This window comes from Flavobacterium sp. CFBP9031 (assembly GCF_034044945.1).
Taxonomy (GTDB): domain Bacteria; phylum Bacteroidota; class Bacteroidia; order Flavobacteriales; family Flavobacteriaceae; genus Flavobacterium.
In genome coordinates this window covers 115343-173013 of record NZ_JAXCWF010000015.1, presented here as the reverse complement: position 1 = coordinate 173013, position 57671 = coordinate 115343, and the positions used below count along the sequence as shown (strand labels likewise).

Here is a 57671-nt window from a genome sequence, read left to right as displayed (position 1 = left end):
TTATGTTTTGGTAAATATTGCTTTACCTCCTGCATCATCTTTACAGCGCACCGATGAAATATCGAAAAAAGTTGATAGTTTCCTTAAAGAAGAAAAATCTATTTTATCTTATACTACGATAAACGGATTTAGTATGCTTACCAACTCTTATCAGCCCAACAATGCTTTCATTTTTATTTCCCTAAAACCTTGGGAAGACAGAGCTGAAACGGCTAAGCAGTTTGTAGACAGATTCAATAAAAAACTGGCCACTCAAATTACAACTGCGACTTGTTTTTCATTTGGTCCACCCGCAATTCAAGGTCTTGGCGCCTCCGCAGGATTTAGTTTAATGCTACAAGACCGAGGAGGAAATACGCCTCAATATTTAGCAGAACAGACACAAAATTTTATTGCCGCAGCCCAGCAACGTCCTGAAATAAAACGAATTTATACCACTTTTAATGCGGGTACTCCGCAAATCAAACTGGATATCGACAATGACAAAGCGATGAAATTAGGAATACCAGTTTCTAAAGTCACCGAAGCACTTGGGGCATTTTTGGGAGGAAGTTATGTAAATGACTTTAACCGCTTTGGACGCCAATATAAAGTTTATGTGCAAGGAGAAGCCGTCAATCGTGTCAAACCAGAAGATCTAAACATGATTTATGTGAAGAACAATAAAGGCGACATGCTCCCAGTCTCCACATTGGTTACAGCAACCAAAGTATCTGGACCTGATTTTACGAATCGTTTAAATTTATTCCGATCTGCTGAAATTGGAGGTAGCCCAAATGATGGTTACAGTAGCGCGCAAGCCTTAACTGCATTAGAAGAAGTGGCCAAACAAACCTTGCCAGCAGATATGAGTTACGATTACATCAACTTGTCTTATCAGGAAAAACATTCGCCTGGAGGATCTTCCGTATTTATTATGGCATTAGTTTTTGTATTCTTAATCCTAGCCGCACAATACGAAAGCTGGAAATTGCCTTTTAGTGTACTCCTTGGAGCGCCTTTCGCCGTATTTGGAGCATTTTTAGGACTGCTTTTGGCAAGATTTGGAAGCGATGCTTACGTCAATAACGTTTTTGCTCAAATCGGACTCGTTTTACTTATCGGATTAGTGGCAAAAAATGCCATTCTTATCGTTGAATTTGCGAAAGAAGAATATGAGAAAGGGAAACCGCTTTACGAATCGGCAATGTATGCCGCGAGACTTCGTTTTCGACCGATCCTGATGACTGCTTTTGCTTTCATCCTTGGAGTAGTTCCGTTACTGACCGCTACAGGTGCGGGTTCACAAGCTCGTATTGTAATGGGAATGGCCGTGTTTAGCGGCATGTTGATCGCCACCGTTTTGGGTGTATTAATTGTACCAGGTCTATTTGTTATGATTGAAAAAATTGGACACAAGAAAGAAGAAACAATCACAACAGGAGAAAACAATGTAGAATCAAATACTACAGACCATGAGTAAGAAATATAAGATAATCGTTATTGTATTGGTTCTTTCCTTATTTCCTGTAGGATGTATGGTCGGGCCAAAATATAAAAAACCTGAGCAGTTAAAATCAGATTCTTATAGAAACGAAAGAAATTTAGACAGTCTCGCTTCGGTAACCAATTTAAAATGGTTTGATCTGTTTAATGATGATGTTTTAAAAGGTCTTATACAAAAAGGTCTTGAGAATAATTATGATTTAAAAATTGCGGTTTCGAGAATTGAGCAGTTTCGTGCTGAATTGGGTTATACTAAAGCCGATTTATTTCCGTCTTTTCAATATGGAGCTACGATAAACAGCAACAAGAAATATATTACTCCATCGACCGCGGGTGCGACTATGTCTTGGGAACTTGATTTCTGGGGAAAATATCGTCATGAAAACAATGCTGTTAAAAATGAACTTCTTGCCACAGAGGAAGCTCGTAAAGTAATATTGTCTGATATTGTTGCCAATATTGCAATAGCGTACTTTCAGATGCGGAATTTTGATGATCAGCTGGAAATAACCAAACATACCCTTGAAACAAGAGAGAAGTACTATCAGATTATAACCGAAAGATTCGAAAAAGGATATATCTCTGAAGTAGACAAAGTACAGATTGAACAGCAGGTTGCCATTGCCGAAGCAGCAATTCCTAACATTGAAAGACAAATAACGTATCAAGAAAATGCAATTGCTTTGCTTACCGGTCAGCTTCCTTCTGAAATTCCTAGAGGAAAAAGCAATACCGAGTTGCAGATCGTCAGTAAGATTCCATTGTCAATTCCGTCTGCTCTATTAGAAAACAGACCTGATGTCAAAGCGGCCGAATTAAGATATGCGGCAGCAAACGAAAGAATTGGCGTAGCTCAAGCCATGCGTTTCCCGTCTATTAATCTAGCAGCCATTGCTGGATTTGCCAGTGCCGATCTGAGTAATCTATTTCTCGGAAGTTCTTATATGCAAAATGCTTCTGGTGGAATTGCAGGGCCAATATTTGCCTTCGGGAAAAACAAAAGAAGAGTTGAAATAAACAGACAACAAGCAGAACAGTTTAAGTTTCTTTATCAACAAACCTATATCGGCGCCGTTTCTGAAGTAGAACAATCGATACAAAACGTTAGAACTTATCAAGAAGAATGGAAAGCCCGCAACAGACAAGTTCAGGCGGCTTTAATAAATTTCAAACTCTCTCATGAAAGATATGATAGCGGTTACGTTTCTTACTTAGAAGTTTTAGATGTAGAAACAAATCTCTTCAATGCACAATTAAGTCTAGCACAATTATCAGAAAGACAATTAAGCTCTATGATTGAATTGTATAAAGCACTTGGAGGGGGATGGAATCTTTAAGGTTCTGAGATTCTGAGTTGCTGAGGCTCTAAGTTTTTTGACCCGAAAAGCATAAAAAAAAGCACTATTTTAATAGTGCTTTTTGTTTTTATGCTTTGTGCCTATGTTACTCTGTCACTTTGTATCTAAAACCTTAGAGCCTCAGCAACTCAGAACCTTAGTACCTTAAAAATTAACAAAACTCGTTAAACGCATCCTGTAAATTCTCAGCGATTAATTCAGCTGGGCGTCCTTCGATGTGGTGACGCTCTAACATGTGAACCAATTCTCCGTTTTTAAACAAAGCCATAGATGGCGAAGATGGAGGAAATGGAAACATATGTTGTCTCGCAGCATCAACAGCTTCTTTGTCTACACCTGCGAAAACAGTAATTAAATGATCTGGTTTTTTAGCATTATCCAAACTCATTTTTGCTCCCGGACGTGCATTTCTTGCAGCACACCCACAAACAGAGTTTACAACAACTAAAGTGGTACCTTCAGCTTTGATAGCATTCTCTACAGCTTCAGCACTATGTAAATCTTGAAAACCAGCTGCTGTTAATTCAGCCTCCATTGGTTTTACCATATCTAGTGGATACATATTCTTTTGTTTTAAATTGTACTTTTTGAACTGCAAAGTTACAAAGTTTACTCGCAACTAGTTACTTTCAAGTATAAAGTTTTGTTATAGTTTAATATTAAATTTAATATAGTACGAGTTCTCACTTCTTACGGCAAAATTTCAGCAATAACTTAGCTTTCTTCTTTTGATTTTTTATGCGAGAACTGATAATTATATTTCTTCAAATGACTATTCTTGCCTCTTACTTTATGCTTAGTAGTTAGAACTGTTTCTTTATTCTCTTCAGAAATTTCAATTGTCAAAAGATAACTGCTACAATATTTTTTTAGGGCATTAATATTATCTACCCCAACAGAATAAATGGTCTTCTTGCCTTCATATTGTATCTGAACCAGATTTGCCTTTTTTAGCTCTAACAAATGCTTGGATATCGTTGATTGCGCTAGTGGAATTAATTCCACTATTTCACCACAAGTTCTTTGATCTCTTTTCCACAGAAGAGTCATAATCTGAACTCTCGTCGGATGTCCGAGTGCTTTACAAATTTCAGCTATTACTTCTGTTTCTTCATCAAATTTTAGAGGCTTGGCCATTCTTATTGATTTACAAATTCTTTCATCGTTAATTGTCTATCATAAGCGACATATTATGTCTTTAGACAATAAACAAATCTAAGTACAATGCAAATCTATAACTACCCCTGAAAGTCGTTAAAGTAAAAGAATAAGACAAATTATTCGCGCCAGCTTCTATTTTGCCATACTAAAAACCACGTACTTTGGGCTATCAACTATTTTTTACGATTATAAAATACTACTTGCCAAATTTCTTTTGATACGGATACGTCTCATAAATAGTATTGTCTTCGTTTATCGAAAATCCTTTTGCGGCATCTTCTCTTGCTATGCCAACCAATGCGATAACTTCATCTCGAGATTTACCTTGCTTGAGCCAGCAAATCGCTTTATAATATTTAGCATCTGAGAATTCTGGATATATTTTTAATGCTTTATCAAAAATAGCAATTGCTTCATCCCATTTTTTAAGTTCATACTTTGCAATTCCTTGATAAAAATAAGCCGTAGGATGCTCCAGCTGCTGCCTGTTTTTATAAATATCATTCACATAATCATCTAAAAGCTTTTCTGCTTTTTCGTATTCATTTAACTGAAGATAGCATAGCGCTTTATAAAAATTAAACGAATGGTCCATAACATAGCTGTTTCCGTATAATTTTATAGCTTCATCAAAATCAACAATGGCCGCTTTGTAATTATGTGAAAAAATGCATTTCATAAAGGCACGATAAGAAAGCCAGCGTTCTTTATCATAGAACACTGCTTTATCTAAATAAGGCATGCCAACTTCATACTTTTTGCATTTAAAATACGGCATTGCTTTCTGTTGCCATAAATAGGCAATTGTACTGTCTTTTTTCAAACCTTCGTCAATACAATTTTGCCATTCAGACATTTCAAAAACATAATTATGCTTATAAGCACAACTGTCGAGATATTGAGTAACAATCTCATCTTGCGCTTTGTTTTTAGACACTTGTCCAAACGATAAAAGAGTAAAAAATAAACTGAATCCTAGAATAATGTTTTTCAATGGTTACGTTTTTTAGTTAGATTTATTTGAAAGAAAAATCACTCTAAATAACGCTTTAATAAATGGTATTTTTGGACACTTTAAAATAACTTTAACATCTTCAAAAAAACTCGTTTCTTCATCTAAAAATTTAAAAATCAATTTTGGATTTCCTTTTCGAAATAAGGAGGAGAAAATAGAACTTCCCAGTTCGTTATGACGATAGAGAATATCCAAAAGCAATAAATCGTAAAACCAAAACTTAGACTTTTTATGAAAACTTTTCATTTCGAAATCTTTCTCTTGAATAAACTCCACCAAATCTGAAGATTTTTTATCTGCGTTTTTAAAAGTATAACCTGTACTGGCTTTTGTCCAGCCACCAGCCGTACCAATATTCAAAACCCGTTTGGTGTTTTTTTTCCAAAAAGGATAGCAAGTCATTGGGATACTTCCCTCCTCTTTTTCGAGAATTTCGTAGTTTTCTGTCCCTAATTTTTTCAGATAAAGCTCAATGGCTTTTTCGTATTCTTTTTGCGGAAGGAGTTTTTCGGAAAATAAAGTATATTCAACCAAAGCCTCCGTTTTTGAAGTTGGCAAAACATACATAAATCGCGTATTTCCTTTTTGTTCAACAGAAAAATCCATGAAAGTGACTTCTTCTGGATTGAAAACTTCCTCTTTCGTTTTCACAAACCAACCCACAAAATGCTGTTGCAAAACGGGATATTTGTTTTGCCTTTCGGCGAAAGCCTTAGTATAAGTGCTATTGAAAAGATAATCGCAAGTATATCGATTCTCTTCTGTTCCGACAAAAACGTGCGTTTCCAATTCGTTGATATCGGTCACTTTTTCGTTTAAAAAAGTAATATTCGGTTGTTTTGAGATGGTTTTGAAAACAAAATCATAAAAATCTAAACCCTTGATTTTATTATATGAATAAGGTCTAAGATCCAAATCGCGTTTGAAATTCTCATTGGCAAATAAGGCCGAATCCCATTTTTTTGAAATAACCGAATTCCAAACACTTTCTTCTTTCTCCCAAAAACACCAAGTTCTGTCATTGGTTTTCTTTGAATTCTTATCTAGCAATAAAATCGACTTATCGGAGAATTTTCCAGACAAAACCATTTTGTAAACCGTCATCAAAGATGCTAGTCCTGTTCCTGTAAATATGTAGTCGAAATGTGGGATTTGTGAAGAATTCATTCTCAAAAATAAGAAAATTTACTTTTCCAGATTTTCTAATAACACTTTAAAATCTTTTAGCGCCATATAATTGTTGTATTGAAAGATAATTTCATTCTTATCGTTCAAAACACATAAAACAGGATATGTTACTTGATTGTTTATCGTTCCAAGCTCCAAAGCCAATTCATGAACACCAACATTATTCCCCGAAGGTTTAAATTTAAAAGTGTGATTATTAAATCTAATATCTCGTTTTTCCTCTGCATTGAAATCAATGAAATAGAAATCGGAGTTTAGTTTTTCTATAATCTCGTGATTCTTGAAAGTTGTCGCTTTCATTCTTTGGCAAAACTGACACCAATCGGTATGGATGAAAACAATGATTTTTCGTTTTTGAATTTGTTGCAAGCTATCTATTTCTTCAAAAGTTCTGCTTTTTAATTGGCAAAATCCTGTTGAAGTTATCCCGAAGAAGAAAATAAATAGAAATAGCTTTTTCATTTTTTTGTTTTGTTTGCCACAGATTAAAATGATTAGAAAGGATTTTTATTCTCTAAGCTTTTTAATTATTTTTTTGTCACTTAGCGAAGTCGAAGGGCGTTCAATTAGACGTGGGTTTCGACTTCACTCAGCCTGACAAAAAGTATAATCCTCTTAATCTGTGTAATCTGTGGCCTATAAATTTACCTAAAAGTATATCGTAATCCCAAAAATCCGCGAATAGTTTGGTTCTGCCCATAAACATAAGTGGTGTCAAATGTCAAACCGTATGGATTGTCTGGTGTTACTAATACTTTTCCTGCCGAATCATATTGCACATTTTTATCAAATGGGTCGTTCGTTCTCGAAATCAAAAACGGATTATTTTGTTTTGGTGTAAAGTTCAACAGGTTTTTAATTCCTCCATAAACTTCAAAATCTTTCCATCCTGAATACGTAAACTGAATGTTCTGAATGCTATACCAAGGCGAATTTGGACTTCTCGGATCGGTTTCGCTCAACAAAGGCAATTTCATCGGACTGTAAACATTTCCTGTATAATCCATGGATAAATTCCAAGGTTGAATTTTGTATGAAACACTCCAAGTTCCGGTGAAATTCTCAGTCAAAAAGGGTCTTTCCGAAATTCCGTTTTCAACATTTTTGTTGTCTAAAACCGTTGCTCCAACAATAAATTTTAATCCAGAAGGAAAATTAAGATCGACATTTGTACTGATTCCTTGGCTTATTGCATAACCATCAATATTGTCGTAGATAATTTCGTTTGGATTAGTTTCGTAATCTGAAATAATCTTATTACTGAATCTCGTATAGAAAGCAGTCGTTTCAATTCCCATAAACGTTCCGTTTCCGAAATTGATTTTCTGAATGTAATTCAAATTAACATTTACAGATTGTTCGGGTTTCAAATCATTTTTAATAATAACATCTCTTGAACCCGTCAACGCCGCATGATCTTCGGTAAACAAATTCACAACTCTAAAACCCGTTCCAGCATTTAATCTAAAAATGGTGTTTTCGCTTGCCTTAAATCTATAGGCAAATCTTGGTGTAAAAATAGATCCGTGAATAGAGTTATAATCATAACGCATTCCCAACAAAACCTGACTTTTTGGAGAAAATGTAATTTCGTCCTGAACAAAAATTCCTGGAAGCCAAGTATTTTCAGCTTCTTTGGTTGCAGTCGTGTTATCGTCATAATAGGTATATCGGCTTGCGATTCCTGCCAGCAAATCGTTTCGTCCAATTTTTTTATCCCAAGTCAATTGCAAAAATCCAATTTTCTGATTGGCGATATACGAAGTTGTTCCATAACGGCTGTCCTGATAATGAACATTTCCAGAGAAAGAAAGCATCAATTTTTCTTCAAACGGCAATTGGTAACTTCCAATTAATTCGGCTCTTTTGGTATAAATACTTTCCCCATAAATTTCATCGCCTCCACGGTATTTTTTTTCCCAACGAATGTCTCCGCCCCAACGATCTTCATACATTCCGCGCGCTGCAATGGTAAATAATCGATTATGATTTCGTTTAAAACTCCATTTATTAAAAACCGAAATACGTTCAGAAAGCGTAACATCGGTAAAATTATCTTTGTCTTTATCTATAACTTGATCGTAGTTGAAGTAATTAATTCCGATAAGCGAAGTCGCTTTTTTTCCAACATTAAATTTCGTTCCTAAATCAAGATTGCTTTCAAAATAGGAAGTTGTAAAATAATCAGCAGAAAAAGTTGGTGCATTCGTTGGATTTTTAGTGATAATATTAATCAAACCACCAACGGCTTCACTCCCATAAAGAGACGACGCTGGACCTTTTACAATCTCGATTCGTTCCACCAAAGAATTCGGAATTCCAGACAAACCATAAACTGTCGAAAGACTGCTTACAATTGGCATTCCGTCTATCATAACCAAAGTGTATGGCCCTTCCAATCCGTTTATGTGAATGTCTCCCGTATTACAAACGCCACAATTCAACTGCGGGCGGACACCATTTATGTTCTGAAGCGCATCGTAAATACTTGGGGTTGGGTTTTTCTTAAAGAAAGTTGGAGAATATACCTCAACGGGAACGGCACTTTCTAATCGTTTTACAGGTTTTAGAGTTCCTGAAACTACCACTTCGTTCAATTCATTTTGATCTTCTTCTAATTCAAAATCCAAGTTCAGATTTTCATTTTCTAAAACTGAAATTCTTTGCGTTATGGGTTTGAATCCTGTTGAGGTTACATTTATTTTATATGTTCCGCTAGGAATATTTTCTAATTTATAAAGTCCTAAAGAATCAGTTTGTGTTCTAAAGTTTGTATTTAATAAACGAATGGTAATTTCCTGACCAATAGGAAGTATACTTTCTACTTTTCCAGTAATATTTTGAGAGAAAATGCTTTGTGTTGAAATTATTAATATTGTCAAAAATAAATATTTCATTGTTGTAAAATTAAATTTAGACAAAACTAAAAATTAAATTCGACAAACAATCATTCTTAAAACAAAAATTTCAAACTGATTGAAATCAAGATGTTATATTTTTTTAAAACCATATAAGTTATATAAGATAATTTAAGTTTGTGCTAAAATGGACTTATATAACTTATATGGCTTAACTACTCTTTTCTATTGACTAAAAATCTTCGTCAATAAGTTCTTTATTAATTACGGCGCCAGCAAAAGAACCGGTAGAAACCGCAATAGCCACAGATCGCATTTGTGTTGTGCAATCTCCGCTAGCAAAAATTCCAGCAATATTTGTTTTCTGCATGCCATCTACTTTTAACAAACCTTGTTCGCTACTATCGCATCCCAAAGTTTCAGGAATTGGACAATGCTGTTCAAAAGGCGGTCGGGCATAAATAGCTTTTACCTTCACTTTTTCTCCGTTATTAAAAATGATCTTTTTAATATAACCCTCATTATGCTCAAAAGAATCTATTTCTTCTTCGAAAATCTGAACACCATGATTTTTAAGAATTTGTGTTTGCTCTAAACTCAATTCCGATTTTCCGTTGGTGCATAATCTCAAGTCTTTTGTCCAATTGGAGATTAATTTAGCAAATTCAAATCCCATTTCACCATTGGCAATAATAGCAGTTTTTTCATTTTTTACTTCATAGCCATGACAATACGGACAATGCAAAACAGAAATTCCCCAACAAGCTGCAAAACCTTCAATTTCAGGAAGCAAATCTTTAACTCCCGTCGCAAACAATACTTTTTTCGAAGTAAAAATAACTCCCGACTCCATTTCAATTTCGAAACCGCCTTCTGTTTTAAGTGCTTTTATCGCAAGTCCATTAAAAAATTGAACAGTTTTATAAATGTCGACTTGTAATTTGGCTTTCGCCGAAATAACTGCTGGCTTCTCGCCATCTTGAGTAATAAAATTATGAGAATGCGGTGTCTGTCTGTTGCAAGGCAAACCGCTGTCGATAACCAAAACCTGACGTAATGAACGTCCTAAACTCATTGCGGCAGACAATCCGCTGTAACTGCCACCAATGATAATCACTTCAAAATGCTTCTGTTCCATATTTCTATCTTTAATGATTTTGTTTTCTATGTAATTTGTAATTGATTAAATGCCCGATGATCATTCCAATTCCTCCAAAATAAATCAGATCAAGATGAATTTCGAAAAAGAGTTCTGTCAAAATACTAATCCAAATCAGCGCCATTGAAACAACCAAAATTGACGATACCAACAGAGCTGATTTTTTTATAATTTTGAGAATTGCAAATAAACCTATCGAAGCAAATAGTAAATCTATAATTGGGTTGTGACTCAAGCCTAAAGGGAGAATCGTTAAAAGAGGAAAAATCAAACAATGCACCAGACAAATGGTCGCGCTCGAAATTCCTAAAATATCGTAAAAAGATGTGCTTATTTTCTTCATTATGTGTACTTTTGCTTAATGCAATTTTGTTGCAAATATATACAATTTTATCAATTGCAACATTGTTGCGTTTAAATTTTAATTCCGTAAAAAATGAAGACTACACGTAATACCGCAGCAAAGACAGCTGTTTTAGAGGTGTTTGAGAAATCTAAAACGGCTCTTTCGCATACCGAAATTCAGAAACAATTAAATGATTTGTGCGATCGCGTTACCATTTACAGAATTTTGGATCGTTTGATTAATGAAGATGTAATTCATAAGATTTCGAATTTGGATGGAACGGTAAAGTATGCCAAATGCAATCATTCGCATCAACGTGTACACATTCACAACCATGCTCACTTTAGTTGCGAGAATTGTCATGAGATTACTTGCCTTGAGACTGTAAAACCGAGTTACATTATGCCACACAATTATAAAGTGAACGAAATCAATTTTACGTTATCAGGATTATGTCCGAATTGTTTAAATTCTAACATTTAACTTTTAGACTCGTCTAAAAATATTGTTTCGCGAATATAATTTTTCTCTATATTTGTGAAAACAATACTTTTACAATGACCAAATCTTTAGAAGAAGTCCACGAATCGGTTTCTACAGAAAACAAAAAAAAAGGTTTTAGAAAAATTTTAGCCTTCTTAGGCCCTGCATATTTAGTAAGCGTTGGCTACATGGATCCAGGAAACTGGGCGACTGACATTGCCGGCGGAAGCCAATTCGGATACACTTTGGTTTGGGTTTTATTAATGAGCAATTTAATGGCGTTGCTTTTGCAGAGTTTAAGTGCGCGCCTCGGAATTGTAACACAGCGCGACCTTGCACAAGCCTCTCGAGAAACCTATTCCAAATACATCAACTACATTTTATACTTTCTTGCCGAAATTGCCATTGCGGCCTGCGATCTGGCAGAAGTTCTTGGAATGGCAATCGGAATTAATCTGCTTTTCGGAATTCCGTTGCTTGAAGCTGTTCTAATTACCGTTTTAGACACCTTTTTACTGCTTTTCCTGATCAATAAAGGAATTCGCAAGATGGAAGCCTTCATTATTGCTTTGGTTGCCATAATTGGCTTCTCTTTCATTTTCGAAATGATTTTTGCCGAGCCAGAAATGGGCAAAGTTTTACAAGGACTTATTCCTTCGATTCCAAATTCAGCCGCTTTATATATTGCAATCGGGATTATTGGGGCAACTGTAATGCCGCACAACTTGTACTTGCATTCGTCTTTAGTGCAAACCCGAAAATTTGATAGAACGCCAGCGGGAATCAAACAAGCTTTAAAATATAACTTTATAGATTCTACTATCGCCTTAAATCTTGCTTTCTTTGTAAATGCGGCTATTTTAATTCTGGCAGCAGCCACTTTCCATAAAAACGGAATGTATGAAGTGGCCGAAATTCAAGACGCGCACAAATTTTTAGAACCACTACTGGGAACAAAATGGGCACCAGCTTTATTTGCTATTGCGCTAATTGCTGCCGGGCAAAGTTCGACTGTAACAGGAACGCTCGCCGGGCAAATCGTAATGGAAGGTTATCTTCATTTTAGAATTCAGCCTTGGGTACGTAGAATTATAACACGTTTAATTGCCATTATACCAGCTGTAATCGTGATTTTGATTTATGGCGAAAGCGTAACCGGAAAGCTTTTAATTCTAAGTCAGGTCATTTTGAGTTTGCAATTAGGTTTTGCAATTATCCCGCTTATACATTTTGTGAGTGATAAGTCGAAAATGAAAGGTTTTCACATTTCGAGAACTACTCAAGTCGTATCTTGGATTATCGCAGCGATTATTGTTTCTTTAAATGCCAAATTGGTTTATGACGAAATCACTTCTTGGCTAGCAAACTCAAACCATCCGATGATTCTTTGGTTTACAGTAGTTCCTTTAGCATTCGGTTTTTTAGGTTTATTGCTCTACATCATTTTCAATCCTTTTATTGCAAAAGCAAAAAACAAAAACATAAATCATTCGCCTCATAATCTTAAATTGAAGTTTTCGCCAAGAGAAAGCCAAAGCATCAAAAACATTGCAGTTTCTGTCGATTTCTCACATGCCGACGAAGCGGCTTTGAATAAAGCCTTTGAATTGGGTGGCATTGACACCGAATATACCCTCATTCACATTGTAGAAACGGTCGGAGCCTTAATGTATGGCGTTCATGTTCACGATCACGAAACCACAATCGATGAGAAATTATTGCTGAAATACAAGGACATGCTTTCAGATAAAGGATTCAAGATCAAAACAGAACTTGGTTTTGGAAAACCAAACAAAGTAATTCCGAAAATTATAAACGAAGGAAATTTTGACATTCTCGTCATGGGAACCCACGGCCACACTGGATTGAAAGATATTCTTTTCGGCACAACAGTAGATAAATTGAGACATAAAATTTCAATACCTTTGTTGATTGTTAAATAAAGTTTCTAAGATGCTAAGCTACTAAAACTCTAAGGTTTTTATTAAAAAGCCTGAAAAGAAAACTTAGAATCTCAGCATCTTAGAAACTTAGAAGCTTAAAAAAAATGACCTTTTCAGAAGAAAATTACTTAAAATCGATATACCATCTAACAGCGGCTTTAGAAACTGAAGTGAGCACCAATGCTATTGCAGAAATTATGGAAACGAAAGCTTCCTCTGTGACCGATATGCTTAAAAAGTTGGCAGAGAAAGATTTAGTAAATTATAAAAAATATCAAGGAGTTTCTTTAACCGAAAACGGAAAACTGGCTGCAAAAATGATTGTGAGAAAACATCGTCTTTGGGAAGTATTTTTGGTGGAGAAACTAAACTTTAGCTGGGATGAAGTCCACGATATTGCGGAACAGTTGGAACACATCAAATCGGAGCAATTGATTAACCGTCTGGACGATTTTCTTGGAAATCCAACCGAAGATCCGCACGGCGATCCAATTCCGGATGCAAATGGACGAATCATTAAAATCGAGAAACACCTTTTATCAGAGCTTGAAGAGAATCAAATCGGAGTTTGTGTCGGCGTAAAAGATACTTCGTCAGAATTTTTAAAATATCTGGATAAACAAAGAATCGCTTTAGGATCAAAAATTGAATTGCTTTCTAAAGAATCCTTCGATCTATCGGTTAAAATTAAAGTGAATGATAGAGAATTGTCTATTTCTAATAAAATTGCTTCTAATTTGTTTGTGAAGCTGGTTTAAAGGTTATTTCGGAGAGATTCACAAAGAAGTTCACAGAGACACCCTTAAGAGTTTGAACAAGGTTTTTTCTGTCAGGCTGAGCGAAGTCGAAGCCCCCGCAAAGTGATTCTGCAAACGTAGGCTTCGACTTCGCTCAGCCTGACAAATAAGTTCTATAGCGACCATAGCCACTTAAATTATTCTTTAAACAATCCCCTTTTCAATCATTTCCAGCATAACTGGCGAAGCATTTTTAAAAGTTGGTGCTTGCTCGATAATACTTCCAGCGTTCTTTTTATTTACTTTAAACGTAACATCATCATCAGTTGTAAAAAGCAATGCCGTCAAAAAAGGATTTTTGATATGTGAGCCTAAAACCAACAAGGCTTCATCTAAAGTATGAATGCTTTCTATTTCTTCTGTTTTATATCGAAAAGTCAGCGAAATTGAGAATGTATTATCTTCATTGAGAACCAATCGGAAATAAACATTTTTGAGTTCTGTATCGCCCATGGTTTTGGCCAAAGTCAGTTTGGCGAAAGTTCCTTTTTGGATGCTTTCTTTAACTCGTTCACAAAAAAGGGCAAATATTGGTTCGTACATTTTTTTAAGTTGCTAAGGTTCTGAGATGCTAAGTTTTTTTTAAGAATCTTTGTCTTTTTTAACCGCAAAGGTCGCAAAGATTTACGCAAGGTTCGCTAAGTTTTTTAATTTTCCTTGTGTGCTTTGCGTAATCCCTTGCGACCTTTGCGGTTAAGAAAAAATTACTTTCCTGTAAATTCAGCTTTACGTTTTTCTAAGAATGCTGTGGTTCCTTCTTTAAAATCCTCGGTTCCAAAACATTCTCCGAATGATTTTATTTCAGTATCAAAACCATTTTTACCGTCTTTAAAGTTGGCATTGATTGCTTTGATTGCTTTTCCAATTGCGAATGGTGCATTTTTGATAATTTTCTGAGCGATTACGTTTGTAAATGACAGAAGTTCTTCTTGAGGCACAACATGATTTACTAAACCGTAATCTTTTGCTTGTTCAGCAGTAATCATAGCTGCGGTCATGATCATTTCCATTGCACGGCCTTTTCCAACTAATTGCGGTAAACGCTGTGTTCCACCATAACCAGGAATTAATCCTAAAGTTACTTCTGGAAGTCCCATTTTTGCATTGTCTGAAGCAACTCTAAAATGACATGCCATTGCCAATTCTAATCCGCCGCCAAGAGCAAAACCATTAACGGCTGCAATAACTGGCTTTTTAAGGTTTTCGATGAAATCAAATAAAGACTCCTGTCCTTCAGCAGCTAGTTGTGCTCCTTCAACAGTGGTATAATTTGCAAATTCCGAAATATCTGCCCCAGCAACAAAGGCTTTCTCTCCGCTTCCGGTTAAAATAATAATACGAACATCATCATTTTTAGATAATGATTGAATCGCATTACTCAGATCACTAATGGTTGCTTTGTTTAAAGCATTTAATTTAGTTGGTCTGTTAATAGTGATGGTAGCAACTTTTTCTACAATTGAAATTAAGATATTTTCGTAATCCATGACGCTATATTTATGAGTTGGTGATAGGGAGAGAAACCGTAAATGTTGTTCCTTTTCCGTAAGTTGACTCAAAGGTAATTGTTCCTTTGTAATTTTCGATAATGTTTTTGATAATTCCGAGTCCAAGTCCCATACCGCTGGTTTTGGTAGTAAATTTTGGTTCGAAAATTCTTCCGATATCTTGTTTCTGAATACCGATTCCGTTGTCTTTTACGGCAATTTCAACATCGTTATTTCGCCTTTTTACCGAAACTACTATCGATTTCTGAAATTGACTTTCTGGAATAGCCTGAGTGGCATTTTTAACCAAGTTGGTAATTACACGAATCAATTGCGTACGATCCATTTTGGAAATGATTTCTTCTTCTTCTTTTTCAAAAGAAATATAATCTTCGTTGAAGATATCCAAAGCCAATTCGACAACCTCAACTACATTCAGCGTTTCGTTTTGCTGTGCTGGCATCGAAGCAAAGTTTGAAAATGCGGAAGCAACAGCTGTCATTGTATCTATCTGTTGAATTAAAGTTTCGGAGTAATCATTCATTTTCTGCTTCACATCTGGAGCAGCAGGATCGAATTTTCTTTGGAAACTCTGAACCGTCAAACGCATCGGCGTAAGCGGATTTTTAATTTCGTGCGCGACCTGTTTCGCCATTTCACGCCAAGCTTCTTCACGTTCGCTTTGCGCTAGTTTGATAGCACTGGTTTCCAATTTGTCTACCATTCCGTTGTAAGCTCTAATCAAGAAATTAACTTCTTTACTGTTGGCTTCCAGAACAATTTTTTCGTTCTTCTGATCCAGATTAGTCTCTTCTAGTCGCTCTGAAATCGTTTTTAATGATTTCGTGATATACGTTGAAAGGAAATACGCCAATGCAAAAGCAACAATCAGCATAAAAGAATAAACCTGACTCAGACGAATTAGGAAAGTATTCAACTCGTTATCATAATAACCATCGTCTTCTAAATAAGGAAGATTCAGGATTCCAAGCGGTTTAAATTTTTCGTCTTTAATTAAACTGTATGAAGAGCGGTTTTTGACTCCATCGATAGTTTTAATATCCACAAAACGTTTTTCGATGGAAGAACGAACCAGTTTAAGAATATATTCTGGAATTGGAGGTGCAATTTTATCTACAGCGAAAGATTCTTTGGATGACTTTAAAAGTTTTCCATCCAAACTGTAAATGTTGATTTCAATTTTATGAATCTGCGCTAACTCGTGAATTTTATCTTTAAAGATTAAATCTAAATTCTGAGTTTTTAGCGGATAAGTTGTAGTTGCCAGAACATAATTAATATGTTCTTTTACCGCATTTTCTTTTCGTTCTAAACGTTCCTGATGGTATTCTTTGGCCTCAGTTTTAAACTGAATAATCGAAATCGAAGCCAATAAAAAAGATGCCACAACAATCAATACAATCATCGATAGGAAAATCCTAGTTCGAAGTGATAGCATTGTCATTTTGAAGTTTAGCATGTTTTTAGTGATTAGTGAATAGTAATTAGTGAATAGTAAAAGCTTGAAACTAATTACTATTCACTTTTTACTAATTACTTTTTTTCTCTTATTCTTTTATAAAATCGGAAACCCAGCATAATTAAAACGGAGAATAAAATAATTCCGATTACGCCGAAAATCCAGTTGATGGCACTTTTTAAAACTACTAAAAAGACAACCGCAAATAGAATAATGGTTGCGCCTTCATTCCATAAACGCATAAAATTATTGGTATATTTTACCTCATCGTTTTGCAGTTGTTTAAAAATCTGATGACATTTTCCGTGATATAAATATAAAAGAAAAACGAAACATAATTTTACGTGCATCCATGGCATTTTGATCCAAACACTTCCCGCATCTGTAAAAAACAACATCCAAAAAGCAAAAATACTCGCCAAAACCGCCGATGGCCAAGTAATAATGTACCACAAACGATAGGCCATTATTTTGTATTGCGCCTGCAGAATTTCTTTTTCTGGCGAAGGTTTTTCATTGGCTTCAATTTGATAAACAAACAAACGCACAATATAAAACAAACCCGCAAACCAAGTAATTACAAAAATAAGATGCAGTGATTTTAAGTAATTATAGTATTCCATTATTTTCGGTTTAAAGTTTCAGGTTTAAAGTTTCAAGTTATCAACTTTGAGAAAAACTTGAAACCTGAAACTTGAAACTAAATATTATTTCGCCCAATCATTAATCCAGTTAGAAACCGTCTTACACCATTCGTCATCGTCATTCAAACAAGGAATTGCTAAGAACTCTTCTCCTCCATTTGCTTCAAAATCCTCTTTGGCGCGCATGGCAATTTCTTCTAAAGTTTCTAAACAATCTGAAACGAAAGCCGGTGTAACAACTGCCAATTTCTTGATTCCTTTTGCTGGCATGTTATCAATTTCAACATCGGTATAAGGTTCCAACCATTTATCTCCCGCTAAACGTGATTGAAATGTCAGACTGTATTTATCTTCAGGAAGCCCTAATAATTTTACAACTTGTCTTGTTGTTTCGTAACATTGGTGACGATAACAAAACTCGTGCGCTGGTGAAGGCGTATTGCAACAAGAACCGTCAATTTTACAATGCGATTTAGTTACATCCGTTTTGCGAATATGACGCTCTGGAATTCCGTGGTAAGAAAACAATAAATGATCGTAATCAAAACCAACTAAATGTTTCTGAATTGAATCGGCTAAATTCTTGATATAATCCGGTTTATTGTAAAATGCCGGAACATCTGTAAACTTCATGTGTGGGAATTTCTTCTTACGGATTTCCTCTGCTTTTACTAAAATAGTCAAAGTTGAAGCCATTGCATATTGTGGATATAAAGGAAAAAGCATTACATCTGTAACTCCTTTATCGCTCAATTCTTGAAGTCCTTTTTCGATTGTCATACTTCCGTAACGCATTGCTAAAGAAACAGGAACATTTACAAGAGGCTGAACCTTTTTCTGCATTCTTTCTGAAAGAACAACTAATGGAGAACCTTCTTCCCACCAAATTTTTGCATAAGCATGCGCAGATTCTTCTGGTCTTTTTCTTAAAATAATACCGCGAACTAATAATGCTCTTAATAAATACGGAACATCGATCACGTATTTATCCATTAAAAATTCATCTAAATAAGGTTTAACATCTTTTGGAGTTGGACTTTCTGGAGATCCAAGATTTACTAATAATACGCCTTTCATTATTGTTTTTTTGCATTAGGCTTTAAGCATTAGGCTTTAAGCTTTTATTTGTTTTTAAAAATTTCGTCAAAAGTAGAACTTGCTACTTTTTAGAAATATGATAATTATTACTTTTTAATTATGTCTTTATTTATAAAATTGATTTCTCTCGCAGATTCGGGAAATTTAGCAACTATTTATTTTGTGCCAATTCGTGAATTAGTGGCGAACAAAAACTTACACATTCGCATTAATCGACATTAAATACTTCTTTGGAGTTGTCGCAAATTTTTTCTTGAATGCCGCGATGAAATGACTTCCTGTACTGTAACCGATTTTCAAACCAACTTCATTTACATTATAGGAACCGCTGTCTAAAAGTTTTCGGGCGAAATCCATTTTGTAATCGAAAAGAAAACCGTATACCGTGTCGCCGTAAATTTGTTTGAAACCCATTTTAAGTTTCTTCAAATTCAAACCAATTTCGTCTGCCAATTCTTGCAATCCTGGCGGTTCGGCCATATTAGCGATAATAATTTCTTTAGCTTTTCTGATTTTCAGAACGTTATCTTCATCAATTAAAAACGGACATTGTTCTGCATTTGGATCTTCAGTTCTATTAAAATACAAACTCAATAATTCGTATCCTTTTCCTTTATAATAAAGGTTTTTTATAGACGGATGAAGATTGTAATGAAACAACTGACTCAGCACAATCGCCATTGACGGACTGATATTTCCTTCGTTATAATACTTTTTATCCTTATTGTCTGGACTCAAAAAAGTAATATAATCGGCTTCGGCAGAAAACAACGCGTGAAATTTTTTAATCGATACAATTACCGAAATCGCCCAAGAGTTTGGAGCCAATTCTAAATTTAGCGGTAATTCTTTCTGCGGATTGTATAAAAGTAGCGATTTTTCTTCTTTCAATTCTAAAGCATAATTGCCTTGATTGAATAAGAATTTTGCATTTCCTTTTATCCCGAAGTGAAACTGTATCAGGCCAGTACCTATTATTTCATGCTGTGCATAAAATGGCTCTAGACCGTCATTTTGAAAACGGATCAGCGTAAAGTCGTCTTCAATTTTTATAATTTCTTGAGAACCCATAGCGATATTTTTTTGAAACAAAAATCGAAACAAACTCAAAATGTTATTTAGAACGACTCTAAACTAATCACTTCAAATGAGTTGATTTTGCTACAAAAGTAGTCCTTTTTACTCAAAAACACCTATTTAGGTTCAAAAAAACATACAGCGACATAAAAAGTACTTTTAGCGTTATTTTTATCGATGGTATAGTAATAATTTTGTTGCACTTTTATGAAAGTGAATTTATGGAAAACAATAACGTACCGAAACACCTTTATTTTTACTCAGTTGGTCTGAGTTATAAAAAAGCTGATGCTGAGGTTAGAGGTCAATTTAGTTTGGATGCCGTTGCGAAAACACGTTTACTGGAACAAGCTAAAAACGATGGAATAGAAAGTTTACTGGTTACTTCAACTTGCAACAGAACCGAAATCTACGGTTTTGCCGAACACCCATTTCAATTAATAAAACTTATCTGCGACAACAGCAACGGTTCTGTCGATGCTTTTCAAAAAGTTGGTTTCGTTTACAAAAATCAAGAAGCAATTAATCATATGTTTCGCGTAGGAACTGGTTTAGACAGTCAGATCTTAGGCGATTTCGAAATTATATCTCAAATAAAAACCAGTTTTACACATTCAAAATCAATGGGATTAGCCAATGCTTTTATGGAAAGATTGGTCAATGCGGTAATTCAGGCAAGCAAAAGAATTAAAACGGAAACAGAAATTAGTTCTGGTGCTACTTCAGTTTCTTTTGCATCTGTACAATATATTTTGAAGAATGTTGAAGATATCAGCAACAAAAACATTTTACTTTTTGGAACTGGAAAAATCGGGAGAAACACGTGTGAGAATTTAGTAAAACATACCAAAAACGAACACATTACTTTAATCAACCGTACTAAAGATAAAGCAGAAAAATTAGCAGGAAAATTAAATCTAATTGTTAAAGATTACTCTGAATTACATTTAGAACTTCAAAAAGCCGATGTTGTGGTTGTTGCAACTGGCGCTCAAAACCCAACGGTTGACAAAGCGATTTTGAATCTTAAAAAACCTTTGTTGATTCTGGATTTGTCGATTCCGAAAAACGTAAATGAAAACGTAGAAGAATTAGAAGGTGTAACTTTAATCCACATGGATTATCTGTCTCAATTGACAGATGAAACTTTGGAAAACAGAAAATTACACATTCCGGCAGCTGAAGCAATCATCGAAGAAATCAAAGAAGAATTTGTTACTTGGATGAAAGGCAGAAAATTTGCTCCGACAATCAATGCTTTAAAAGAAAAATTAAACGCTATTAAAGCTTCAGAACTAGATTTTCAAAGCAAAAAAATTGCCGATTTTAATGAAGAGCAAGCTGAAATCATCAGTAACAGAATCATTCAAAAAATCACTACACATTTCGCAAATCATTTAAAAGACGACGATACCATGGTCGATGAAAGCATCGAATGGATCGAGAAAGTCTTCAAAATAAAAGCATCTTAAATACAGTTTAAACCATACAAGTTATCTAAGTTCATTTAAAAACTGTGTTTTACCCAAACCGCTTAAATTTACTTATATAACTTATATAGTTTAAAAAAACAAAAAGTTATATCACACTATTTAAACTGTGTTTTACTCAAACCGCTTAAATTTACTTATATAACTTATATGGTTTAAAAAACAAAACATGGCTGAAAAAACAATCAGAATTGGAACGCGTGACAGCGAATTAGCACTTTGGCAAGCACATACTGTCGAGAAAAAACTAAACGACTTAGGTTATAAAACCTCGATTGTTGCGGTTAAATCTCAAGGCGATATTATTCTGGATAAACCTCTTTACGAATTAGGGATTACTGGAATTTTTACCAAAACGCTTGATATTGCTATGATCAATGGCGATGTTGATATTGCAGTGCATTCTATGAAAGATGTTCCAACGGCTTTACCAAAAGGTATCGTTCAAGGTGCTGTTTTATCAAGAGCCAATGTTCTGGACATTTTAGTTCATAAAGGAAATCCTGACTTTACAAATCCAAGTACCATTGCAACTGGAAGTTTGCGTCGCCAGGCACAATGGTTCAATAAATACCCAAATCATACTGTTGTAGATTTACGTGGGAACGTAAATACGCGTATGCAAAAACTTCAGGACAATAATTGGGATGGAGCTGTTTTTGCAGCTGCAGGTTTAGAGCGCATCAACTTAAAACCTGAAAATTATATCAATTTAGATTGGATGATTCCTGCTCCAGCACAAGGCGCAATGCTTGTCGTGGGAATGGAAAATGACAATTATACACTGGATGCCCTTTCGCAGTTAAATGATATCGAAACTGAAATTTGCACCTATATCGAACGTCAGTTTTTGAGAACGCTTGAAGGTGGATGTACTGCTCCAATTGGTGCTCTAGTAAATTATAATGAAGATGAAGATACTTTGCATTTTCAAGGTGTTTTACTTTCTATTGACGGAAAACAAAAACTAGAAATCAACAAAACGGTTGATATTTCAGAATGGAAAAAATTAGGTTTCAATTCTGCTCATGAGATTTTGAATAATGGTGGAACAGAATTAATGCAGAAAATTAAAGAATCTTTGAAGAAATAATGGCAAACGCAGTTCAAATACTATCTACTAAAATATTATCTCCTCTTCATAAACAAGAGCTGATGAAATATGGCGTAGAATTAATAGAAGCCGATTTCATTAAAACCGAAAACAAACCCTTCGAATTAAAAGACATTAACGAAAGCCTGATTTTTACAAGTCAGAATGCTGTTCACAGTGTTTTATCAGACCCAAAATCAGAAGAACTAAAAAAGAAAAACGTGTACTGCGTGGGTCTTAAGACCAAAACGCTTTTAAGCGATAATGGTTTTAATGTAGTGGCTTATACCGGCTATGCATCAGATTTAGCAGAAATTATCACTTTGATTTATGCGAATGAAAGCTACACTTTTTTTAGCGGAAATCTTAGAAGAGACACTTTGCCTGAAGCTTTCAAAGAAAACGGAATTAAATTCAATGAAATTCAGGTTTACGAAACCACACTTCAGCCACAGAAAATAAAAGCAAATCCTGAAGCGATTTTGTTTTTTAGTCCGTCTGGAGTCAAAAGTTATCTGAAACATAATACCATCAATAAACAAATCTGCTTTTGCATTGGTGATACTACCGCAGAAGCTTTATCAAAAATCACAAAGAATATCATCATCGCAGATCAGCCCACAATTGAAGACGTGATTGAAGATGTAATTCACGAATACAAATAAATTAAAGCAATAAGCTTTAGGCAGTAAGCCGTAAGCAAAAAAATCATAGTTAAAAACAAGCTTAAAGCCTAAAGCTTAAAGCCTAAAGCAAGAAAAAATGTTAAAAAACGACCTATTTTTAAGAGCATTAAAAGGAGAAACTGTGCAACGTCCGCCGGTATGGATGATGCGTCAGGCAGGAAGATATTTACCTGAATTTAGAGAACTTCGTGATAAATATGATTTTTTTACGCGTTGTGAAACTCCAGAATTAGCTGCTGAAATTACAGTTCAACCTATCCGAAGAATCGCTCCAGATGCTGCGATTTTATTTTCGGATATTTTAGTAGTTCCACGTGCTATGGGAATTCATGTAGAATTAAAAGACAATTTGGGACCAATTATTCCAAATCCGATTCGTTCTCTAGCAGATGTTCATAAAGTTTACGTTCCAGATGTAAATGAGACTTTAGGCTACGTTTTTGACGCTGTGAAATTGACTAAGGAAATGCTGAATGATGAAGTTCCGTTAATTGGTTTCGCAGGTTCGCCTTGGACTATTTTCTGCTACGCTGTTGAAGGAAAAGGTTCTAAAAGTTTTGATACTGCAAAAGGATTCTGTTTCTCAAACCCAGCTGCAGCACATACTTTATTGCAAAAAATTACCGATACGACTATTTTATATTTAAAAGAAAAAGTAAAGTCGGGAGTAAATGCCGTTCAGATTTTTGATTCTTGGGGAGGAATGCTTTCTCCTGTTGATTATCAGGAATTTTCATGGAAATACATCAACCAGATTGTTGACGCTTTAGCTGATATTACTCCTGTTATTGTTTTCGGAAAAGGATGCTGGTTTGCTCTTGGCGAAATGGGTAAAAGTAAAGCTTCTGCATTAGGAGTTGACTGGACTTGTTCGGCTAGAAATGCTCGTTATTTGTCTGGTGGAAATATTACTTTACAAGGAAATTTTGATCCGTCAAGATTACTTTCTCCAATTCCGACTATCAAGAAAATGGTTCATGAAATGATCGATGAGTTCGGAAAAGATAAATATATCGTAAATTTAGGTCACGGAATTTTACCAAATATACCTGTAGATCACGCCAAAGCGTTTATTGACGCTGTGAAGGAATACGGAAACTAGTATTCAGTTTTCAGTCGCAGTTTTTAGATTTTACTGCGACTGAAAACTAAAACTCAAAACTCAAAAACATGCTCAACAAAGGTTTAAGAGACGAAGAAAAAATCAGAATTGATAACGTTCTCAAAACGTTACGAACTCTTGTTTTTGTACCTTATCCTTTGACTGTTTTACAAAAAACAGAAATTGAAAATCAACTGAAAGAATTTGGATTAAATATTGAAACTTTAGTCGATTATTCAAATGACGAATTAATCACATTATTAATGCGTCTTCATTTTGATTGGGATCAATTAGAACAATTTGCTGATGTTTTAATTGAATTTTCTAAAATAGAAAACTATACTTTTACAGGAAAAGCATTGGCCGTTTATCAATATATCCAACAAGAAAGCAAGGTTTTTTCTTTCGGAATCAATACTAAAATTACTTCTCTAAAAGACAAATAAAAATGAGTTTTACAGATTGGAAAATAGACCGAATTGAAAACATTCTTCCCGAAGAATTCTATAGATTAATTGATAAAAATAGAAATCATATCGGACACACTTTTCCCGTTACGCTGGCTAATTCTGACTCACCAGAAAATGCCGAAAACTTTTTATCGGTTAGCAAAGACAAAGAAAAAAACAACGAAGGATATTATTTTTATGCTAGAGAAATTGACACAAATGATTTAATAGGTTATTTATGTGTAAAAACCATTGATTACCAGATTTCAAAATGTGAATTAGGCTATTTTATCGACGAAGATTTTCAAGGAAAAGGGATCACGTCCAAAATGGTATCACATGCCTTGGAATTTTGCTTTAACGAATTACTGATGAACAAAGTTTTCATTTGTACATCAGAAGTTAATCTGGCGAGTCAGAGCATCGCATTGAAACATAATTTTAAACAAGAAGGAATTTTAAGAGACGAATTTCGAAACGGTGATGGAGAATTGCAAAACACTGTTTACTTCGGATTGCTTAAATCAGAATATATTAAACCATGAAAGACAAATTTTACGCATACATACAAAATTTACAAGACCAAATCTGTGCTGGATTAGAAGCTGTTGACGGAACTACAAAATTCCGTGAAGACTTATGGAAACGTCCTGAAGGCGGAGGCGGGAGAACGCGCGTTATAGAAAACGGTGCTGTTTTTGAAAAAGGCGGTGTCAACATTTCTGCTGTTCATGGAAAACTTCCTGAAACGATGCAAAAAATGTTTGGCGTTGGCGAAGCCGATTTCTTTGCTTGTGGATTAAGCTTGGTCATTCACCCGAAAAACCCGATGGTTCCTACTGTTCACGCCAATTGGCGATATTTCGAAATGTATGACGAAAACGGAAATGTAATTGAACAATGGTTTGGTGGCGGACAGGATTTAACACCATATTATTTGTTTGAAGAAGATGCAAAACATTTTCACCAAACGTGTAAAACCGCTTGTGACAAACACAATCCAGAGTTTTATTCAAAATATAAAAAACAGTGCGATTCGTATTTCTGGAATGCACACCGAAATGAAGCCCGCGGACTTGGCGGTTTGTTCTTTGATTATTGCAAAGCAAGTGAAGCAATGTCAATGGAAAACTGGTACGATTTTGTAACCGAAGTTGGAAATAGTTTTCTTGAAGCTTATGTACCAATTGTAGAAAGAAGAAAGAATTTAGAATATACTCCAGAAAACAGAAACTGGCAGGAAATCCGTCGCGGTCGTTATGTGGAGTTTAATCTAGTACACGATAAAGGAACTTTATTCGGATTAAAAACCAACGGAAGAATTGAAAGTATTTTAATGAGTTTGCCTCCGCATGTTCAATGGGTTTACGATCATCATCCAGAAGCGGGAAGCGAAGAGGAGAAATTGATAAATATATTGCAGAACCCGATTGAGTGGATTTCTTAATCTAAAAATTTATTTAACACATAGAAACATAGATTTAAAGACCTATCTTAGGGCTAATTTTTAGAAAATTATATTTTTTCACATAGTCTGATTGTTCGGAATGAAACTTCTTTTAAAATTATCTAAAACTATGTTTCTATGCGTTTGAAACTGATTTATATCACATTTTTTATCAGCTTTTTTGGATGTTTTGCCCAAAACGATTCCCTGCACAATTCGTATTTTAAATCTTATAACGATAAAATCACAGCCAGCGTTTATTATTTGGACACTTCCAATAGTTTTCAAATTGCTTCAGGTCAGGATTCGCAAACGTATGTGAATCTAATTCCAAATCGAAGAGAACAGATCGGTTTTACCTTAAATTATAAGATCGTTGATATCACGATTGGTTTTGCACCCAAATTTCTAAGTCAGAATAAGGGCGATTCTCATTCCAAAAACTTTAATTTCAACACCCGTTTTTACTATAAAAAATGGATGCAGTCTTTTACTTTTATCAACCAAAAAGGATTTTACATTAGCGATGATAATATTATTGCACAGCTGCCAAACATGCGAACAACAAAAATTGGTGGATCGACAGCTTACATTTTTAATGATAAATTCTCTTTTAAAACATTGGTGAGCCAAAACGAATGGCAGACTAAAAGCTCTGGAAGTTTTATCCCTTCATTTTCTTTTTACTACACCAATCTCGATTTAAACACTCCCGATTCGTCACCTGGGGATATTTATGTATTCACTTTGGCTCCCGCCTATTTTTACAATTTCGTAATCAGTGATCGCGTTTTAATTGGCGCAGGACTTGCTTTGGGTGGTGGGTTAAATATTATTGATAAAGAAACCTCAGCTTTATATCAAGCCGATTTCAATTTAAAACTGGCCTACAATAAAGATCGTTTCTTTGGTTTTGCCAGTCTCAATACCGTAAGTTTTGCGCAAGATGATAAAGTTGATCCAAGATTGAATGACAATATTGCTACGGTAAAACTTTCTGTTGGTTACCGATTTGATCCTCCAAAAAAAGTAAAAGAAGTCTACGACAATGTCAATAAAAAAATAGGTTTGTAAGAAATCTTAACCCGAAATAAGCATACAACCCAATTAAAATGCTTAAATTACAGAGATTTATAAAAACTAAAATTCATTGTTATGAAAGGTATAAACAGCGAACAGTTAAATCTCATGCATTCTGGAAAAGGTTTTATTGCAGCATTAGATCAAAGTGGCGGCAGTACACCTAAGGCATTATCGCAATATGGCGTTGAAGAAAGTCAATACACAAATGATGAAGAAATGTACACTCTTGTACATGAAATGAGAACCAGAATTATCAAAAGTCCCGTTTTTGACAGCCAATATATTCTTGGTGCTATTTTGTTTGAAAACACAATGGATCGAAAAATTGACGGACAATGGACAGCAGATTATCTTTGGGAGAAAAAACATATTATTCCATTTCTAAAAGTAGACAAAGGTCTTGCCGATCTTTCCAATGGCGTTCAGTTAATGAAACCGATTTCTAATTTAAACGAATTGCTTGATCGCGCTGTAGAGCGAAAGATTTTTGGAACCAAGATGCGCTCTGTTATAAAAGAAGCAAATCCAAAAGGAATTCAGGAAGTGGTGAAACAGCAATTTGAAGTTGGTCTGCAGATATTTAAGAAAGGACTTGTTCCGATAATTGAACCTGAAGTTGATATTTACAGTACTGATAAAGAAAAATCAGAACAGATTTTGAAAGATGAAATTCAAAAACACCTAAATTCTTTAGACCAAGACGTGAAAGTTATGCTGAAACTTTCTATCCCGACTATAAATAATTTTTACGGCGATTTAATGACTGATCCTCATGTGGTTCGTGTTGTAGCGCTTTCTGGCGGATATTCTCGAGAAGATGCCAATCAGAAACTAGCAGAAAATCATGGATTGATTGCGAGTTTTTCAAGAGCTTTATCAGAAGGGCTTAGCGCTGGGCAATCTGACGCTGAATTTAATTCGCAACTAGGAAATTCAATTAAAGAGATTTACGAAGCTTCCATTCAATAAAATCATAAAAAAAATCCCTGAAGAGTTTCAGGGATTTTGTTTTTCAATTATTTAGAAGTCATTTCTGCGGCCATGTCTAAAGTCTGTAAAATGATATTTTTATCAGACTTGAAAGAATTCAATTTAAAAACAAATTTCAATTTATTATCAATTAACTTTTTAGGCGATTCTATAGCAATATCCGAAAACTGAGAAGAAATTTTAGTCATTCGATCCAATTCGGAGTCTTTTGCGTTTTTACCAAATGTTTTAACTGTTTGCGCAATATTGAGTTTTCCAGAAATATAGTTTTTGCTCAAATCTTTCTTGGTGTCTTTTGTAAAAGATCCGTTTCCTGCACCAAAATACTCTTTTGTATTGGCAACAATTACCACGTCTTTGTCTTTCAGAATAAATATATTATCATATTCTTGAGTTCCAACAATCGTGTAGAAATTTCCATTTTGAACCAATACTTTTTTGCGAACACCCAATTGCAATAATTTATCTCCAAATGTTGGATGCGTAGAAGTAAAAATTACAGAAAACAACGGAATTTCTTTTTTCACTTTCTCCTCCGTTATTTTTTCTTCATAATTCTCATCGTAGCCATACTTTTTGGTCATTACTTCAACTTCTTTCACATCATACAAAAACGCGCTTAAATCGCCATCAAAAAGCTTTGCTGTAGCTTCTTCATCTACAATGGTCGAAATTAAATCTGTAATAAGTGTAATATCTTCTTTTGCGAATTTCGGATTTTGAAATAATTCTGTCATTAATAAAGGAAAGTTTTCTAACGCCGCTTTTGTATTGCCATGATACGAAATATAACCCAAAGGTTTCTGAGCAGGAAAATAATTAAAGATATTTTTATTGATTTTTCTATTGCTGATTTTGCTAACAACATTGGCAATCTCTGGAGAATATTCTACCTCTTCTTCGATTCGGGCATTATCATTATCAAAATAAAAATCCAAATTGATGCCCTTTATAAAATTCCCAAAATTATTCTGCATTGGCAAATATTTATCGTAACCGCCAAATAACGAAAGCGGATAATTATACATGGAATACAAACTAGACATCATTCCGCCATAATTTACCCAAGAAGAAATATCGGCAGCAACATTTATTTTTGGAGAAATCGGCGCTGTAAATCCATTTTCGAATAATGCTTTTATGATTTCTCGCTGCCTTTCAGCTAATTTTTTATCAAATTCTGCTTGTTCAACAGTATATTCTTCATACGGATTTCCATCATACAGATAATCGTTCTCTGCTGGTTCTTCCAATATTATTGAGTCGGTACTTCTTTCTGCAGGTACGGGAATCGCTGGCGGATAAACTGGTGCTTCAATTACAGTAGTCTCTTCATAAGGCTCAGATATTGAAACAGAATCTGTTGCTACAGAAGTTTCTGCAACATCATAAAATTTAGAAGGAAGTCGTTTTGTCAATTCAATAACAACCAAATAATTGTCGTTCCAGACAAACGATCTTTTTACTCCATTTGGTGTATAAACTTCGTATTTTCCAAAATCTTCAATTGAACTGTTTGTTCCGTTTGCTCCCTGCTTTTCGATTAAATATTTTCTAACCGCTTCTTTGCTTTTTACCGGAATCGTAACTTGGTAAAACGGAACAGAATCTAAGAAGTTCCCGTGAATGGTAACTTTTTCATTCAATTTAATAATATCGGCATATTTACGAAGATCAAAATCAGGTTTTTTACTGATGTATTTGGTTAAAATCGGATGATTTAAAACCTCATCGACGCTAACTTTTTTAGAAAGCTGACTTCCGTTAAACTGTACAAAATAATCGTATTTTTCTGGAACGGTCTGTCCAAAAGAGAAATACGTGGCGAATAGAAAAATGAGTGTGTAAAAATGCTTCATAAAATCAAGGCGTTAATTGGATGGTATTATTCATTAATATCGATTTTTTAAAAACGCTGTACATACTTTGTTTTAAAAAAACCGTCTTTTTGTTTTTTGAAATTTTGCTGTTTGCATTGTCTGCAGACAGAATATCTTTATCGAAAGTATAAATAGAAATAATGTTGGCTTCTTCTAGATCTTTCTTTTTCTTTGGGTCGTTTACCACTTTTTCTGGAACGGCATACGAAGCAATTCTTTCGAAAGTTTTGCCACTTCCGCTAAAGTGAATCTGATCACGCTGATTGTTAATTGTATTTACAGCGGCGTTCAGTGCTTTCAAATTGGCGTAGTTGAGTTTGATAATGAAAACGTAATTCTGAAAATCTGTTTTGGTGCTAACGTTGGAAATTCCTTTAATCTTTAAAGCTTTTTCTTTAAAATCACTAAGTTTCGCGGTAATTTCCTCCTCGTTCGGAATTTTTACACCATCGACTTCTTCCAACCAAATAGCCGATTTGGTTTTAAACCATGATCGCGAAAAGTCGATGATAAGAGTATATTCACCACTTTGATCGTCGTGATGTTTGATTCTTTCTGTAATCTCAAAACAACTCGTTAAGAGCAGACAACAAAATAAAGCGAGAATTTTCTTCATTAGACAAATTTAGATGGAATATTCTGAAAAACCATGATATGTCTAAATTCTTAAACTAAACTATGAATAATTAAGCAGATTCAATTTAAGTAATTCATTGCGCACTGCAATTGCTTTTGAAACGATAATTTCATTATTGCTCGATATTGTTTCTTTTCCTAGCGTTAGAACAATGCCTTGATCTGTAATAAATTCTTCTTCTATTAAATTATTAATATTGAATTCAATCTTCTGCTTCCTCAAGTATGTAAACCAGCCAATCCAGAAATCAGTATTTTCGAGTTCTACCAAGTCAATGAAATTATCTGTAGTAACAACTGCATAAATTGGATCTGCCAATTCAATTATTTTCAGCATTAATTTTTTTACAAAAAAGTAATCATAGTATTTTGTATCAAAAGATGGCGGAAATTCTATATTAATATAACCTATATCGTCTCCCTTATTCCCTCCTGCCGATATTCTTACTACAAACTGATTTAAAAAATTATCATTAACATTCGAATAAGAATTTAAAAAACCTATAAACGAGGTCGAATCCATAGTGCAATCAAAATTGCTTGTGTCTGGATTATTGTATCTTATTTCTTCATCCCAAATTTTCTGAGAAAAAACAATTTCCTCAAAATTAGTGTAATCATTATCAAAGCCAGAAATCCTATGTTTTTTATTACCTGCCCAACTAAAAGTGTTTGCAAAAACAGAATCCAACTTGCCTAGTTCAATTAAAACATTTTTACTAAATGAAAAGTAATCTTTCAAAGTCAGAACTGGACTGCGAAATCTTGAAATTAATATAAGTTTTTCCATTACGCTTTACAAAATATAAGATTTTTCCTAATTTTGTAAATCTACTTCAAAATAAAAACATCAAACCAAATTTTTAGATAATATTAACTCATTCTACAGCAAGCTAAACGCCTTATTTTGTTCCTTTTTCTTTAACTTTGCGCCACTCATTAAAAATTGAGATAAACTTCAAAAAAAATAAAAACAACTGCAGTTTTAGAAATAGATTCTCAGTCTGAGTTTCAAAGAAAATCAACTAAAAATCTAAAATCTAAAATCTAAAATCTAAAATTATATGTTCCCATTACAAAGAGGCAGAAGATTAAGAGTAAATGAATCCATTCGTTCTTTAGTTCGTGAAACCAGTTTAAGTCCATCGGATTTTATGTTTCCAATGTTTATTGCTGAAGGCGAAAATGTAAAAGTCGAAATTCCGTCAATGCCGGGAATTTTCAGAAGATCTATAGATTTAACGGTTGAAGAAGTGAAAGAACTTTATGATTTAGGAATTCGCGCCGTAAATATTTATGTAAAAGTTAGTGAAAACCTAAAAGACAATACTGGAAAAGAGGCTTGGAATGCTAACGGATTAATGCAGCAGGCTATTCGTGCTATAAAAGCGGCTTGTCCAGAAATGATCGTTATGCCAGATGTTGCATTAGACCCTTATTCTATTTATGGCCATGATGGAATTATAAAAAATGGAGATGTAGAAAACGACAGCACAGTTGATGCTTTAGTGAAAATGGCCATTTCTCACGCAGAAGCTGGTGCCGATTTTGTAGCGCCAAGCGATATGATGGACGGGCGTGTTTTACGCCTTCGCGAAGGTTTAGATGCTGCTGGATTTCAGAATGTTGGCATCATGAGTTATTCTGCTAAATATGCTTCAGCTTTTTATGGTCCGTTTAGAGATGCTTTAGATTCGGCTCCAAAAGAAGCTGATGTTGTGGTTCCAAAAGATAAAAAAACATACCAAATGGATTATGCAAACCGAATCGAAGCGATTAAAGAAGCGTTGTCTGACGTTGAAGAAGGTGCAGATATGGTTATGGTAAAACCTGGAATTGCTTATTTGGATATTGTTCGCGAAATAAAAAACACAGTGCATGTTCCTGTAACCGTTTATCAAGTTTCTGGAGAATATGCCATGATTAAAGCGGCATCTGAAAGAGGCTGGCTAGATCACGACAAGATTATGATGGAACAATTAATGTGCATCAAACGTTCGGGTGCTAATCTTATTTCGACTTATTTTGCTAAAGAAGCGGCAATACTTTTAAAGAAATAAGATGAAAAAGATTTTATTTTTAGCTGCTGTTTTAGCCTTTACTTCTTGTAAAAAAGAAAATGCTGAATCAACAAATACAGCAACAGAATCGGTTTCTGAAGGCGAATCGGCGAAAGCCAAAAGTCCAGAAGAACTAGGAAAACAACTTTTTGAAAGCAGCGGAAATTGTTTTGCATGCCATCAGCCAGATCAAAAAGTGATTGGCCCAAGCATTAAAGAAATTGCCAAAATCTACAAGGACAAAAATGGCAATATCGTTACTTTCTTAAAAGGAAATGCAGAACCAATTGTTGACCCAAGTCAGTTTGAGGTTATGAAAACCAATTTTGCTATTACTCAGGCCATGTCTGACGAAGAATTAAAAGCAATTGAAGCTTACATTTATAGTCATTTGAAATAATAGCACAATGGTGTTCCGTAGGAACATCTTCTGATTATCTAAAAATAATAAAGCAAAAGGGCGGTTCCGAAATTCGAAACCGCCCTTTTTATGATTATTAAAATTGATTACCAGATTTTAACTCGTTTTTCTGGTTCAACATACATTTTATCTCCTTTCTTAATATCGAAAGCTTTGTAGAAAGCATCAACATTCTGAATTGGAACATAAGCTCTGTACATTCCCGGTGAGTGCGGATCTGTTTTTACTTGATTTTTGATTGCTTCTTCTCTAGATTTTGTTCTCCAAACTGTAGCCCATGAAATAAAGAAACGCTGTTCTGGAGTAAATCCGTCGATTAAACCTGGATTTCCATGAGCTTTCAAATACAATTGCAAACCATCATAAGCAGCGTTGATTCCGCCTAAGTCACCAATGTTTTCACCTAAAGTAAAATGACCATCTACATGAATTCCTGGCAACGGCTCAAGAGCGCTGTACTGATTTGCCAAATCTGTTCCAAGAGCAGTGAATTGTTTCAAATCATCTTCTGTCCACCAGTCAACCAAATTTCCTTCTGCGTTGTAACGCGCACCAGAATCATCAAATCCGTGAGAAATCTCGTGACCAATTACAGCACCAATTCCACCATAATTAACCGCTTCGTCAGCTTGGTAATTATAGAAAGGCGGTTGTAAGATTGCAGCTGGAAATACAATTTCGTTATAAGATGGATTGTAGTAAGCATTTACCGTTTGAGGCGACATATGCCATTCTGTTTTATCAACTGGTTTAGACAATTTATCGACGCTTTTCTTAAATCTCCATAACGCTAAGTTTTTAGAATTCTCAAAATAGCTTCCTCCGTCTGCAATACTTTTAATTTCCAAAGCCGAATAGTCTTTCCATTTATCAGGATATCCAACTTTAATCGTTATTTTGTTCAGCTTTTCGATTGCTTTTGCCTTAGTATCTTTAGACATCCAAGTTAAATTGTTAATACGATTTTGGTAAGCCGTAATAACATTATGAATCATATCAATCGCTTTAGTTTTAGCCTCAGCTGGAAAAACCTTCTCTACATAAAGTTTTCCAAGAGCTTCACCAACATTTCCGTTAACAACATTCAGTGCTCTTTCTTCAGACGGAAGCTGTTTAATTGCACCTCTTAATGTTTTGCTGTAGAAATCAAAATTAGCATTATCAATTGCTGTTGTCAGTTTACCTGCAGCACTGTTAATCAAATCCCATTTTAGGTATTCTTTCCATTGTGCTACTTTATTTTCTTTGAAAACAGTTTCTAAAGCAGTCATATATTTAGGCTCAGAAACAATTACATTCTGTAAATTAGTAATTCCTAAACCAGCAAAATATTCGTTCCATTTAATAGCAGGAGTCAATTTTTGAAGTTCAGCAACTGTCATTGGGTTGTATTGCAAACGACTGTCTCTTCTTTCTACTCTGTTTAATCTTGGTTTTGACAATTCTGTTTCAAGAGCTAAAACCTCAGCAGCACTTTGTTTTGCTTTTTCTGGAGATTCTCCAATAAACTGAAGCATTCTCGCAACATGCAATTCATATTTTACACGTTTTTCTTTTGAATCTTTATCTTCAGAAGTGTAGTAATCTTTATCAGGAAGTCCTAATTGGTTTGGTCCTAAATTTACAGAGTTTTTAGAACTGTCTTTATCATCAGCTCCAATGTAAATTCCGAAAAATCCAGCATTTCCTTCTTTTTCCATTTCAACCAAATATTTCTGAACATCGGCAATGTTTTTAATTGCATCAATTTTTTTCAGATATGGCTTTAATGGCTCGATTCCTTTTTTATTTCTTCCAATAGAATCTAAGTAAGTATTATACAGATTCACCGCTTTTCCTTGATCTGTATTTGATTTGTACTTTGGATTCTTTGCAGCCTCCTGCAAAACTGCCATAACATCTTTGTCAGTTTTCTTAATCAGTTCATTAAAACTTCCCCATGTCGTACGATCACTCGGGATTTCTGTTTTTTCTAGCCAAGTACCGTTTACATATTTGAAAAAATCCTGACTTGGGCTAATATTCGTATTCATGTACGAAACATTAATACCTGGTTCCTTTGGAGCATTTTGAGCTTGGGCTGCGGTAATTGCAAACATTGCAGATATCACACCAAACACAGGTTTAGCAAATTGTTTTTTCATAAAAAATTATAGTTTAAGGGAAAATACAAACATATTGTTATTATTTCAAAAATTATGTTAAAATTCTAACTGTACAATCAAAAAGACGGATAAATTTCACAAATAGAACTTAAACATTGAGGTATATGTCTACAGATACTGGTAAAAGTTACAAAAGGCTGTTAAAAAATTAATCCAGTAAAGTTTTTAGAATCTGCTTTTTGTATTTTTGCGCCAAATTATTTTTATGAAATCGCTTTTATATAAATACCGCAAATTCTTCATTGTTCTAATAGTATTTTCGGTTGTTACGATATCCTTGTTTTACTCGGCTTTAAAACCTAAAAAAACGCTTCCGATTTACAATCCAGCTGATGTAAATCCTGAATTGGTAGATAGTACAGTTCAATATAAAAGCAAATACCACACTATTGCCGATTTTTCTTTTATCAATCAAAATGGTGATACCATTACCCAGAAAAATTACGAAGGGAAAATTTATGTTGCCGATTTCTTCTTTACCACTTGCGGATCGATCTGCCCAAAAATGTCAACCAATCTTGTTGAGGTTCAAAAAGCAGTTTTAAACAATCCTAAAGTAATGTTGCTTTCTCATACTGTTTTTCCTGAAGTTGACAGTGTTTCCGTTTTAAAAGCTTATGCCATTAAATATGGTGTTGTAGACAGCAAATGGAATCTGGTTACTGGAGATAAAAAACAAATCTACACTATGGCCAGAAAATCGTATTTGGCTGTGAAATTGGGTAGACCAGATCAGCTTTATGATATGGTTCATACAGAAAATTTTGTTTTGGTCGATCAAAAACGCCGCGTTAGAGGTTTTTATGACGGAACAAATAAAGAAGATGTAAAACGTCTTTTAGAAGACATCGAATTCCTTTCTCAAGAGTAAAAACCCTTATTTTTAGAAACATTTAGCATTTGTGGAACGGTTAAATACCTTGAAATAAAGAATAATTGTCTACTTTTGCAATCTAAATTCAATCTAAATAAGCTTGCAAAATACAATACACACTCTGAAAAAAGGCGAAAAAGCCATTATCAAAGATTTTGATATCGATCTTATTCCACTTAAATTATTAGAAATGGGTTGTCTGCCTGGTAGCTTAGTTGAATTGCTACAGGTTGCTCCTTTTGGCGATCCTTTATATTTAGATATTAACGGTTCTCATGTTGCCATTCGTATTGAAACAGCTCGTGAAATTGAAGTTGAACTTATCAAAACCAATTTGTAATGAGTGTTCAGAATATAAATGTTGCCCTTATCGGAAATCCCAATACCGGAAAAACCTCTGTCTTCAATCAATTAACAGGTCTGAACCAACAAGTTGGAAATTATCCTGGAATCACGGTTGAGAAGAAAATAGGATTTTGCAAATTACCTAATAACGTAAAAGCCAATATTCTAGATTTACCTGGAACGTACAGTTTGAATGCGAGTTCGATGGACGAAAGTGTTGTAATCGAGCTTTTGCTAAACAAAAACGATAAACTATATCCAGATGTAGCGGTTGTTGTAACAGATGTTGAAAATCTGAAACGAAATCTACTCATCTACACCCAAATAAAAGATCTAGAAATTCCGACGATTTTGGTTATCAATATGTCTGATCGTATGGAGCGTAAAGGAATTTCTTTGGATATTCCGTATTTAGAAGAGAAACTAAAAACAAAAATTGCATTAGTAAGTTCTCGCAAAGGTTTAGGAATTGAAGAATTAAAAGAACTGATTGTTTCTTATAAAACACTTCCGCACGAACCGTGTTTGAATGCTTCTGTAATTGATCCTGAATATTTTGAAAAATTACAAAAAGCATTTCCAAACCAATTGATGTATAAATTGTGGTTGGTCATTACGCAAGATGTCAATTTCTTGAATTTAGATCGAAATGAAATCCGAAGCACTTTTACCAAATCACATTCAGAATTAAAGCGTTTACAGCAGAAAGAAACCATCAAAAGATATCAATTTATCAATGATGTTTTAAAAGAAGGTTTAAAGATTGATGCTTCGACCGCGAAAGATATCCGAGCAAAATTGGATCGCGTTTTAACGCACAAAGTTTGGGGTTACTTTATTTTCTTTGCCATTTTATTCTTGATTTTCCAATCAATTTTCAGCTGGTCAACTATTCCAATGGATTTCATTGATAGCACTTTTGCTTCTTTAAGCAGCTGGGTTGCAGAAGAACTGCCAAGCGGTATTTTAACCGATTTACTTTCGCAGGGAATTATTCCAGGAATTGGTGGAGTTATTATTTTCATTCCGCAGATTGCTTTCTTGTTTTTATTCATTTCGATTTTAGAAGAAAGCGGTTATATGAGCCGTGTTGTATTCTTAATGGATAAAATCATGCGCAAGTTTGGACTTTCGGGAAAAAGCGTTGTGCCTTTAATTTCTGGAACTGCCTGTGCCATTCCCGCGATTATGGCGACTCGAAATATCGAAAACTGGAAAGAACGCCTTATTACGATCTTAGTAACGCCATTCACCACTTGTTCGGCAAGGTTACCTGTTTATGCCATTATTATTTCACTTGTAATTCCGAGCAAACGCCTTTTTGGAGTTTTAAATCTTCAGGGATTAACGCTTATGGCGCTTTATGTTTTAGGATTTTTTACAGCTATTTTATCGGCCTATATCTTGAATAAAGTATTAAAGTTAGATTCTAAAACGTATTTCGTTGTGGAAATGCCAAGTTATAAAATGCCTCTTTTAAAGAATGTTGGAATCAACGTTGTAGAAAAAACAAAAGCTTTTGTTGTTGGAGCAGGTAAAATTATCTTGGCGATCTCTGTTATTCTTTGGTTTTTGGCCTCATACGGACCTGGAAAAGAATTCAACGAAGCCGAAACTATCGTAAAAGAAAGATTTGCCAATACAGCTTTGGATGAAACTCAGTTTGAAAATGAAGTTAATTCTCAAAAATTAGAGAATTCCTATATTGGATTAATGGGACGCGCGATCGAGCCAGCAATTAAGCCTTTGGGTTACGATTGGAAAATCGGAATTGCTTTAATCAGTTCTTTTGCTGCCCGCGAAGTTTTCGTAGGAACGTTGGCAACCATTTACAGTGTTGGAGATACTGATAATGAGTCGACCATAAAAAGCAAAATGCAGGCAGAAGTTTGGCCAAATACCGGAAAAAAAATATTTGATTTTGCCACCGGAATTTCTTTATTGCTATTTTATGCTTTTGCTATGCAATGCGCTAGTACATTGGCGATTACCAAAAAAGAAACCAATTCATGGAAATGGCCTGCAATGCAACTGTTTTTAATGAGTGGTCTCGCTTATTTTACCGCATTAATTGCGTATCAACTTTTAAAATAAAAAGTCATGTTTCAGGAAATAATAGCCTTTGCGATATTAGGAATTGCCGTTGCTTTTTTAATTAAAAAGTTCTTCTTTAAATCCAAAAAGAAAAAAGACTGCGGTAGCGGAACCGATTGTGGATGTTCCTAATTTTAAGGTTCTAAGACCCTAAGATTCTAAGGCACTAAGACCAAAACACTAAAAGCTTCAAATGGATTTAATTTCTATTTGAAGCTTTTTTTTTGCAACCATCAAAAATGTCTTATTCTGTTGTTTTAAAAACCTATAATAGCTTAATAGTATATTTTCTAAAACTACTTTTGCCTTCTAAATTTATTAAAAATGACACCAGAAGATAGAATGGAAGTAATACGAGACAACAGAGTTGCTCGATTACTGTGGTTTGCAATAGGTTTTTTATGTGCAACAATTATTACTTATTTGATAATGAAACATCATCATTAGTTTTTTTCTCAATTTTATCTAATTAAGAATATAGAATAAAGAATATAGACTGTAACTCTGATTGAGACTGAGAACTGAGATTAAAAAATGTCTTATTATAATGGTTTAAAAGCTTTTCAAGGCACCATCATACCTTAAGTCAAATTATTTTTGAATTATTAAAAATACATTTGAAATGACAAGGTTTGAAAAAAGGGAAATGATTCGAAATATCAACATAACTAGGATACTATGGTTTTCAATTGGTTTTTTATGCGCTTTTGTAATAATGTGCTTTTTAAAATCCCGATTATAATCCTTTAAAGCTTCTGATATACCTTATCACAAAATAAAAAACGGCTCTAGATTAGAGCCGTTTTTTATGTTTATAATCTGAATGTAATTTCTATTTCAACCCTTCCCATTCGGCATAAAACTGAGCTAGAAAAGTTTCCATAAAACGATGTCTTTCTGTCGCAATTTCTTTTCCTTTTTCGGTATTCATTTTGTCCTTAAGCAGTAAAAGCTTTTCGTAGAAATGATTAATGGTTGGAGCGCTATTCTTTTTATACTCCTCTTTTGTCATATTGGTCACCGGCTCAATTTCTGGATTGTATAACGCCCGGTTTTTAAATCCGCCGTAATTAAATGCTCTTGCAACACCAATTGCACCAATTGCGTCAAGACGATCAGCATCTTGAACGATATCCAATTCGACTGAAGAGAACTTTCTCTCAAAATTTCCGCCTTTATAAGAGATATTTTCAATGATATTGACAACTTGAGCAATTGTGTCCTCATCAACATTTTCTTTCTCTAAAAACGCTCTTGCTGTTTTTGGCCCGATTGTTTCATCTCCGTTGTGAAATTTACTATCGGCAATATCATGCAATAAAGCACCTAATTGCACAACTGTAAGATCGCACTCTGTTTCTCTGGCAATCAAAATTGCGTTCTTATAAACTCGCTCAATATGAAACCAATCATGTCCGCCTTCGGCATCGTTTAGTTTTTCTTTAACAAAAGCAATAGTTTTAATAATCAGTTGTGAATCGCTCATATAGAGGTTTTTACAGTTAATAAAAAATGTTGATTGTCAAAGATTTTTAATCTCTAACAATCAACAAATATATTTTAAAGCAACGATGTTGCGTTTCTTTAAAGTTTCAAATTTTTTAAATTCTCATTCGAAAGACATTTAGCGTGAGATCCTTCGACTTCGCTCAGGAAGACAAGCTTTATAAAATCATCACGAAAATCTAAAATCTAAAATTTAAAGTCTCGCTGGTTCAACCCATTTGAAAATATGTGATTCTTGTGGAATAACAATTCTTTCAGAGATTTTGGCCATACGACCTGGCAATTTCATTAAGTAATCACGAGCTTTTTCTGCTTCATCAGTCAAATTAGAAATTTTATCAATTTCCCATTTGTTGATTAATTTCTGCATGATTTCAACATAATCGTTTGCTGTATAAACTCCGATACGTTGCGCAGAATCTGAAAACTGTTCGAAAGCTGTGCTTATTTTTTGACCAGATTCTCTCAAAAAGTGAGCAGGCATAACAATTTTCTGCTTCATCATGTATTGAAAAGCCAACATCATCTCGCTTGGATCCACTTGGAAAATTCTAGTAACAAATTCGCTATAAGCGTGGTGGTGACGCATTTCGTCTCCCGCAATCATTTTGCACATTTTAGACAACTTGTTATCACCAAATTTCTTAGCCATCTGTGCTACTCTATTGTGCGAAACATAAGTTGCTAATTCCTGAAAACTAGTGTATACAAAGTTTTTGTATGGGTCACTTCCAGTTCCAATATCAAAACCGTCGTTGATCAAATGCTGTGTCGTCATTTCGATTTCACGCATGTTCACACGACCAGACAAATACAAGTATTTATTTAAAAGATCTCCGTGGCGGTTTTCTTCTCCAGTCCATTGACGAATCCATTTCGACCAACCGTTTCCACCATTTTCTACTTGGTTTACCCCTTCTACATCCATTAACCATGACTCATATGTAGGCAATGCTTCCTCAGTGATAGTATCACCAACAAGCGTAACCCAGAAATCGTATGGAAGTTCTTTTGCAATCTCGCGTAATTCTTTAACCTCTTCAAAGAAATTTTCTCCTTCAGAATTAGGCAAGAAATCAGACGGCTGCCAGATTTTTTCCACTGGAATTAAATACTGTTCAACGAAGCTATCCACGTTTTTTTCCAAAAACTGCATTACTTCTAATCTAATGTTTTTTATAGACATTACTTATTATAGATTTGAGTTGTACGTTTTAGCTCGGACTAAAACTTAAACTTGTTTATATTCATTTATTCCTTCTTTAACTGCTTTTTCAGTTATCTCCATTAGCTCTTCAAACTTGTAATCTTTAACAGCCAAAGCTTTATGAGCTGTAAACTTCAGGTGATTTCCTAAACCAACAGGAAAAAAACCAAACTTTACCATTTTCCAAGAATTATTGATGCTTACCGGTACAACATACGCAGATGGTGCATATTTGCATAAAATTTTTAAACCGCTTTGCGCAAATTCTTTTGGTACTCCCGTTTTACTTCTTGTCCCTTCTGGGAAAATAACGGCAGATCTTGTGTTTTTTTCGATATATTCAGACAAGCTTTTAATAACGGGTATCGCTTGTTTAGGGTCTTTACGGTCAATTAGGACAGATCCTCCATATTTCAAATTGAAAGAAACACTTGGAATTCCGCTGCCTAACTCCTTCTTACTTACAAATTTACAATGAAAACGTCTAAAGTACCAAATCATTGCCACGATATCATACATACTTTGGTGATTTGCCACAAAAATAATTGGCACACCCTTCGGAACCGTGTCCACGCCCTCAATTGTATATCTTGTCCCGACAAGATTAGTACATTTTAAAAGACAGAAATTTAAATAATCAACACTTTTTTTGTGAGCTTGGTAACCAAAAACATTTAAACAAATCCACTGAATTGGATGAAAAACAGCCAAACACAAACCAAATAATAAATAGTAAATTACCGATATGGGATAAGAAATAATTTTTTCCATGCTTCAAAAATTAATGCGCAAAAGTAGTAAATATATTTTTAGACTTATTAAAATTGAAAACAATAACTGTTTTTATGGTTTAATTGTACCTTTGCACTAGAATTTGCAAATTTTTTCTGAATTAAATGAACTTTACTTACCCTAAAAACGAGCGTTTAAAAAGCAAAACGACAATTGGATTACTGTTTTCTAATGGAAAATCGGTGTCCAAATATCCGCTTCGTTTGGTTTACCGTCAAGCGGAGGAAAATTCAGAAGAACAAACCAAAATTGGAGTTTCGGTTTCTAAGAAATATTTCAAGAAAGCCGTTGACCGCAATTACTTTAAAAGAGTTTTGAGAGAAACCTATCGATTAAACAAACATTTACTTTTAGATAATCTGGATCAGCCCTATTCGATAATGCTTTTTTATCAGACCAAAGACCGTTTATCCTACGAAGAAATCAATACTAAAATGATTCAATTGTTTGAGAAATTTGCAGCGCAAATCAACAAACCTCAAGATTCTGAGACGAAAACAGAAGCGTAAATTTCAAAACGTAAGATTATTAATCAAGTTAGACAAAAAAATCGTAGTTTTAGCTCTAAATTGAAATTTTATGCGTCAACTTTTCTTTTTATGTGTTTTTTTCTTGATTCTTTCTGGATGCAGTAAATCTTACGAACCAGAAGCAAGCGCAATCTCTATTCAGTCAGTAAAACTTCCTGCAAAAGCAGAAGCATCTTCTTATGACGCAGATCCCGCTAAAGCACCACCGCCTCCAAAAGTCAAACAAGAAATTGAGCAAAAGATTATAAAGGAAGCCACTTTACGATTTGAAACCGATAATTTGGAAAACACTTTCAATCAAGTTCAAAAAGCTGTCTCAAATAACAAAGCTCGAATTATTAACGATTCTGAGGGTAAAGATTATGGAACTGTTTTTAGAAATCTTATTGTAAAAGTACCAAGCCAGAATTTTGACCGTTTTATAAGTGATGTTTCAAAAGGTGTTTCTTATTTTGAGGTCAAAAACATATCTGCCGAAGATGTTACTGAACAATATATTGATCTTACTTCAAGATTAAAAACCAAGAAAAAACTCGAAGAACGTTATCTTGAAATATTAAAGAAAGCAAATAAAGTCAGTGAGATTTTAGAAATTGAAGAACAGATTTCAGCTATTCGCGAAGAAATTGAAGCCAAAGAAGGACAGCTAAAATATTTGGAAAGCCGTGTTTCTGAAAGCACAATTACAATAGAATTTTATAAAACGATTGCCGAAAAAGAAGGCGTTAAAATATCATACGGTTCAAAACTTTGGAACGCTGTTAAATCTGGATTCTATACTTTATCTGATTTATTGATTTCACTATTAAGCGCTTGGCCGTTTGTAATTTTATTTGTTGTATTTGCCTATTTTATAAGAAGAAGATTAAAAAGAAGAAAAAAAGAATAATCATGTATCCGTATTTCAAAAAGAAATTTATTATACCAGTCGCTGCGGCGGGAATGTTGTTTGTTGGAACCAGTTTTAAAGAAGACTTTTTTGAAATTGCCAAACAAATTGAGATTTTCACCACTTTGTTTAAAGCCGTAAATACCAATTATGTTGACGAAACCAATCCTGGAGATTTGATGGACAAAGCGATCAAAAGTATGTTGGGAAGTCTAGATCCATATACGGTTTATTTTAATGAGCAAGATGTTGTTAACTTTAAAATCAATAATACGGGAGAATATACTGGAATTGGCGCTCTGATTTCTAGAAAAAAAGACCGTTTGGTTGTTCGTGAACCATACAAAAATTATCCCGCAGATAAAGCCGGACTAAAAGCTGGTGACGAAATTATTCAGATTGGCGATGTTCTAATTGCTGATTTTAAGGATGATGCCTCTCAATTATTGAAAGGAACAAAAAACACGAAAATCAACATCAAATACCTTCGTCAAGGAAAACCAAACACTACCGTTTTAGTTTTGGATGAAGTTGATATTAAATCGGTTCCTTTTTACGGAAAAATAGATGATAAAACGGGTTATATTGTTTTAGCGCATTTTAGCAGAAAAGCTTCTGCCGAAGTGAAAGACGCATTGGAAAAACTAAAAGCCGACGGTGCCAAGCAAATTGTTTTGGATTTAAGAGGAAATCCTGGTGGTTTATTAAACGAAGCCATTGATATCTGTAATTTGTTTGTTCCGAAAAATGAAGTTATTGTAACAACAAAATCTAGAATTGAAAAACACAATAATACATACAAAACACAGAAAGAACCAGTTGACACTGAAATTCCGTTAGCAATTTTAGTAAACGGAAGAAGTGCTTCGGCTTCTGAAATTGTTTCGGGTGCTTTGCAAGATTTGGATCGCGCTGTAATTTTAGGAAGCAGAAGTTTCGGTAAAGGTTTGGTACAGCGTTCTGTCGATTTAACTTATGGAACACAATTAAAAGTAACTATTTCAAGATATTATACGCCTTCAGGAAGATGTATTCAGGCTTTGGATTATGCACACAAAGACAAAAATGGCGTAGCCCAAAAAACGGATGCCAAAAACTATAATGCTTTTAAAACTAGAAAAGGCAGAACGGTTTATGATGGCGGAGGAGTTTTACCAGACATAGAATTGGAAGAGGCAAAAACCAGTTCGATTGCTACTGCTTTAATCAAAAATGATGGTGTTTTTGATTATGCAACAACATATTATTATAAAAATCCAAATTTGGGTGATAAGATTCCAACTTTGACCGATGCAGACTATACTGCTTTCAAACAATATCTAAAAACTAACAAAATCACTTTTGACACAGAAACTGAAGTGGCTTTGAAAAATACTTTAGCTGCAGCTAAAAAAGAAAAAATAGACGAGACCATTACTGCCGAATATCAGCAATTGTTAAATGCTTTGGAAAAAAGCGAGACTACTTTACTAGATAAAAACCAAAAAGAGATTAAAAACATGATTTTGGAAGAATTGATTAAAAGATACCAATATCAGGAAGGTTTGTATCAGTATTACTTAAAAAACAATTCTGAAATTAAAAGAGCAGTTAGCGTATTAAATAACCAAACAGAATATAAGACGATTTTAAAAATGTAGTGAATGAAGATAACTCTAGCCCTGATTCTTTTTTCATATTATACAGTAAACGCACAACAAAAACCTGTTGAGACTATTTATTTTGAATTCGACAAGTATGATTTGACAGAAAAGCAAATCAGTGTGGTTTCTAATTTTATAAAGAGCATAGACACTTCTAAAGTAGAGTCTATACAGATTTATGGCTATTGTGATGATCGCGGAAATGATGAGTATAACTTTAGATTGTCAAACAATCGAGCCAATACGATTCAGGATCTGTTGATCAAAAAAGGATTCAACCAAAGTAAAATTGTTATTCTTGAAGGAAAAGGGCGTGTTGTCGTAAAAGCAGATACGATAGAAAATCTGTACGAAACACGTCTCCGAAATCGGCGGGTTGACTTAATTGTGGTTAAAAAGAATAGTTTCGGAAAAGGAATTCACACTTCTTTTAAAGACAAGTTAAAAGTAGGCGATAAAGTTTGTCTGGAATCTATTTTGTTTGAAATTGGAAGTGCCAAACTTACTCCTAATTCTAAAAAAGAACTGGATAAAATTGCGACAACGCTTCAAGATCATCGAAACTTAAATTTTGAAATACGTGGACACGTTTGCTGCACGCCAGAAATTTACAGCGACGGAATTGATAGAGACACTAAAGAAAGAAGACTTTCTTGGAATCGCGCCAAAACTGTTTTTCATTATCTAATGTCCAAAAAAGTATCCAAAAGCCGCATGACCTATATTGGATGCGGCAATCGATATCCTTTAGGCCGAGGTGATAATTACGATCGGCGGGTGGAGTTTGTGATTACTAAAATTTAGTATTTCTAAGATCCTAAGAAACTGAGGTGCTAAGATTCTAAGTTTTTTTACTTATTGGAATATGCTAAAAATCCTTACGGATTTACTTCATTTTTAATCATTCTCGAATCATCTCGATATGCGGAATATCATCTTCTAAATACATTTCGCTGGTTTGAACAAAACCGTGGCTTTCGTAGAATTTCTTCAAATACAATTGTGCTCCTATCGTGATTTTATCTTTTCCAAAATTGGATTGAATTTGGGCTATGGCTTCTTGCATTAATTCGTGTCCCCATTTTCTGTCTCTGTAATTTTGATCTACAACGACTCTTCCAATCGAAGCATTGTCGAAACTAATCCCCGCATCAAATAAGCGCGAATAAGCTACTATTTTACCTTCAAATTCCCCCAAAAGGTGCAATGCTTTCTTGTCTTTGCCATCAAGGTCCAAATAAACGCAATTTTGCTCGACTACAAAGATTTCACTTCGCAATCTGAGCAAATCATATAACTCATGAACAGTTAATGCCTCAAAAGGCTTTATTTTCCATTTTAATTCCATTCTTCTTTTAATTTTTTGCCACGAAGACACAAAGGCGCTAAGTTATATTATTTTTTTAGCTGTGCTAAAGTTTATTATAGAAATCACAAAGACACAAAGTTATATCTTGTAGAATAAACCTTTGTGTCTTTGCGCCTTTGTTTCTTTGTAACTAACTAGAAAACTACTTTTTCGTCATTACGATTTCCATGCTTTTATATTCAGTTCCGTTTTTTGTATCGTACATTTCCATTTTTCGGGTTTTAGCATCTACGATGGTGTAAACTTCTCTGTACTTGGTATTTTTTGCTGTTACTGGATCGGCCATTTCTCCGTCGTAATCTATACTCTTAGTACTTTCATTATACTTTCCTCTACCTATCATCATTCCGGTTCCCATATTATCAATAAATGTGGAGACGTATTCTTTGCTCGCGTTATTATAGCCTACTGTTCCTTTACCATCAAATGGCTGTCCCATCATAGTTCCTTTGTAAGTTGCTTCTTGAAAGCGTCCTCCTAAGATCATTTTGATTTCGGCTACACAAGTTTCTTTTTCAGGTTTTGCATTGGCATCCGACCAAAATGTCATATCACAATTCCATGTTCCAACTTCATCAGCCAGTATTTTATGCGGATTTCCTGGTGTTGCATATTCTTGCCAAGCTTTCATCTGCGTTGCAGAATCTAATGGTGCTTCAGCAACTGGTTCTTCCGTTTTAACAGAATCTGTCGCTGTTGTAGGTGTCGCTTCTTCTTTCACTTCTTTTTTACAAGAAATAAAACACAGCGTTATTAGTGCTAAGGTTACGGTTAATTTTTTCATAACTAATTGTTTTTATGTTTGTTATGAATAAAAGTACGAAATTTTTTGTTTCACGTTTAAAGTTTCAGGTTTCACGTTGACAAACTGAACGAATTGAACCGCAAAGAAACTTCAAACATGAACCGAAACACCTATCGCTTGTCTATTCTGACTGTTTTAATAATGGCTTCAAGTTCTAGCATTAGATCGCGTTCTTGATGTGAGGGTGAATAAGAGAATCCTTCAATAACCAAAACGCGATTAAAGGTTGGGTCTATAATAGCATAATTGATAAATGGTCCAGTCATGAAATCATTTTTCAATTCCCATGTTCCTTTTGTTTCAAAGGCTTCTTTATTGTCCAACATTATTTTTGAGAAATAGGGTGCGTAAGCTTCACTGGTAATCATTTGTGTATTGGGTTCGCGTCCTTGAATGTATTTACCGATTGAATCGCGCATTTTGACAATAGCATTTACAACGTCTTTTTTCTTCTTGAAATTATATAGCGGAATCTGATAAATTAATAAACTGGTATTACCACTTATAATTTCCTTCTTAAGCCATATGAATTTCTTTTTATGCAACATGTATTCATATCCTGTCGGGATTTGAATATTGATGTGAAATTTGTTCTTAATAATTGCTTTATTTAGCAATGAAGCACTATTATCTTCTTGAATTTTCTGAATTTCGGCATCGTGAATAATTTTGATTATTTGCGGTGCGTTCAGTTCAAGACTGCATATAATATCGTCTACCGATTTTCCATAAATGCGAAAAGTATTGTGAGGAAGGGTTGTGCTTCGAATGATTTCGAATTTCTCTGCGTTTGTTTTTTTGACTACAATGATGCTTCGGCTGTCGGTAACAAAACCTTCAAGCAATCTCGCAGGATATTGATTAATGGTAAAAAGCGGTTCTTCTTGAGTAAGTCCAAGAACCGGTGAGGCAAATTTATTTCTAATACTATCGCCTACTTCTCCGTACCACAACTGATCATCAATAATGACCGAAATGGTATTGGTTTTTCCAGAAACTGTTTCACTTTGTTTTTCACTTTTGAAACAAGAAGTCAGGAAAAATGGAACTAATAGCAATAAAAAATGGGTTTTATTCATTTTTTTAATTTATGAAATAAAACCCAAATTTAATAAGATTTTTCTATTATCCGTTTATTTTAAGTTTCATTCCCGGTTTAATATCTTCATCTTTAATACCATTCCATTTTTTAATATCTGAAATTGTTACTCCAGGATATTTTTTAGAAATGCTGTATAAAGAATCTCCTTTTTTAACGTAATAATCTTCGCTAACGTTTTTAGAAGGTGCTTTTTTCTTGAATGAATCAACCGAGTTTGATGCAATTGCTGTTGAAGCCGGCTCTTCTATAACTATTGCTGCTTTAGAAATAATAAGTGTTTTTCCTAAACCAATGTTATTTGAAGTTAAATCGTTAAGTTCTTTTAACTCCGCAATAGTCGTACCGAATTTCTTTGCAATGCTTCCTAAATTGTCGCCAGCCACTACAACATAGTCCATATCGACAGCTGTTTTCTCTTTATTTTCAGCAGATGCGATTGCTTCTTCTTTTTTATCTACAATTGCATTTGCCTTAATAGCAGAAGGTGAAGGCTCTTCTGGTTTAATTTTTAAACTTCTGCCAATTGCAACTGCATTTGTTTTTAAATTATTCCATTTTTTAATCTCGCCAATGCTCACATTATATTTAGAAGCAATTGCTCCTAAATTATCTCCTTTTCTAACTTTATAAAATTCGAAATCTCCATTATCAATCGCAGCAGGTTTAACTGTTGCTGGTTTTGCTTTTGGAGCATATTTTACTGCTAATCTAGAAGATGTAGATCTAAATTCTGTATTGTGTTTTACGTAAGCATAAATTTGCTCTTCGTTTGATACAAAAGTTGCTACTTTATCTTTTGGAAGTCTGATAAAATGCTGTTCTCCCTGATAAAACGGAACAACTCCCATTTTGTATGACGGATTTAAAAGCTGAATCTGTGATTGTGGCATGTCTAACAAATCGGCAATTTGTTTGAAAGACATTTGATTTTTGATCGCTACTGTATCTGTTTCAAAGTTTTTAACCACAGCTCTTTCCGGATTGATTCCGTGTTCTTTGTGGTATTCAAAAAGGTACATTGTTGCTAAGAAAGCGGGTACATAACCTTGAGTTTCTTTTGGAAGATAATTACGAATGTCCCAGTATTTTGTTTTTCCTCCAGAACGACGAATCGCTTTAGTAACATTTCCTGGACCTGAGTTGTAAGAAGCTAAAACCAGTTCCCAGTCGCCAAAAATATTGAACATTTTGGTCATATATTCTGAAGCCGCTGCCGTAGCTTTAAGAGGATCACTTCTTTCGTCGATATAAGAATCGATTTTTAAAGCGTATTGTTTTCCGGTTCCGTACATAAACTGCCAAAGTCCCGTAGCGCCCATTTTAGAAACTGCTTTAGGATTTAAAGCAGATTCTACAACGGCTAAATATTTTATTTCCAAAGGAACGTTTTGTTTTGCAAAAGCATCCTCGAACATTGGGAAATAATATTCTGATAAAGCCATTAATCGAGAAAACGATTTTTTACGGTTCTTAAGAAATGACTTTATTATATTTTCTAAACCTTGATTGTATTCTATCTCAAAAGGTGATTTCTGATTCATCGCCGCCAAACGCTGTTTTAGCAGTTCGGTTGGAAGTTCTTCATCAACAGTAACATCTTTGTTAATGGTTTGAATTTCTTTGGTCAGATCATCATAAATATCTAGACTTACTAATTCATTCATCCAAAGACTATCTACTTTTGTAGCTAAATGATCTTTTTTGAATGTGCTTTTAATAGAATCTAAATATGAAAGCTTAACCTCTGGCTTCAGTTCTACATCTGCCTTTGCCGTTTCCTGTGCACAGACAGCTAACGAAAAGAAAGCGGAAACCACTAATGATAATTTTTTTACAATCATATAACATTATTTTAAAATTCTGTAATTCAATCTATTACAAGAGTTGTATTTTTGCAAATCTAAGCCCTTTATTGAAGAAAAGTGTTTAAAAAAATGTTAATTGTGATATTTTAGTCTAAAATCGCTGCGATTCCAGGTAAAATTCTTCCTTCTAACATTTCTAGCATTGCCCCACCACCAGTAGAAACATAGCTCATTTTGTCTTCAAATCCGAACTGTTTTACTGCTGCAACAGAATCTCCACCTCCTACTAAAGAAAATGCTCCATTTTCTGTAGCTTCAGCGATATAATCTCCTAATGCGATTGTTCCTTTAGAGAAAGTTTCCATTTCAAAAACTCCTAATGGACCATTCCAAAGAATTGTTTTTGACTCTAAAATAACTTTTTTGAAGTTCTCCAAAGATTTTGGACCCGCATCTAAACCTTGCCATCCGTCAGGAATTGCAGTAACGTCTACAATCTGAGTATTTGCATTGTTTGAGAAATCGTCTGCAGCAACAACATCAACAGGAATATGTACCTGCACTCCTTTTTCTTTTGCTAGTCTTAAAATTTCTAAAGCCAAATCTAATTTGTCATCTTCGCAGATAGACTCTCCGATTTTTCCTCCTTGCGCTTTAACGAAAGTAAAAGTCATTCCTCCTCCAATAATCATGTGATCTACTTTATCTAAGATATTTTCGATAACGGTGATTTTAGAAGAAACTTTAGAACCTCCAAGAACAGCAGTTACAGGTTTTTCACTGTTTTTAAGAACTTTATTTAAACTGTCAATTTCTTTTGCCAATAATGTTCCAAAGGTTTTATCGTTTGGAAAAAACTGTGCAATAATTGTAGTAGATGCGTGTGCTCTGTGAGCTGTACCAAATGCATCGTTTACATAAATATCTCCCAGAGAAGCTAATTCTTTAGCGAAAGCTACATCTCCTGCTTCTTCTTCAGCATGGAAACGTAAATTTTCTAATAAAAGAACTTCGCCTGGTTTTAAATCTTTTGCTGCAGTTTGAGCTGGTTCTCCAACGCAGTTTTCAGCAAATTTTACTTGAACTCCTAAAATATCAGAAGCTGTTTTTAAGATATGTTTTAGAGAGTATTTCTCTTCTGCTCCTTTTGGTCTTCCAAGGTGCGACATTAAAATCACACTTCCACCTTGAGCTAAAATAGCGTCAATTGTTGGCTTTGCAGCTTCAATACGTGTTGTATCTGTTACATTAAAATTCTCATCCAATGGCACGTTGAAGTCAACACGGATAATTGCTTTTTTATTTTTAAAATCGAAATCGTTTAAAGTTTTCATCTGCTAATTTTTTTAATTTTTTGAAAGAATAACAAATATAGAACTTTTACAGTAGTCTAAATTTCAAAAAAGCAAAAATAATCCATTAATAAAAACGAAAACGTTGTAAATTATGAAAACAAACAAAATAATTCTCAAAGATGATAAAAATTACTTGTCTAATCGTGAACTGGACTTTGTGTACAAGGACAGTTACTGATAGATTGTAAGAAATCGAATCCGATTGTGATGGAATGTGTTCCTGTGTTATACGTTCCAAGTCCATTAAACATTAACTGGTAAGAGTATGCAAAATAGAATTTAGATTTCATAAAACCAGCCATTGGTCCCATTGCCAAAGGTTTTGGGAACTGGTCATTTAAGAAACGGTAAGAAACTCCAATCCAATAGTAATCTTCGTAACGATTGTAACGTCTGTATTTGAAGTTAAAATCGGTTGTAGAACGCTGGTCATTTGCAAAGTACTGTAAGAAAACCGATGGTTCGTATTCGATACGTCTGTTTTCTCCATCTTTAAAAGTAAATCCAGAATATACCTGAAAGTTCGATAAAAGATCTGGTTCGTTTGCTCTCTCAAGACTAATATTCTTTTTCAATACGTTGTTGGCATTGAAACTAAAATAAAATCCTCTGTTACGATACAATGCACTAAGATCAAAGTTGTTGTTAGATGTACGACGATCGTCTGTTATCCCTCCGTCAGTCCCCGTAAAATTATTTGTTTCTAAACGAAAAGTATTGATGTTATACGAAATACCAAATGAAAGGTATTGCTCTGTACGATAATCTAGAATCAAGTGGTGCGCAAATGAAACTTTGGCTCCCGTTTGTCTTGTATTACCATTGCTATCATTATACAATGACAAACCAACTCCAGAACGATCTAAAACACGAAAATCTGCATACAATGACTGGTTATCTGGTGCGTCTTTAATTCCGACCCACTGTGTTAAACCATTGGCTCTAATACGGAGATTATCTCCAATACCAGCATAAGCAGGAGAAAGAATAAAAGGGTTATCAGCTAAATACTGGGTAAACACCGGTAGGTTTAACTCTTGGCTGTAACTTGTTGTTACAGCCATGAGTACTAAGGATAAAATAAGCTTTTTCATTGTATTAATATTTTTAGATAACATCATTGGGGCTATAATTTTGTTATCTGTATAAAGTGAAATGTCCGACAAATTCTCTTGGATCTTTAGGATCATTTAATTTAAGAACATACCAGTAATCACCCGTTGGTAATTCGTTTCCATGATATCTACCATCCCATTTTTGACCTACGTGGTATTTCGCTACTACTCTACCATATCTATCATAAATATCGAAAGTTAACTCTTTGTATGCTAATGCACCACAATCTGGACCAATAGTATCATTTTGTCCGTCACCGTTTGGAGTGAAGTAGTTTGGCAGACAGAAGTCATAGAATGTACCCTGAACTGTTATTGTTGCCTCACAACCATTTTTGTCTCTTACGATCACTACATAATCACCAGATTTGTAGATTCTATAGCTATTAGATGATGAGAATGATTCACCATTGAAGCTGTACTCGTAAGGAGCAACTCCACCAGAAGCTTTTACAACAATTGTGTTGATGTCTTTGCTTTGGTTTGTAACGTCAATTAAACTTACTGGATCTACAGCTGCTACTTCAAAAATTGGAGTTGGCACTTCACATCCGTTAGTATGTCTAGCAACAATGAAGTGGCTTCCTGGGGCAACATTTGTGAAAATGTTACTTGGTTGGAATGTTCCATTATTGTCAAGAGAGTAATCTACCTCTGCAGGGTTTGTGATAGAAGCATCGATTGTTACTACTACCATATTTGCCTGTGCATTGTTAACACAATCATATGTTACTTCTGCAGTTGGGTTAAGAATTACAGCGTTTGGCATATTCTCTACGAAATCTACCGGACAGTTGTTTGCATCTTTTACATACACTGTATGTGCTCCACCTTTAAGGTTTGTAAAGTCAAACACTGTTTGTGTTGCAGTACCTGCAGTAAATGGTCCGTTTGGAGCATCTAAACTTACGCTGTAAGGTAAAGTACCACCTTTAATTTCGATACTAAATGCACCATCTTTATCTCCGTCACAAACTTCTGGTATCATTGAGTTTGGAACTTCAGTTACAACTACAGGTCTTGGTTGTGAGATAGTGAAATCGTACAATACAAAACATCCGTTTTCGTCCTGAGCTATAGCTTGGTAATCACCAGGCGCCAATTTCTCAAATATCACTTTAGTATCAAACTGGTTCAGATTTGGAGAAATTGCATATTTAATAACTCCTGTTCCACCTGAAGCAATTATTTCAAGTTTACCATTATTCTCACCGAAACAAGTAACATCAGTTGGTTTAAATTGTGCTTGTAAAGCTTCTCTTGGTTCCGTAATAACAACCAATTCAGATCTATCTTTACAATCCACACTTTCAACTGCTACTCTATATGTTCCAATTGGAAGATCAGCAAATACTCCATTGTCTTGAGCTGGACGAACAATTCCGTCTGTTGCGTTTAACAATGTATAAGAATAGTGACCTAACCCTCCTACTGCTTCTGCAGTAATTACTCCTGTAGCTTCTCCTGTACATTTTACAACTGCACTTGAAACATCCAGTTTAACATCTAATGGAGTTAATGCATAGATTGTAACTGTATTAGAAACAACACTTCTACATCCGTTAGCATCAAAAACAAAATACTTATAAGAACCTACCGGCACTTCAAATGAAACTGAAGATGCGAATGTACCTAATATTGTTGTTCCATCTGCACTATATCTATATGGTCCTGTTCCTCCTTCGGCACTTAGCGTAAGCTGTGTTAAAGTCTGACAAGTTTGTGCTCTAGACTCTACTAAAGTAGCTAATACTTTTAGTGGATCTTTTATTTCAACTTCATTAGTTGTAAACTCACAAGAGAATCCATCAGTTATTGTTACACTATATCTTCCTGCTCCTAATCCAGAGAAAACTGGAGAAGAGAATGGTCCTGATGAAATTACAGGATCTTCAGAAAGTATATTTAAAGTATACATATAGTTGCTTCCTTGACCACCTGTTGGAGGGCTCACGGTAACTACACCAGATTTATCTCCAAAACATGGTAACGTTGTAACATTTGCACTTGCTGTAGCATTAATAGGCACTGGCACTATTAAAGTCTGACTTGTAGATGCCATACAACCTTTAGCGTCTTTAACGTTTATGGTATAAACACCTGCTGTTAGACCTGGATAGTTCGTCTTACTTGAATAATCTTCTACAACAGTTGTACCTCTTACTAATTGATATTGGTAAGATGTGTTCCAACCTCCTGTTGCACTAACAGAGATTTCACCGTCATTGTTACCAGCAATACATGTAATATCCACTTTTGCTGATGTTGCAACTAATGCTTCGTTTGGCTGACTGATCGTAAATAATGTTTCTACAGAACATTTAGGATCACCTACTAAAGTAGCCACAACTTTGTATAAACCAGCGCTCAAATTAGAAACCCTTTGTGGACCTGCTGTTGGTGATTGACCTGAAGCTACTACCGCTGTACTTGGCGACGGACCAGTCACTACATAATCAAATCTACCAGCATCGTCTTTTGGAACTATCTGATTGTCTACAAAAGTTAAATCTACGCTTCCATCAGTAGCATTGAAACAAATTTCTCCATTTACAGCAACTGCTTGAATACTGAATGTATTTGGATCAAACACATTGTGAACTTTCTGCAATAAACAGCCAGTATCTTTATTCAGAACTGTAATAATATATTCACCAATTCCTAAATCTGTAAATACTCCATTTGCATTTGGCGCATTTCCTGGTACAGTAGCACTAGAAGAATAAGCGATTGAATATTCTAAGTTAGCTGGTGTACCTCCTGTCGCATCTACCGATACTGTAATGTTTTCTTTAGTAGGACAAGTGATTGCATCATCAACTCTTACATTTACTTTGTCTAAACGGATGAATGGATTAATTACCCAAGTTGTTGGATTGGTACCCTCACAACCATTTTCGTCATAAACTTTTACTACGAAATTTCCACCTGTAAAATCGGTTTGAGTATACACATTTCTTTCTCCTTTGTAAACTCTTACACCATTTCTAATAAACTCATAAGTGTACTTATCATAATTTTCAGAACCTCCAGTAACACCAGTTACTGTGATTGTTGCAAAATTGCTAGTGTTACCGCTAGTACATAAGTACTGCACCACAGCTGGATCTGGAACCACAATTGCTTTAGGTCCTTCAACTTTTACATCAATAAAGGCTGTACAACCTCTTCCTGAGAATACTTCAACTCTGTAATCTCCAGCTGCTAATCCTTCAAACAATCCGCTTTCTTGAAGTGGACCGTTGTTGATTCTATATTTGTATATAGGGTTATCATTTACTCCTGGAGTAATGCTTGCTCTAATTTTACCATCTGTATAACTGAAACATGTAACAGGAGTAGGAACTGCTTTGAAACCATCAATTTTAGTTGCTGGAGCAATAACCACCGTTGTTGAAATTGGACAGTTAGTCGTTGTATCAATCACATCGATTGTGTGAGAACCAGAATCTAAACCTGTAAATTCAGCTGTCGTAGTTGTTACTGCAGGTTGTCCGTCAATTGAATAACTGTAATTTCCTGAACCACCAGTTGCTGTAACACTAATTCTTCCGTCTCCTTCATCACAACTTGGCCAATCTAAAATTTTAGTATCCAATTCTAAAGGCTGTAAAATAGTTACTAGAGCTGGGAATTTAGTCTCACAACCAAATTTATCGCGTACTGTGATATCGTAAGCTTTTGCCACGTTCACTGTAAATGATTTAGAAATTTGGAATCCTCCACCAATACTATATGTAAATGGACCTACTCCAATAGCAACAGAATCGTCTACTACAATTTCATAATTTCCATTACTATCAGCACAATGTGATGTAACTTTTGCTGTAAAGTTACTTGGCAACGGATCAGTTGTAATGTTAACCGTTATCGGTTGAGAGATACATCCGTTTTTATCTTTCGCATATACATACCAACTCGCCGTAGCAGGATTTAATACTCTAGTAGCTTCTGGTTCAAATGTACCGTAAGCTGCTCCCGCTGCAACAAAAGAATAGGTATAATCTCCAGCTCCTCCGTGTCCTAAAACTGTCACTACTGCACCAGTTTTACAATTAGCATTTACGTTATCTTCTTCTGAAACAGTTACATCGATAGGATCGTTAACCGTAACGCTGAAAGTTATTGGGCAAGTTGTTATATCATCAACAACACTAATCTCATAAACTCCTATTGCTAAATTCGCTAAAGTAACCTCTGTATCAGCAGTTGTAATTGGTCCAACAAAAGCAGCACCATCTTTAGTTACTGAGTAAGTATATGCTCCTTTGAAATCAGACATTGTAAAGACTACTTTTCCGTCGTCTGTACCGATACAAGATTTCGCGAAAGCATCACCTGTAGCTTGGATTTTAACAACGTCTTTGATAGTCAATATATCAGTGAATGAACATTTAAAACTATCTGTTACCTCAAATTTATATTCACCGAAAGGTAATCCTGTAAATACGGCTGGATCTGCACTTCCAGTTGTTGAAACTGGTGGATAAAGCGTAGTTGCCACACCGTTGAATTCTATAATTTTAAATTCTAACGCACCTACACCGTTTGTAGCTGTTACTGTAACAGTACTAGTAGCGTTTGCAGGATTACAAGTAATAGCAGTTGCTAAGAATTCTAAAGCACTCGGTTTGTTTAATGGAACAATCGGAACTGTTACTGGTGGTGTTTCACAACCATTAGCATCTCTAACCGTATAGGTAACTGATGCAACTGAACCGTCATTTGGTACAGAGATACTATTTGTATCATCGTATCCATTTCCGTCAAAATTATATTGGTAAGGTGCCGTACCTTCTTTACCTGTTACCACAATTTCTGTAAATCTATTACAAGCATTATTTGCTGTAATAGCATACTCTTGATCTAACTTATTTGGCTGAATAATTATAATATTAGCCGAAGTAGTCGTACAACCTTTACCATCTGTAACTTGAACTGTATACGTACCTTGAGGTAAATCGGTATAAACACCGCTTACATCTCCTGTTGTATTTGTAACTGTTCCAGAAAGCACATATGAATATGGTTCTACTCCACCAGTTGGTACAACTGTTAAAGTTCCATTGCTGTCATTCCAACATAATACATCTGTATGCGAATCTCCAAGAGTAATTGGCTCTGGATCTGTAACCGTTACAGGAATAGTTGTAAATGTA

General features: G+C 34.6%; 51 protein-coding genes (2 of these 51 running past the window's edge). 23 read left to right on the top strand and 28 right to left on the bottom strand.

The genetic code is table 11. From position 1 onward, the window contains the following. Together SOM12_RS21770 and SOM12_RS21765 are read left to right on the top strand one after the other, a co-directional pair. Positions 1 to 1462, top strand: partial view of an efflux RND transporter permease subunit gene (locus SOM12_RS21770; protein WP_095930237.1) — the 3' portion only. The gene continues 1712 nt to the left of window position 1, outside the view; only the last 1462 of its 3174 coding nucleotides appear in the window; the start codon falls outside the window, past its left edge; the stop codon is at positions 1460 to 1462. Continuing rightward, the gene (locus tag SOM12_RS21765; RefSeq protein ID WP_095930236.1) at positions 1455 to 2822 is read left to right on the top strand and encodes an efflux transporter outer membrane subunit; all 1368 of its coding nucleotides are present in this window, start codon (positions 1455 to 1457) and stop codon (positions 2820 to 2822) included. Before SOM12_RS21770 ends, SOM12_RS21765 begins: the two co-directional genes overlap by 8 nt. A 172-nt stretch (positions 2823 to 2994) precedes the next feature. On the opposite strand, the gene SOM12_RS21760 is transcribed toward SOM12_RS21765, so the two are convergent. The 8 genes from SOM12_RS21760 to SOM12_RS21725 all read right to left on the bottom strand — a co-directional run bounded on the left by SOM12_RS21760 (position 2995) and on the right by SOM12_RS21725 (position 10567). After that, positions 2995 to 3405, bottom strand: coding sequence for a BrxA/BrxB family bacilliredoxin (locus SOM12_RS21760; RefSeq protein ID WP_111284876.1), 411 nt, complete (start codon positions 3403 to 3405; stop codon positions 2995 to 2997). Positions 3406 to 3557: 152 nt separating this feature from the next. Beyond that, complete coding sequence (locus SOM12_RS21755) at positions 3558 to 3980, bottom strand: ArsR/SmtB family transcription factor (protein WP_095930234.1); 423 nt, start codon at positions 3978 to 3980, stop codon at positions 3558 to 3560. A 220-nt stretch (positions 3981 to 4200) separates the two neighbouring features. After that, on the bottom strand, positions 4201 to 4998 hold the full coding sequence (locus SOM12_RS21750; protein ID WP_095930233.1) for a tetratricopeptide repeat protein: 798 nt from the start codon (positions 4996 to 4998) through the stop codon (positions 4201 to 4203). A gap of 12 nt (positions 4999 to 5010) precedes the next feature. Then, positions 5011 to 6186: a lycopene cyclase family protein gene (locus tag SOM12_RS21745; protein WP_320495445.1), complete on the bottom strand. Its 1176-nt coding sequence runs from the start codon at positions 6184 to 6186 to the stop codon at positions 5011 to 5013. An 18-nt stretch (positions 6187 to 6204) separates the two neighbouring features. Then, positions 6205 to 6669: a thioredoxin family protein gene (locus SOM12_RS21740; protein WP_095930231.1), complete on the bottom strand. Its 465-nt coding sequence runs from the start codon at positions 6667 to 6669 to the stop codon at positions 6205 to 6207. 182 nt (positions 6670 to 6851) lie between these two features. Next, the gene (locus SOM12_RS21735; RefSeq protein WP_095930230.1) at positions 6852 to 9104 is read right to left on the bottom strand and encodes a TonB-dependent receptor; all 2253 of its coding nucleotides are present in this window, start codon (positions 9102 to 9104) and stop codon (positions 6852 to 6854) included. A 193-nt stretch (positions 9105 to 9297) separates the two neighbouring features. Beyond that, the gene (locus SOM12_RS21730; RefSeq protein ID WP_320495444.1) at positions 9298 to 10203 is read right to left on the bottom strand and encodes an NAD(P)/FAD-dependent oxidoreductase; all 906 of its coding nucleotides are present in this window, start codon (positions 10201 to 10203) and stop codon (positions 9298 to 9300) included. A gap of 10 nt (positions 10204 to 10213) precedes the next feature. After that, on the bottom strand, positions 10214 to 10567 hold the full coding sequence (locus tag SOM12_RS21725) for a MerC domain-containing protein (RefSeq protein WP_095930228.1): 354 nt from the start codon (positions 10565 to 10567) through the stop codon (positions 10214 to 10216). Positions 10568 to 10660: 93 nt separating this feature from the next. On the opposite strand from SOM12_RS21725, the gene SOM12_RS21720 reads away from it, so the two are divergent. The 3 genes from SOM12_RS21720 to SOM12_RS21710 all read left to right on the top strand — a co-directional run bounded on the left by SOM12_RS21720 (position 10661) and on the right by SOM12_RS21710 (position 13754). Continuing rightward, entirely contained in the window at positions 10661 to 11053 is a 393-nt protein-coding gene (locus tag SOM12_RS21720; protein WP_177211585.1) for a Fur family transcriptional regulator, read from the top strand. A 74-nt stretch (positions 11054 to 11127) separates the two neighbouring features. Continuing rightward, entirely contained in the window at positions 11128 to 12996 is a 1869-nt protein-coding gene (locus tag SOM12_RS21715) for an Nramp family divalent metal transporter (RefSeq protein ID WP_095930226.1), read from the top strand. A gap of 104 nt (positions 12997 to 13100) precedes the next feature. Beyond that, the gene (locus SOM12_RS21710; protein WP_320495441.1) at positions 13101 to 13754 is read left to right on the top strand and encodes a metal-dependent transcriptional regulator; all 654 of its coding nucleotides are present in this window, start codon (positions 13101 to 13103) and stop codon (positions 13752 to 13754) included. A 183-nt stretch (positions 13755 to 13937) separates the two neighbouring features. On the opposite strand, the gene SOM12_RS21705 is transcribed toward SOM12_RS21710, so the two are convergent. The 6 genes from SOM12_RS21705 to SOM12_RS21680 form a co-directional block, all read right to left on the bottom strand. Further along, positions 13938 to 14336 (bottom strand): hypothetical protein, encoded by a 399-nt coding sequence (locus SOM12_RS21705; RefSeq protein WP_320495439.1) that lies wholly within the window; start codon positions 14334 to 14336, stop codon positions 13938 to 13940. Between the two features lie 161 nt (positions 14337 to 14497). After that, the gene (locus SOM12_RS21700) at positions 14498 to 15280 is read right to left on the bottom strand and encodes an enoyl-CoA hydratase/isomerase family protein (protein WP_095930223.1); all 783 of its coding nucleotides are present in this window, start codon (positions 15278 to 15280) and stop codon (positions 14498 to 14500) included. Positions 15281 to 15290: 10 nt separating this feature from the next. Further along, a complete protein-coding gene (locus tag SOM12_RS21695; RefSeq protein WP_095930222.1) occupies positions 15291 to 16706 on the bottom strand; it encodes a sensor histidine kinase in 1416 nt (471 codons plus the stop codon). Between the two features lie 128 nt (positions 16707 to 16834). Next, positions 16835 to 17383, bottom strand: a complete 549-nt coding sequence (locus SOM12_RS21690; RefSeq protein ID WP_095930221.1) for a CopD family protein — start codon at positions 17381 to 17383, stop codon at positions 16835 to 16837. An 84-nt stretch (positions 17384 to 17467) separates the two neighbouring features. Beyond that, on the bottom strand, positions 17468 to 18481 hold the full coding sequence (gene hemH / locus SOM12_RS21685; protein ID WP_095930220.1) for a ferrochelatase: 1014 nt from the start codon (positions 18479 to 18481) through the stop codon (positions 17468 to 17470). Between the two features lie 216 nt (positions 18482 to 18697). Further along, positions 18698 to 19573, bottom strand: a complete 876-nt coding sequence (locus SOM12_RS21680; RefSeq protein ID WP_095930219.1) for a helix-turn-helix domain-containing protein — start codon at positions 19571 to 19573, stop codon at positions 18698 to 18700. Between the two features lie 227 nt (positions 19574 to 19800). On the opposite strand from SOM12_RS21680, the gene hemA reads away from it, so the two are divergent. From hemA to SOM12_RS21635, 9 genes are all read left to right on the top strand, one after another. Beyond that, positions 19801 to 21051, top strand: a complete 1251-nt coding sequence (hemA, locus tag SOM12_RS21675) for a glutamyl-tRNA reductase (RefSeq protein ID WP_012023029.1) — start codon at positions 19801 to 19803, stop codon at positions 21049 to 21051. Between the two features lie 187 nt (positions 21052 to 21238). Next, the gene (hemC, locus tag SOM12_RS21670; protein WP_320495436.1) at positions 21239 to 22162 is read left to right on the top strand and encodes a hydroxymethylbilane synthase; all 924 of its coding nucleotides are present in this window, start codon (positions 21239 to 21241) and stop codon (positions 22160 to 22162) included. Further along, a complete protein-coding gene (locus SOM12_RS21665) occupies positions 22162 to 22827 on the top strand; it encodes a uroporphyrinogen-III synthase (RefSeq protein ID WP_095930217.1) in 666 nt (221 codons plus the stop codon). The genes hemC and SOM12_RS21665 overlap by 1 nt, the downstream gene beginning before the upstream one ends. 97 nt (positions 22828 to 22924) lie before the next feature. Then, entirely contained in the window at positions 22925 to 23950 is a 1026-nt protein-coding gene (hemE, locus tag SOM12_RS21660) for a uroporphyrinogen decarboxylase (protein ID WP_111377708.1), read from the top strand. Between the two features lie 68 nt (positions 23951 to 24018). Then, positions 24019 to 24396: a hypothetical protein gene (locus SOM12_RS21655; RefSeq protein WP_320495432.1), complete on the top strand. Its 378-nt coding sequence runs from the start codon at positions 24019 to 24021 to the stop codon at positions 24394 to 24396. A 2-nt stretch (positions 24397 to 24398) separates the two neighbouring features. Further along, positions 24399 to 24944: a GNAT family protein gene (locus tag SOM12_RS21650; RefSeq protein ID WP_320495430.1), complete on the top strand. Its 546-nt coding sequence runs from the start codon at positions 24399 to 24401 to the stop codon at positions 24942 to 24944. Next, positions 24941 to 25846: an oxygen-dependent coproporphyrinogen oxidase gene (hemF, locus tag SOM12_RS21645; protein WP_320495428.1), complete on the top strand. Its 906-nt coding sequence runs from the start codon at positions 24941 to 24943 to the stop codon at positions 25844 to 25846. Before SOM12_RS21650 ends, hemF begins: the two co-directional genes overlap by 4 nt. Positions 25847 to 25984: 138 nt before the next feature. Continuing rightward, a complete protein-coding gene (locus tag SOM12_RS21640) occupies positions 25985 to 26920 on the top strand; it encodes a DUF4421 family protein (RefSeq protein WP_320495427.1) in 936 nt (311 codons plus the stop codon). Positions 26921 to 27010: 90 nt separating this feature from the next. After that, positions 27011 to 27898: a fructose bisphosphate aldolase gene (locus SOM12_RS21635; protein ID WP_346432780.1), complete on the top strand. Its 888-nt coding sequence runs from the start codon at positions 27011 to 27013 to the stop codon at positions 27896 to 27898. A 47-nt stretch (positions 27899 to 27945) separates the two neighbouring features. On the opposite strand, the gene SOM12_RS21630 is transcribed toward SOM12_RS21635, so the two are convergent. From SOM12_RS21630 to SOM12_RS21620, 3 genes are read right to left on the bottom strand one after another with little or no spacing between them, the layout of a single operon-like run. Continuing rightward, positions 27946 to 29778, bottom strand: a complete 1833-nt coding sequence (locus SOM12_RS21630; RefSeq protein ID WP_320495424.1) for a hypothetical protein — start codon at positions 29776 to 29778, stop codon at positions 27946 to 27948. A 4-nt stretch (positions 29779 to 29782) separates the two neighbouring features. Further along, positions 29783 to 30415 (bottom strand): hypothetical protein, encoded by a 633-nt coding sequence (locus tag SOM12_RS21625; RefSeq protein ID WP_320495422.1) that lies wholly within the window; start codon positions 30413 to 30415, stop codon positions 29783 to 29785. Positions 30416 to 30475: 60 nt separating this feature from the next. Continuing rightward, on the bottom strand, positions 30476 to 31225 hold the full coding sequence (locus SOM12_RS21620; RefSeq protein WP_320495421.1) for an Imm52 family immunity protein: 750 nt from the start codon (positions 31223 to 31225) through the stop codon (positions 30476 to 30478). 274 nt (positions 31226 to 31499) lie between these two features. Between SOM12_RS21620 and hemB the strand changes: the two genes are divergently transcribed. Next, positions 31500 to 32495: a porphobilinogen synthase gene (gene hemB, locus SOM12_RS21615; RefSeq protein ID WP_320495419.1), complete on the top strand. Its 996-nt coding sequence runs from the start codon at positions 31500 to 31502 to the stop codon at positions 32493 to 32495. 1 nt (position 32496) lies between these two features. Then, entirely contained in the window at positions 32497 to 32895 is a 399-nt protein-coding gene (locus tag SOM12_RS21610; RefSeq protein WP_320495418.1) for a c-type cytochrome, read from the top strand. A gap of 107 nt (positions 32896 to 33002) precedes the next feature. Here SOM12_RS21610 and SOM12_RS21605 read toward each other — a convergent pair whose 3' ends face one another. Further along, positions 33003 to 35060, bottom strand: coding sequence for a M13 family metallopeptidase (locus SOM12_RS21605; RefSeq protein WP_320495416.1), 2058 nt, complete (start codon positions 35058 to 35060; stop codon positions 33003 to 33005). Positions 35061 to 35286: 226 nt separating this feature from the next. On the opposite strand from SOM12_RS21605, the gene SOM12_RS21600 reads away from it, so the two are divergent. The 3 genes from SOM12_RS21600 (at position 35287) to feoB (ending at position 38394) form a co-directional block, all read left to right on the top strand. Beyond that, the gene (locus SOM12_RS21600; RefSeq protein ID WP_320495414.1) at positions 35287 to 35952 is read left to right on the top strand and encodes an SCO family protein; all 666 of its coding nucleotides are present in this window, start codon (positions 35287 to 35289) and stop codon (positions 35950 to 35952) included. Between the two features lie 103 nt (positions 35953 to 36055). Further along, complete coding sequence (locus SOM12_RS21595; protein ID WP_008465698.1) at positions 36056 to 36295, top strand: FeoA family protein; 240 nt, start codon at positions 36056 to 36058, stop codon at positions 36293 to 36295. Beyond that, positions 36295 to 38394 (top strand): ferrous iron transport protein B, encoded by a 2100-nt coding sequence (gene feoB, locus SOM12_RS21590; protein ID WP_320495412.1) that lies wholly within the window; start codon positions 36295 to 36297, stop codon positions 38392 to 38394. Before SOM12_RS21595 ends, feoB begins: the two co-directional genes overlap by 1 nt. A gap of 832 nt (positions 38395 to 39226) precedes the next feature. Here the strand turns inward: feoB and SOM12_RS21580 are convergent. The 3 genes from SOM12_RS21580 to SOM12_RS21570 all read right to left on the bottom strand — a co-directional run bounded on the left by SOM12_RS21580 (position 39227) and on the right by SOM12_RS21570 (position 41878). Then, entirely contained in the window at positions 39227 to 39880 is a 654-nt protein-coding gene (locus tag SOM12_RS21580) for an HD domain-containing protein (RefSeq protein ID WP_320495410.1), read from the bottom strand. Between the two features lie 213 nt (positions 39881 to 40093). After that, positions 40094 to 41086, bottom strand: coding sequence for an acyl-ACP desaturase (locus SOM12_RS21575; protein ID WP_320495409.1), 993 nt, complete (start codon positions 41084 to 41086; stop codon positions 40094 to 40096). A gap of 45 nt (positions 41087 to 41131) precedes the next feature. Further along, entirely contained in the window at positions 41132 to 41878 is a 747-nt protein-coding gene (locus SOM12_RS21570) for a lysophospholipid acyltransferase family protein (protein ID WP_320495407.1), read from the bottom strand. A gap of 125 nt (positions 41879 to 42003) precedes the next feature. Between SOM12_RS21570 and rnpA the strand changes: the two genes are divergently transcribed. The 4 genes from rnpA (at position 42004) to SOM12_RS21550 (ending at position 45765) form a co-directional block, all read left to right on the top strand. After that, positions 42004 to 42408 carry a ribonuclease P protein component gene (gene rnpA, locus SOM12_RS21565; protein WP_320495406.1) on the top strand — a complete coding sequence of 135 codons (405 nt, stop codon included), beginning with the start codon at positions 42004 to 42006 and terminating at the stop codon, positions 42406 to 42408. A gap of 70 nt (positions 42409 to 42478) precedes the next feature. Continuing rightward, positions 42479 to 43318, top strand: a complete 840-nt coding sequence (locus tag SOM12_RS21560; RefSeq protein ID WP_320495405.1) for a DUF4349 domain-containing protein — start codon at positions 42479 to 42481, stop codon at positions 43316 to 43318. Between the two features lie 2 nt (positions 43319 to 43320). Further along, positions 43321 to 44958 carry a S41 family peptidase gene (locus SOM12_RS21555; protein ID WP_320495404.1) on the top strand — a complete coding sequence of 546 codons (1638 nt, stop codon included), beginning with the start codon at positions 43321 to 43323 and terminating at the stop codon, positions 44956 to 44958. Between the two features lie 3 nt (positions 44959 to 44961). Continuing rightward, complete coding sequence (locus tag SOM12_RS21550; protein WP_320495403.1) at positions 44962 to 45765, top strand: OmpA family protein; 804 nt, start codon at positions 44962 to 44964, stop codon at positions 45763 to 45765. Between the two features lie 97 nt (positions 45766 to 45862). Here SOM12_RS21550 and SOM12_RS21545 read toward each other — a convergent pair whose 3' ends face one another. The 7 genes from SOM12_RS21545 to SOM12_RS21515 all read right to left on the bottom strand — a co-directional run. Next, on the bottom strand, positions 45863 to 46309 hold the full coding sequence (locus tag SOM12_RS21545; RefSeq protein WP_320495402.1) for a GNAT family N-acetyltransferase: 447 nt from the start codon (positions 46307 to 46309) through the stop codon (positions 45863 to 45865). A gap of 163 nt (positions 46310 to 46472) precedes the next feature. Continuing rightward, complete coding sequence (locus SOM12_RS21540) at positions 46473 to 47114, bottom strand: DUF1579 domain-containing protein (protein WP_320495400.1); 642 nt, start codon at positions 47112 to 47114, stop codon at positions 46473 to 46475. Between the two features lie 131 nt (positions 47115 to 47245). Beyond that, positions 47246 to 48214 (bottom strand): DUF4837 family protein, encoded by a 969-nt coding sequence (locus SOM12_RS21535; RefSeq protein WP_320495399.1) that lies wholly within the window; start codon positions 48212 to 48214, stop codon positions 47246 to 47248. A 46-nt stretch (positions 48215 to 48260) separates the two neighbouring features. After that, positions 48261 to 50078, bottom strand: a complete 1818-nt coding sequence (locus SOM12_RS21530; RefSeq protein ID WP_320495398.1) for a LysM peptidoglycan-binding domain-containing protein — start codon at positions 50076 to 50078, stop codon at positions 48261 to 48263. Positions 50079 to 50188: 110 nt separating this feature from the next. After that, on the bottom strand, positions 50189 to 51376 hold the full coding sequence (locus tag SOM12_RS21525) for a phosphoglycerate kinase (RefSeq protein WP_095930190.1): 1188 nt from the start codon (positions 51374 to 51376) through the stop codon (positions 50189 to 50191). Positions 51377 to 51534: 158 nt separating this feature from the next. Further along, positions 51535 to 52491 (bottom strand): PorP/SprF family type IX secretion system membrane protein, encoded by a 957-nt coding sequence (locus SOM12_RS21520; RefSeq protein WP_250834677.1) that lies wholly within the window; start codon positions 52489 to 52491, stop codon positions 51535 to 51537. A gap of 43 nt (positions 52492 to 52534) precedes the next feature. Next, a protein-coding gene (locus SOM12_RS21515; RefSeq protein WP_320495397.1) for a T9SS type B sorting domain-containing protein crosses the window boundary here: on the bottom strand, positions 52535 to 57671 show its final stretch. 12485 nt of this gene lie beyond the right edge of the window; the window shows 5137 of its 17622 coding nt (coding positions 12486–17622); the start codon falls outside the window, past its right edge; the stop codon is at positions 52535 to 52537.

What these genes read in the sequence shown, in the direction of transcription:
- SOM12_RS21765 (WP_095930236.1), top strand. Translation starts at nt 1,455, where the DNA reads ATGAGTAAGAAATATAAGATAATCGTTATTGTATTGGTTCTTTCCTTA.
- SOM12_RS21760 (WP_111284876.1), bottom strand. Translation starts at nt 3,405, where the DNA reads ATGTATCCACTAGATATGGTAAAACCAATGGAGGCTGAATTAACAGCA.
- SOM12_RS21755 (WP_095930234.1), bottom strand. Translation starts at nt 3,980, where the DNA reads ATGGCCAAGCCTCTAAAATTTGATGAAGAAACAGAAGTAATAGCTGAA.
- SOM12_RS21745 (WP_320495445.1), bottom strand. Translation starts at nt 6,186, where the DNA reads ATGAATTCTTCACAAATCCCACATTTCGACTACATATTTACAGGAACA.
- SOM12_RS21740 (WP_095930231.1), bottom strand. Translation starts at nt 6,669, where the DNA reads ATGAAAAAGCTATTTCTATTTATTTTCTTCTTCGGGATAACTTCAACA.
- SOM12_RS21735 (WP_095930230.1), bottom strand. Translation starts at nt 9,104, where the DNA reads ATGAAATATTTATTTTTGACAATATTAATAATTTCAACACAAAGCATT.
- SOM12_RS21730 (WP_320495444.1), bottom strand. Translation starts at nt 10,203, where the DNA reads ATGGAACAGAAGCATTTTGAAGTGATTATCATTGGTGGCAGTTACAGC.
- SOM12_RS21725 (WP_095930228.1), bottom strand. Translation starts at nt 10,567, where the DNA reads ATGAAGAAAATAAGCACATCTTTTTACGATATTTTAGGAATTTCGAGC.
- SOM12_RS21720 (WP_177211585.1), top strand. Translation starts at nt 10,661, where the DNA reads ATGAAGACTACACGTAATACCGCAGCAAAGACAGCTGTTTTAGAGGTG.
- SOM12_RS21715 (WP_095930226.1), top strand. Translation starts at nt 11,128, where the DNA reads ATGACCAAATCTTTAGAAGAAGTCCACGAATCGGTTTCTACAGAAAAC.
- SOM12_RS21710 (WP_320495441.1), top strand. Translation starts at nt 13,101, where the DNA reads ATGACCTTTTCAGAAGAAAATTACTTAAAATCGATATACCATCTAACA.
- SOM12_RS21705 (WP_320495439.1), bottom strand. Translation starts at nt 14,336, where the DNA reads ATGTACGAACCAATATTTGCCCTTTTTTGTGAACGAGTTAAAGAAAGC.
- SOM12_RS21700 (WP_095930223.1), bottom strand. Translation starts at nt 15,280, where the DNA reads ATGGATTACGAAAATATCTTAATTTCAATTGTAGAAAAAGTTGCTACC.
- SOM12_RS21695 (WP_095930222.1), bottom strand. Translation starts at nt 16,706, where the DNA reads ATGATTGTATTGATTGTTGTGGCATCTTTTTTATTGGCTTCGATTTCG.
- SOM12_RS21690 (WP_095930221.1), bottom strand. Translation starts at nt 17,383, where the DNA reads ATGGAATACTATAATTACTTAAAATCACTGCATCTTATTTTTGTAATT.
- hemH (WP_095930220.1), bottom strand. Translation starts at nt 18,481, where the DNA reads ATGAAAGGCGTATTATTAGTAAATCTTGGATCTCCAGAAAGTCCAACT.
- SOM12_RS21680 (WP_095930219.1), bottom strand. Translation starts at nt 19,573, where the DNA reads ATGGGTTCTCAAGAAATTATAAAAATTGAAGACGACTTTACGCTGATC.
- hemA (WP_012023029.1), top strand. Translation starts at nt 19,801, where the DNA reads ATGGAAAACAATAACGTACCGAAACACCTTTATTTTTACTCAGTTGGT.
- hemC (WP_320495436.1), top strand. Translation starts at nt 21,239, where the DNA reads ATGGCTGAAAAAACAATCAGAATTGGAACGCGTGACAGCGAATTAGCA.
- SOM12_RS21665 (WP_095930217.1), top strand. Translation starts at nt 22,162, where the DNA reads ATGGCAAACGCAGTTCAAATACTATCTACTAAAATATTATCTCCTCTT.
- hemE (WP_111377708.1), top strand. Translation starts at nt 22,925, where the DNA reads ATGTTAAAAAACGACCTATTTTTAAGAGCATTAAAAGGAGAAACTGTG.
- SOM12_RS21655 (WP_320495432.1), top strand. Translation starts at nt 24,019, where the DNA reads ATGCTCAACAAAGGTTTAAGAGACGAAGAAAAAATCAGAATTGATAAC.
- SOM12_RS21650 (WP_320495430.1), top strand. Translation starts at nt 24,399, where the DNA reads ATGAGTTTTACAGATTGGAAAATAGACCGAATTGAAAACATTCTTCCC.
- hemF (WP_320495428.1), top strand. Translation starts at nt 24,941, where the DNA reads ATGAAAGACAAATTTTACGCATACATACAAAATTTACAAGACCAAATC.
- SOM12_RS21640 (WP_320495427.1), top strand. Translation starts at nt 25,985, where the DNA reads ATGCGTTTGAAACTGATTTATATCACATTTTTTATCAGCTTTTTTGGA.
- SOM12_RS21630 (WP_320495424.1), bottom strand. Translation starts at nt 29,778, where the DNA reads ATGAAGCATTTTTACACACTCATTTTTCTATTCGCCACGTATTTCTCT.
- SOM12_RS21625 (WP_320495422.1), bottom strand. Translation starts at nt 30,415, where the DNA reads ATGAAGAAAATTCTCGCTTTATTTTGTTGTCTGCTCTTAACGAGTTGT.
- SOM12_RS21620 (WP_320495421.1), bottom strand. Translation starts at nt 31,225, where the DNA reads ATGGAAAAACTTATATTAATTTCAAGATTTCGCAGTCCAGTTCTGACT.
- hemB (WP_320495419.1), top strand. Translation starts at nt 31,500, where the DNA reads ATGTTCCCATTACAAAGAGGCAGAAGATTAAGAGTAAATGAATCCATT.
- SOM12_RS21610 (WP_320495418.1), top strand. Translation starts at nt 32,497, where the DNA reads ATGAAAAAGATTTTATTTTTAGCTGCTGTTTTAGCCTTTACTTCTTGT.
- SOM12_RS21605 (WP_320495416.1), bottom strand. Translation starts at nt 35,060, where the DNA reads ATGAAAAAACAATTTGCTAAACCTGTGTTTGGTGTGATATCTGCAATG.
- SOM12_RS21600 (WP_320495414.1), top strand. Translation starts at nt 35,287, where the DNA reads ATGAAATCGCTTTTATATAAATACCGCAAATTCTTCATTGTTCTAATA.
- feoB (WP_320495412.1), top strand. Translation starts at nt 36,295, where the DNA reads ATGAGTGTTCAGAATATAAATGTTGCCCTTATCGGAAATCCCAATACC.
- SOM12_RS21580 (WP_320495410.1), bottom strand. Translation starts at nt 39,880, where the DNA reads ATGAGCGATTCACAACTGATTATTAAAACTATTGCTTTTGTTAAAGAA.
- SOM12_RS21575 (WP_320495409.1), bottom strand. Translation starts at nt 41,086, where the DNA reads ATGTCTATAAAAAACATTAGATTAGAAGTAATGCAGTTTTTGGAAAAA.
- SOM12_RS21570 (WP_320495407.1), bottom strand. Translation starts at nt 41,878, where the DNA reads ATGGAAAAAATTATTTCTTATCCCATATCGGTAATTTACTATTTATTA.
- rnpA (WP_320495406.1), top strand. Translation starts at nt 42,004, where the DNA reads ATGAACTTTACTTACCCTAAAAACGAGCGTTTAAAAAGCAAAACGACA.
- SOM12_RS21560 (WP_320495405.1), top strand. Translation starts at nt 42,479, where the DNA reads ATGCGTCAACTTTTCTTTTTATGTGTTTTTTTCTTGATTCTTTCTGGA.
- SOM12_RS21555 (WP_320495404.1), top strand. Translation starts at nt 43,321, where the DNA reads ATGTATCCGTATTTCAAAAAGAAATTTATTATACCAGTCGCTGCGGCG.
- SOM12_RS21550 (WP_320495403.1), top strand. Translation starts at nt 44,962, where the DNA reads ATGAAGATAACTCTAGCCCTGATTCTTTTTTCATATTATACAGTAAAC.
- SOM12_RS21545 (WP_320495402.1), bottom strand. Translation starts at nt 46,309, where the DNA reads ATGGAATTAAAATGGAAAATAAAGCCTTTTGAGGCATTAACTGTTCAT.
- SOM12_RS21540 (WP_320495400.1), bottom strand. Translation starts at nt 47,114, where the DNA reads ATGAAAAAATTAACCGTAACCTTAGCACTAATAACGCTGTGTTTTATT.
- SOM12_RS21535 (WP_320495399.1), bottom strand. Translation starts at nt 48,214, where the DNA reads ATGAATAAAACCCATTTTTTATTGCTATTAGTTCCATTTTTCCTGACT.
- SOM12_RS21530 (WP_320495398.1), bottom strand. Translation starts at nt 50,078, where the DNA reads ATGATTGTAAAAAAATTATCATTAGTGGTTTCCGCTTTCTTTTCGTTA.
- SOM12_RS21525 (WP_095930190.1), bottom strand. Translation starts at nt 51,376, where the DNA reads ATGAAAACTTTAAACGATTTCGATTTTAAAAATAAAAAAGCAATTATC.
- SOM12_RS21520 (WP_250834677.1), bottom strand. Translation starts at nt 52,491, where the DNA reads ATGAAAAAGCTTATTTTATCCTTAGTACTCATGGCTGTAACAACAAGT.